Origin of the sequence: Flavobacterium defluvii (assembly GCF_900129555.1) — a bacterium.
In the GTDB taxonomy this organism is placed as follows: Bacteria; Bacteroidota; Bacteroidia; order Flavobacteriales; family Flavobacteriaceae; genus Flavobacterium; species Flavobacterium defluvii.
On record NZ_FQWC01000001.1, the window covers coordinates 807,400 to 865,070 of the forward strand.

Annotated in this window: 44 protein-coding genes, 2 tRNA genes and 1 pseudogene (1 of these 47 running past the window's edge); 26 read left to right on the forward strand and 21 right to left on the reverse strand. The window is 34.3% G+C overall.

From position 1 onward, the window contains the following. Window positions 1-49: 49 nt before the first annotated feature. The 6 genes from BUC29_RS03535 (at window position 50) to BUC29_RS03560 (ending at window position 13,219) form a co-directional block, all read left to right on the forward strand. A complete protein-coding gene (locus tag BUC29_RS03535) occupies window positions 50-3,253 on the forward strand; it encodes a TonB-dependent receptor (RefSeq protein ID WP_244160756.1) in 3,204 nt (1,067 codons plus the stop codon). An 8-nt stretch (window positions 3,254-3,261) separates the two neighbouring features. Further along, a complete protein-coding gene (locus BUC29_RS03540) occupies window positions 3,262-4,770 on the forward strand; it encodes a RagB/SusD family nutrient uptake outer membrane protein (RefSeq protein ID WP_073413384.1) in 1,509 nt (502 codons plus the stop codon). Window positions 4,771-4,783: 13 nt separating this feature from the next. Beyond that, window positions 4,784-5,893 carry a SusE domain-containing protein gene (locus BUC29_RS03545; RefSeq protein WP_073413386.1) on the forward strand — a complete coding sequence of 370 codons (1,110 nt, stop codon included), beginning with the start codon at window positions 4,784-4,786 and terminating at the stop codon, window positions 5,891-5,893. Window positions 5,894-5,998: 105 nt separating this feature from the next. Further along, window positions 5,999-7,381 carry an alpha-amylase family glycosyl hydrolase gene (locus BUC29_RS03550; RefSeq protein WP_073413388.1) on the forward strand — a complete coding sequence of 461 codons (1,383 nt, stop codon included), beginning with the start codon at window positions 5,999-6,001 and terminating at the stop codon, window positions 7,379-7,381. A gap of 49 nt (window positions 7,382-7,430) precedes the next feature. Further along, window positions 7,431-9,611 carry a glycoside hydrolase family 97 protein gene (locus BUC29_RS03555; protein WP_073413390.1) on the forward strand — a complete coding sequence of 727 codons (2,181 nt, stop codon included), beginning with the start codon at window positions 7,431-7,433 and terminating at the stop codon, window positions 9,609-9,611. Window positions 9,612-9,853: 242 nt separating this feature from the next. Beyond that, window positions 9,854-13,219 carry an Ig-like domain-containing protein gene (locus BUC29_RS03560; RefSeq protein WP_073413392.1) on the forward strand — a complete coding sequence of 1,122 codons (3,366 nt, stop codon included), beginning with the start codon at window positions 9,854-9,856 and terminating at the stop codon, window positions 13,217-13,219. A 120-nt stretch (window positions 13,220-13,339) separates the two neighbouring features. Here BUC29_RS03560 and mfd read toward each other — a convergent pair whose 3' ends face one another. Together mfd and BUC29_RS03570 are read right to left on the reverse strand one after the other, a co-directional pair. Next, window positions 13,340-16,705 carry a transcription-repair coupling factor gene (gene mfd, locus BUC29_RS03565; RefSeq protein ID WP_073413394.1) on the reverse strand — a complete coding sequence of 1,122 codons (3,366 nt, stop codon included), beginning with the start codon at window positions 16,703-16,705 and terminating at the stop codon, window positions 13,340-13,342. Beyond that, window positions 16,698-17,306: a hypothetical protein gene (locus tag BUC29_RS03570; RefSeq protein ID WP_073413396.1), complete on the reverse strand. Its 609-nt coding sequence runs from the start codon at window positions 17,304-17,306 to the stop codon at window positions 16,698-16,700. The genes mfd and BUC29_RS03570 overlap by 8 nt, the downstream gene beginning before the upstream one ends. Before the next feature lie 305 nt (window positions 17,307-17,611). On the opposite strand from BUC29_RS03570, the gene BUC29_RS03575 reads away from it, so the two are divergent. Together BUC29_RS03575 and BUC29_RS03580 are read left to right on the forward strand one after the other, a co-directional pair. Next, on the forward strand, window positions 17,612-18,550 hold the full coding sequence (locus tag BUC29_RS03575; RefSeq protein ID WP_073413398.1) for an L-threonine 3-dehydrogenase: 939 nt from the start codon (window positions 17,612-17,614) through the stop codon (window positions 18,548-18,550). 175 nt (window positions 18,551-18,725) lie between these two features. Next, complete coding sequence (locus BUC29_RS03580) at window positions 18,726-19,922, forward strand: DUF418 domain-containing protein (protein ID WP_073413608.1); 1,197 nt, start codon at window positions 18,726-18,728, stop codon at window positions 19,920-19,922. Window positions 19,923-20,008: 86 nt separating this feature from the next. Here BUC29_RS03580 and BUC29_RS03585 read toward each other — a convergent pair whose 3' ends face one another. The 4 genes from BUC29_RS03585 to BUC29_RS03600 form a co-directional block, all read right to left on the reverse strand. Continuing rightward, window positions 20,009-21,889 (reverse strand): M1 family metallopeptidase, encoded by a 1,881-nt coding sequence (locus BUC29_RS03585; RefSeq protein ID WP_073413400.1) that lies wholly within the window; start codon window positions 21,887-21,889, stop codon window positions 20,009-20,011. Window positions 21,890-21,955: 66 nt separating this feature from the next. Next, the gene (locus tag BUC29_RS03590; protein WP_073413402.1) at window positions 21,956-23,593 is read right to left on the reverse strand and encodes a S8 family peptidase; all 1,638 of its coding nucleotides are present in this window, start codon (window positions 23,591-23,593) and stop codon (window positions 21,956-21,958) included. Between the two features lie 139 nt (window positions 23,594-23,732). After that, entirely contained in the window at window positions 23,733-24,590 is an 858-nt protein-coding gene (locus tag BUC29_RS03595) for an MBL fold metallo-hydrolase (protein WP_073413403.1), read from the reverse strand. A gap of 81 nt (window positions 24,591-24,671) precedes the next feature. Continuing rightward, window positions 24,672-25,601: a hypothetical protein gene (locus BUC29_RS03600; RefSeq protein ID WP_244160757.1), complete on the reverse strand. Its 930-nt coding sequence runs from the start codon at window positions 25,599-25,601 to the stop codon at window positions 24,672-24,674. A gap of 372 nt (window positions 25,602-25,973) precedes the next feature. On the opposite strand from BUC29_RS03600, the gene BUC29_RS03605 reads away from it, so the two are divergent. The 6 genes from BUC29_RS03605 to sufD all read left to right on the forward strand — a co-directional run bounded on the left by BUC29_RS03605 (window position 25,974) and on the right by sufD (window position 30,937). After that, window positions 25,974-26,303 (forward strand): HesB/IscA family protein, encoded by a 330-nt coding sequence (locus BUC29_RS03605; protein ID WP_073413404.1) that lies wholly within the window; start codon window positions 25,974-25,976, stop codon window positions 26,301-26,303. A gap of 89 nt (window positions 26,304-26,392) precedes the next feature. Beyond that, on the forward strand, window positions 26,393-27,841 hold the full coding sequence (gene sufB, locus BUC29_RS03610; RefSeq protein ID WP_073413405.1) for a Fe-S cluster assembly protein SufB: 1,449 nt from the start codon (window positions 26,393-26,395) through the stop codon (window positions 27,839-27,841). A 7-nt stretch (window positions 27,842-27,848) separates the two neighbouring features. Continuing rightward, the gene (locus BUC29_RS03615; protein ID WP_073413406.1) at window positions 27,849-28,337 is read left to right on the forward strand and encodes a flavodoxin family protein; all 489 of its coding nucleotides are present in this window, start codon (window positions 27,849-27,851) and stop codon (window positions 28,335-28,337) included. Between the two features lie 11 nt (window positions 28,338-28,348). After that, entirely contained in the window at window positions 28,349-29,095 is a 747-nt protein-coding gene (gene sufC, locus BUC29_RS03620) for a Fe-S cluster assembly ATPase SufC (RefSeq protein ID WP_008466070.1), read from the forward strand. Between the two features lie 39 nt (window positions 29,096-29,134). Then, window positions 29,135-29,503: a four helix bundle protein gene (locus BUC29_RS03625; protein ID WP_073413407.1), complete on the forward strand. Its 369-nt coding sequence runs from the start codon at window positions 29,135-29,137 to the stop codon at window positions 29,501-29,503. 117 nt (window positions 29,504-29,620) lie between these two features. Then, window positions 29,621-30,937 (forward strand): Fe-S cluster assembly protein SufD, encoded by a 1,317-nt coding sequence (gene sufD, locus BUC29_RS03630; protein ID WP_073413408.1) that lies wholly within the window; start codon window positions 29,621-29,623, stop codon window positions 30,935-30,937. Between the two features lie 79 nt (window positions 30,938-31,016). Here sufD and BUC29_RS03635 read toward each other — a convergent pair whose 3' ends face one another. Both BUC29_RS03635 and BUC29_RS03640 read right to left on the reverse strand, forming a co-directional pair. Further along, entirely contained in the window at window positions 31,017-32,144 is a 1,128-nt protein-coding gene (locus BUC29_RS03635) for a Fic family protein (RefSeq protein WP_073413409.1), read from the reverse strand. Window positions 32,145-32,262: 118 nt separating this feature from the next. Beyond that, on the reverse strand, window positions 32,263-33,618 hold the full coding sequence (locus BUC29_RS03640; protein WP_073413410.1) for a serine hydrolase domain-containing protein: 1,356 nt from the start codon (window positions 33,616-33,618) through the stop codon (window positions 32,263-32,265). A 221-nt stretch (window positions 33,619-33,839) separates the two neighbouring features. On the opposite strand from BUC29_RS03640, the gene BUC29_RS03645 reads away from it, so the two are divergent. The 6 genes from BUC29_RS03645 to BUC29_RS03670 all read left to right on the forward strand — a co-directional run bounded on the left by BUC29_RS03645 (window position 33,840) and on the right by BUC29_RS03670 (window position 37,980). Then, entirely contained in the window at window positions 33,840-35,054 is a 1,215-nt protein-coding gene (locus tag BUC29_RS03645) for an aminotransferase class V-fold PLP-dependent enzyme (protein ID WP_073413411.1), read from the forward strand. Between the two features lie 11 nt (window positions 35,055-35,065). After that, window positions 35,066-35,491: a hypothetical protein gene (locus tag BUC29_RS03650; protein WP_073413412.1), complete on the forward strand. Its 426-nt coding sequence runs from the start codon at window positions 35,066-35,068 to the stop codon at window positions 35,489-35,491. A 2-nt stretch (window positions 35,492-35,493) separates the two neighbouring features. Then, window positions 35,494-35,919, forward strand: a complete 426-nt coding sequence (locus tag BUC29_RS03655; RefSeq protein ID WP_073413413.1) for a SufE family protein — start codon at window positions 35,494-35,496, stop codon at window positions 35,917-35,919. Between the two features lie 118 nt (window positions 35,920-36,037). Next, window positions 36,038-36,361 carry a DUF59 domain-containing protein gene (locus tag BUC29_RS03660; RefSeq protein WP_073413612.1) on the forward strand — a complete coding sequence of 108 codons (324 nt, stop codon included), beginning with the start codon at window positions 36,038-36,040 and terminating at the stop codon, window positions 36,359-36,361. Between the two features lie 80 nt (window positions 36,362-36,441). Then, window positions 36,442-36,951 carry a DUF2480 family protein gene (locus BUC29_RS03665; protein WP_073413414.1) on the forward strand — a complete coding sequence of 170 codons (510 nt, stop codon included), beginning with the start codon at window positions 36,442-36,444 and terminating at the stop codon, window positions 36,949-36,951. Between the two features lie 78 nt (window positions 36,952-37,029). Then, window positions 37,030-37,980, forward strand: coding sequence for a DUF3078 domain-containing protein (locus BUC29_RS03670; RefSeq protein WP_073413415.1), 951 nt, complete (start codon window positions 37,030-37,032; stop codon window positions 37,978-37,980). Between the two features lie 49 nt (window positions 37,981-38,029). Here BUC29_RS03670 and BUC29_RS21450 read toward each other — a convergent pair whose 3' ends face one another. The 9 genes and pseudogenes from BUC29_RS21450 to BUC29_RS03710 all read right to left on the reverse strand — a co-directional run bounded on the left by BUC29_RS21450 (window position 38,030) and on the right by BUC29_RS03710 (window position 49,422). Then, a complete protein-coding gene (locus BUC29_RS21450) occupies window positions 38,030-38,191 on the reverse strand; it encodes a hypothetical protein (protein WP_167369516.1) in 162 nt (53 codons plus the stop codon). After that, window positions 38,178-38,762: an ATPase gene (locus BUC29_RS03675; protein WP_073413417.1), complete on the reverse strand. Its 585-nt coding sequence runs from the start codon at window positions 38,760-38,762 to the stop codon at window positions 38,178-38,180. Before BUC29_RS03675 ends, BUC29_RS21450 begins: the two co-directional genes overlap by 14 nt. Window positions 38,763-38,885: 123 nt before the next feature. Next, window positions 38,886-40,115, reverse strand: a complete 1,230-nt coding sequence (gene hflX / locus BUC29_RS03680; RefSeq protein WP_073413419.1) for a GTPase HflX — start codon at window positions 40,113-40,115, stop codon at window positions 38,886-38,888. Between the two features lie 148 nt (window positions 40,116-40,263). Continuing rightward, on the reverse strand, window positions 40,264-41,121 hold the full coding sequence (locus tag BUC29_RS03685) for a hypothetical protein (RefSeq protein ID WP_073413421.1): 858 nt from the start codon (window positions 41,119-41,121) through the stop codon (window positions 40,264-40,266). Window positions 41,122-41,261: 140 nt separating this feature from the next. After that, window positions 41,262-42,608 carry a DUF5689 domain-containing protein gene (locus BUC29_RS03690; protein WP_073413423.1) on the reverse strand — a complete coding sequence of 449 codons (1,347 nt, stop codon included), beginning with the start codon at window positions 42,606-42,608 and terminating at the stop codon, window positions 41,262-41,264. Window positions 42,609-42,627: 19 nt separating this feature from the next. Beyond that, window positions 42,628-45,444 (reverse strand): carboxypeptidase-like regulatory domain-containing protein, encoded by a 2,817-nt coding sequence (locus BUC29_RS03695; RefSeq protein WP_073413425.1) that lies wholly within the window; start codon window positions 45,442-45,444, stop codon window positions 42,628-42,630. 235 nt (window positions 45,445-45,679) lie between these two features. After that, window positions 45,680-46,895: pseudogene (locus BUC29_RS03700) on the reverse strand (MFS transporter). Between the two features lie 308 nt (window positions 46,896-47,203). After that, window positions 47,204-48,244: a Gfo/Idh/MocA family oxidoreductase gene (locus BUC29_RS03705; RefSeq protein ID WP_073413427.1), complete on the reverse strand. Its 1,041-nt coding sequence runs from the start codon at window positions 48,242-48,244 to the stop codon at window positions 47,204-47,206. A 110-nt stretch (window positions 48,245-48,354) separates the two neighbouring features. Then, complete coding sequence (locus BUC29_RS03710; RefSeq protein ID WP_073413429.1) at window positions 48,355-49,422, reverse strand: NADH:flavin oxidoreductase/NADH oxidase; 1,068 nt, start codon at window positions 49,420-49,422, stop codon at window positions 48,355-48,357. A 197-nt stretch (window positions 49,423-49,619) separates the two neighbouring features. On the opposite strand from BUC29_RS03710, the gene rseP reads away from it, so the two are divergent. The 4 genes from rseP to BUC29_RS03735 all read left to right on the forward strand — a co-directional run bounded on the left by rseP (window position 49,620) and on the right by BUC29_RS03735 (window position 51,793). Then, the gene (rseP, locus tag BUC29_RS03715; RefSeq protein WP_073413431.1) at window positions 49,620-50,960 is read left to right on the forward strand and encodes an RIP metalloprotease RseP; all 1,341 of its coding nucleotides are present in this window, start codon (window positions 49,620-49,622) and stop codon (window positions 50,958-50,960) included. Window positions 50,961-51,046: 86 nt separating this feature from the next. Then, window positions 51,047-51,120: transfer RNA gene (locus BUC29_RS03720), tRNA-Asn, on the forward strand. Window positions 51,121-51,158: 38 nt separating this feature from the next. Continuing rightward, window positions 51,159-51,232 (forward strand) — tRNA-Asn (locus BUC29_RS03725). Window positions 51,233-51,511: 279 nt separating this feature from the next. Beyond that, the gene (locus BUC29_RS03735) at window positions 51,512-51,793 is read left to right on the forward strand and encodes a GIY-YIG nuclease family protein (protein ID WP_073413433.1); all 282 of its coding nucleotides are present in this window, start codon (window positions 51,512-51,514) and stop codon (window positions 51,791-51,793) included. A gap of 165 nt (window positions 51,794-51,958) precedes the next feature. Here the strand turns inward: BUC29_RS03735 and BUC29_RS03740 are convergent, their stop codons facing one another. Both BUC29_RS03740 and BUC29_RS03745 read right to left on the reverse strand, forming a co-directional pair. Further along, window positions 51,959-52,627: a hypothetical protein gene (locus BUC29_RS03740; protein WP_073413435.1), complete on the reverse strand. Its 669-nt coding sequence runs from the start codon at window positions 52,625-52,627 to the stop codon at window positions 51,959-51,961. A 206-nt stretch (window positions 52,628-52,833) separates the two neighbouring features. Next, window positions 52,834-54,030 (reverse strand): C1 family peptidase, encoded by a 1,197-nt coding sequence (locus BUC29_RS03745; RefSeq protein WP_073413437.1) that lies wholly within the window; start codon window positions 54,028-54,030, stop codon window positions 52,834-52,836. A gap of 241 nt (window positions 54,031-54,271) precedes the next feature. Between BUC29_RS03745 and BUC29_RS03750 the strand changes: the two genes are divergently transcribed. Then, complete coding sequence (locus BUC29_RS03750; RefSeq protein WP_073413439.1) at window positions 54,272-55,069, forward strand: AraC family transcriptional regulator; 798 nt, start codon at window positions 54,272-54,274, stop codon at window positions 55,067-55,069. Between the two features lie 76 nt (window positions 55,070-55,145). Next, window positions 55,146-56,009 (forward strand): CPBP family intramembrane glutamic endopeptidase, encoded by an 864-nt coding sequence (locus BUC29_RS03755; RefSeq protein ID WP_084538576.1) that lies wholly within the window; start codon window positions 55,146-55,148, stop codon window positions 56,007-56,009. 60 nt (window positions 56,010-56,069) lie between these two features. On the opposite strand, the gene BUC29_RS03760 is transcribed toward BUC29_RS03755, so the two are convergent. Both BUC29_RS03760 and BUC29_RS03765 read right to left on the reverse strand, forming a co-directional pair. Continuing rightward, window positions 56,070-57,257 (reverse strand): BamA/TamA family outer membrane protein, encoded by a 1,188-nt coding sequence (locus BUC29_RS03760; RefSeq protein ID WP_073413441.1) that lies wholly within the window; start codon window positions 57,255-57,257, stop codon window positions 56,070-56,072. 55 nt (window positions 57,258-57,312) lie between these two features. Further along, on the reverse strand, window positions 57,313-57,671 hold the 3' end of the coding sequence (locus BUC29_RS03765; protein WP_073413443.1) for a SphA family protein. The gene runs 616 nt beyond the window's last position; the window shows 359 of its 975 coding nt (coding positions 617-975); its start codon lies off the right edge, out of view — the gene reads right to left on this strand; the stop codon is at window positions 57,313-57,315.

Below are 57,671 nucleotides of genomic sequence, written 5' to 3' on the forward strand. Positions count from 1 at the left end.
ATCAAAGAATACTGGGTTTTTATACCGAGTGTTCCAAAATGACCTAAAATTGAAACTAACAACTCTACTTCTTTTGGTCGCCATGTTTAATATTAGAGGGAATACTTATGCCCAAAAGACAAAAGTTACCCTTGAATTAAACAATTCAACAATCGAAAAGGTTATTGAGACCATTGAGCAAAAAACAGATTTCAGATTTATTTATAAACTGAACGATATCGACTTAGATCGCACAGTTTCTATTTCTGTAAAAGATCAATCGATATATGTGGTTCTGGATAAAATTTTTAAAGGAACTCCAACTGAATTTAAAATCAGAGATACGCAGATTATCCTTAAGAAACCAGAGCTAAGAACGCAGGTAATTGAATTTCAAAAACAAACCGTTTCGGGTGTAATTACCGATGAAAACGGAATGCCTTTGCCTGGAGCTTCAGTTATTGAAGAAGGAACAAAAAACGGAATGGTAACGGATTTTGACGGAAAATATAAAATTACTGTTGAAAGCAGCCAGTCTGTAATTATTGTTTCTTTTGTGGGCTATAAAGAGAAAAAAGTTACAGCAAATCAGAATGTAATTAACATTCAGCTTTTTCCAGATGCTACTGACTTGCAGGAAATTGTAGTGGTTGGTTACGGTACAACAATCAAAAAAGATGTAACGGGAGCAGTATCTTCTATTAATGCAAAAGACATGAACCAGGGAGCAATTGTAAATCCTTTACAATTGATTTCTGGTAAAGCAGCCGGTGTAAATATCAACCAAATTGGCAGTGAGCCGGGTTCTGGACCAAGTGTTCGTATTCGTGGAATTTCTTCTTTAATTGGAGGAAGCGATCCACTAGTTGTTGTAGATGGAATTCAGGGAAATATGGATTTATTGAATCAGGTTCCGCCAAGCGAAATTGAAAGTATCGATATTTTAAAAGATGCTTCTGCAACTGCAATTTACGGTTCTCGTGGTGCGCCTGGGGTAATCATTGTTTCGACAAAGAAGAATAAAGCCGGAAAAACTACGATGGATTATACGGGTTCAACCTCTTTAGATTTTATTCCGAAGAAATTAAACATGTTAAGTGCTGACGAATGGTGGACAGCGGCTCAGAGTGTGGGTGTTCCGGCATCGGCAAACCATGGATCTAATACAGATTGGTATGGTCTTATGACTCAAACCGGAATTACGCAGACACATACTTTATCTTTTGGAGGAGGAACTGATAAATTCAATTACAGAGCTTCTTTGACAGCTATTTTGCAGGACGGAGTTGTAATTAATTCAAGCAACCAAAAATATATTGGTCGTATTCAGGCTACACAAATGGCATTTGATGATAAATTAAAATTGACTTTTAATTTAAATACGGGCGTTAATAATACAACAAGCAGTATTCAAAGTATTGGAACAGCAGCTTATACATCAAATTTAATTACAAATGCGTATTTGCTTCGACCAACAGATCCGGTTTATAATACGGACGGAACTTATTTTACAGATCCGAATGTATTTCAATACTTAAATCCTTATGCAGCTGCACAAACAACCACAAATGAATCTCAAAATGATAATTTATTCGGAAGTTTAAAAGCTGATTTGGATTTAGCAAAAGGTTTAAGTGCAAGCTGGTTCGGGAGCTGGAGAAAAACAAATGTGACGTATGGCTATTTTCAACCGATAGAATCTACAGTTGCTTTTGCTATTGATCAAAAAGGTTTTGCTAATATCAATAACCAAAGACAAAATGAAAAGTTAACCAACTTTAGTCTTAATTACAAAAGAACATTCGGTATACACAACATCAATGTATTAGGTTTATACGAATGGCAAAACCAAACGTATCAGGGAAATTATGCACAGGCAAGAGGTTTTATGAATGATAAAACAACTTACAATGCACTTCAGTTAGGAGATATGTCAAATGTTAGACCGGGCGATATTACTTCATACAAAAACGACAGAAGTTTAGTTTCATTTTTAGCAAGAGCAAACTACTCTTTATTAGATCGTTATTTGCTTACTGCAAGTATTCGTCGTGATGGTTCTACGGTTTTTGGTGCTAATAATAAATGGGGAAATTTCCCTTCAGCATCAGTTGCGTGGCAGATTAACAAAGAACCTTTTATGCAAAACCAAACTTTGTTTGATGAATTAAAAATCCGTGCAGGATATGGAGTTACCGGAAATCAGCAGGGACTTAATCCACAGCAGTCAATCGCTTTGGTTGGAAGTTCAGGAACCACTTATTTTGGAGGTCAGCAGATTCCAAATTACAGTGTTAGCCAAAATGCCAATGCCGATTTGAAATGGGAAACTAAAAAACAAACCAACTTAGGTCTTGATTTTGCCCTTTTAGATAATAGATTAAGAGGAACTGTAGATGTTTATACTTCTAAAACAGAAAATCTTTTATTTAATTATGTAGTACCTCAGCCGCCATTTCCACACGATCGTATTATGGCAAACGTGGGAAGTATTTCAAACAAAGGTCTTGAGATTGCTTTGGCTTATGACGTAATTAAAACACAAAACAGCACGCTTACTTTGGCAGCAAACGCTTCTTTCATGAAAAACGAAGTGCTTAATTTAAGCGGAAGCATAAACGGAGTTCCTTTAAATACAGATTATGTAGGCTGGGGAGCTGAAAACTCTTATTTAGTGAAAGGAAAACCAATTGGAGCTTTTTACATACTAGAGCATACAGGAAAAAATCAAAACAATGTTGAAACGGTTTTAGATCGTGACGGAAACGGAATAATTGATCAGGGAACAAGAAGTCCGGATCGTTATTACGCAGGCTCAGCTTTACCAACTTATACTTTCGCATTTAACCCATCTTACAGATACAAAAACTTCGATGCATCGATGTTAATAAGAGGTTCTGGCGGAAATAAAGTTTACAATAGTTTACGTTCTAATTTAAGCAGAATGGAAAACATTGGTAAATCGAATATTTTGGCAAGCGCAGTAGATCAGGGAATTTATACTTCTCCTTACGGTTCTGATTTATGGTTAGAAGATGGCTCATTCATTCGTTTAGAAAATCTTACTGCCGGATACAGTTTCCGTTTTACAGATAAATATATTGATACAATCAGACTTTCACTTACAGGAAACAACTTATTCCTGATTACAGATTATACAGGAATTGATCCTGAATTAAATGTAAGCGGAAGTGGAGACAGTTTTGGAGGCGATAAAGGAATTTATCCTCGTACCAGAAGTGTGGCGTTTGGTTTGACTGTAAAATTTAAATAGTAAAAAAGATGAAAATTAAAAATATAGTAATAGCAGGAAGCGTTTGTTTTCTTGCACTTTTCAGCTGTACGGATGTAAGCGAAAATGTATACGATAAATATCCTGCAGATGAATTTTACGGAACTCCTGAAGGTGCTGATATTGCTCTTGCAAACGTATATGCACAAATTCCGGGTGAATTCGTAAGAGAAAATGCATCAGGTGTTGGTTACGCCGGAGCAGATAACGGGTGGTACGACATGAACTGTATGTCATCAGACGAGCAGGTAATTCCGCATAGAAATACAGGCGACTGGCAGCAGGATTTTGCACGTTTACACAAACACGAATGGCTGCCTACAGATTTCATTATCAACAATACATGGAACTGGTTATACAAAGCCGTTTTCAATGCTAATTTAGCTGTTAGTTTATTAGAAAAATCAAATGCCGAAGCTTCAAAAATTGCCGAAGCAAAAGTATTAAGAGCTTTCTTTTATTATTTATTGATTGATGATTATGGAGACGTTCCATTTTTTACAGACAATAATATTACAGTTGATAAAATTCCACAGTCAAGCCGTAAAGAAGTTTTTGATTTTATTGTAAAAGAATTAACTGAAAATGTAGATCAGCTTTCTGGAACAAGAGGCGGAAATTACTACGGAAGATTCAATAAATGGGCTGGTTATACATTGCTTGCAAAAGTATATTTAAACGCAGGAGTTTACACAGGAACTCCAAAATGGACAGAAGCTTTAGCTGCTTGTAACAAAGTTGCCGAGGGCGGATTTACATTGCACTCTGGAGCAGCCGATGCGGCAAATCCTCTTGGAAGTAAATATTATGAATTATTTGGAGATGTACTTCCGGAAGATGAAACAATCCTGTCAATTTATGTAACCTTAGATGTTGTTTCTCGTAACGTGTACGCCGTTCGTAGCTTATACGGGCCGCACGCACAAGCTTTATTTGGTTACAGCGGATGGAACGGTACAATTGTTCCGAAAGAATTTTTCTTAAAATATGATGCGAATGATATTCGTAGAAAACAGTTTTTATTTGGAGAACAGCCAGGCGGATTCAATTATACGCTTGACGTAGCTTCTCTTGATAATCCGGGTGCCGATCCACAGGCAGGAGTTCGTAACGTGAAATTTTATCCTGCAGTGCCAAGAACAGGGGGTGGAGCTTCTAACGATTTTCCAATTTTCAGATATGCTGATGTAATTTTAATGATGGCAGAATGCAATGCACGTTTAGGAAATCCGGGCGCTGCAAAACCTTTTATTGATCAAATCAGACAACGTGCAGGATTAGAGGCATTAGACCACAATCCTACTCTTGATGATATTTACAATGAAAGAGGATTCGAATTAAACTGGGAAGGTCACAGAAGACAAGATATGATTCGTTTTGATAAATTTTTATTAGCAAACGAATTCAGACCTGCGTCGCCTGCTTACAGAAAATTGTTCCCAATTCCAACTTCAGCATTAAATGCTAATCTAGGATTAAAACAAAACCCGGGTTACTAAAAACAAAACTATCATGAAAAAATATATCAATAAATTAATCTTATTAGGCAGCGTGCTTTTTCTGGGTTCTTCCTGCGACAGCAATGCCGAATTAACGACATTAAAATCGGTTAGTTTTCCTTCTGAAATTTCAGTTTCATCAAGCACTTTAGTTCTGACAGAAGATACTGCAGACGATCAGGTTTTACTGGTTTCATGGCCTTCTGTTTCTTTTCCTATTGAAGCTCCGGTAACGTATGCTATTCAGTTTGATTTAGTTGGAGATACTGGCGGAAGCAATGCATGGCAAAAAGCAAAACGAATTGAAGTAGGTTCAGATGTTTTAAGCAAAACTTTAATTGGCAGAGATTTAAATAAAATTGCTGTCGATTTAGGGCTTGAGCCAAATGTAGCTGGGAAATTAGTAGTTCGTGTAGAAGCTGCAATGGATCGTAAAATCTATTCAAACCCTATTACTTTAACTATTACACCATACGAAAAAAGTGTTGTTTTTGGCGAAATTTATATGCCGGGAAGTTATCAGGGATGGGCTATTGAAACCGCTGCTCCTTTAACAGCAATTCAAAAAGGTGTTTACCAAGGATACATGACTGTTCCTGTTGGAGCAGGTCCTGGATTTAAATTAAATACAGCCAGAAACTGGGCACAATTCTACGGTGCAGGAGCTACAAATAATGATTTACAAAACATGAGCGATACAGATTTTGTACTTCCGGGTGCAGGTTCATATCAAATAAAAGTAAATCTAAATACTCTAAAATGGAGCCAGACGCCGTATGCCTGGGGAATTGTCGGACCAGCATCTGCAACAGCAGATCAAACAGCCGGAGATCCTAATTATGGATGGAATCATTCTGTTCCAATGTCATACGATCATGTTTCTCAAACATGGAAAATAACAGCTAATTTATTGCCTGGTGCTTTAAAATTCAGATTGAATGATGCATGGACAATCAATTACGGCCCGGCAGATCCTTCAACAAATATTGTAAACCTTGATAATGGAGGAGCTTACACTATTGGCGAAGCGGGAACTTATGAAGTAACTTTTAAAATTATCGAAACAGATCCGGCAACAACAGGTTATCCTGCAACCGCTGTTACATCGATCGTTAAAAAATAATCTAACATTGTAATAAGCTAGATTAGTTTGAGTGATACCTGCCTTTTTTGAGCGAAAGGCGGGCTATCTTAAACTCTGGATTATTACAAACAAATTCAAAGAAATATGAAATTTAATATAAAAATCGTTTATATATTCCTGCTGGCTGTAGCTTTTATTTCCTGCAGTTCTTCTGATGACGATGCAAAAAATCCAGACTCTCCGTATACACAATATGGAGCTCCTTTTGAAAAAATGCCGAAGAAGCAAGATGCCATAATTTATCAGGTAAATATTCGTGCTTTTAGTCAGGCCGGAACTTTAAAAGGAGTTCAGGACAGATTAACACAAATTCAGGAACTTGGGGCAAATGTGGTGTATTTAATGCCGGTTTATCCTGTTGGAAAAGTAAAAGCTTCGGGAGAACTAGGGTCGCCTTACGCTGTAAAAGATTATAAAGCTGTAAATCCTGATTTCGGAACTTTACAAGATCTTCAGACTTTGGTTGAAGAAGCGCACAAAAAAAACATGGCCGTTGTTTTAGACTGGGTTGCCAATCATACGGCTTGGGATAATAACTGGATTACAGAACATCCAAATTGGTATCAAAAAGATGCAAATGGAAATATCATTATTCCACCGGGGACAAATTACAATGACGTAGCACAATTAAATTTTGATAATGCTGAAATGAAAGCCGCTATGATCGACGCCATGTCGTATTGGGTTTACAACGCCAATATCGACGGTTTCAGATGTGATTATGCTGATTTTGTACCGCAGACTTTTTGGACTGAAGCCATTACTAAATTGAGAAAAATCAAGAAAAATCAAAACATATTGATGCTTGCTGAAGGTTCTAAAGTAAATCATTTTGCTGCTGGTTTTGATTATACTTTCGGATTTAATTTCTTCAGTACTTTAGAACAGCTTTTTAAAGACAACAAACCTGCAACAACAATTCAGGATTCGAATACAACAGAATATGCAAACAATTACAATCCTGAAAACAGAGTGGTAAGATACACAAACAATCACGACGTAAACCTTTCTGAAGGAACTCCGTTAGAATTATTTGGAGGTAAAAAAGGATCAATCGCGACTTTTGTTGTAGCTGCTTATTTAAAATCTGTTCCAATGATTTATAATGGACAGGAAATTGGATACGCTCAAAGATTAAATTATTTCTCAAGAACGCCAATCGACTGGACTACTGCAGATAATGATATGCTGGCAGAATACAAAAAAATCATTGCTTTTAGAAACACAAGCAATGCTATTAAAACAGGAACTTTTACAGGTTACAGCAGCGATGCCGTTAGCGCATTTACTATGATAAAAGATTCTGAAAAAGTTTTTGTGCTTTCAAACTTAACAGGTTCAACAGTTAAACAACTTGTACCTTCAACATTAAAAGGAAACTGGAAAGATGCTTTTACCGGAGCAGCCGTAACTCTTGGTACAGACATAACATTACAGCCTTTTCAATATGTAGTATTGAAAAATTAATTCTAAATGCATCTTTAAATACAATTAGATTTGCAAAAAACTAAATAACATGAATTTTCAATCCCAAAAATCATTGCTTCAAATACGTTTGAGCAAAAAAACTGCGCTTTTATTTTTTGTCTTCGTAAGCACGATTTGGCTTCAGGCACAAGAAATAACTTCGCCGGACAAAAATCTCTCTTTAAAATTTGAATTAAAAGAAGGCGGAATTCCGTCTTACCAATTATCATATAAACAAAAAGCAGTTATAAAACCAAGTTCTTTGGGTTTAGAACTAAAAAATATGCCTTCGTTTTTGGATGGTTTTACCATTACAAACACAGCACAATCTTCTGTTGATGAAAATTGGAATCCTATTTTAGGAGAAGAAAAAACAATTCGCAATCATTACAACGAATTGGTTGTCACTTTAGCTCAGGCAAAAAACAACAATAGATTTATTCGTATTCGTTTCCGTTTATTCAACGACGGATTGGGATTTAGATATGAATTTCCAAAACAAAATGATTTAAATTATTTCGTAATAAAAGAAGAACGTTCGCAGTTTAATTTGGCTGGAAATCATAAAATTTTCTGGATTCCGGGAGATTATGATACCAATGAATATGCGTATACAACATCAAAAATTTCAGAGATTCCTTCGTTGATGAAAAAAGCTACGATTGAAATCAATGCACAGTGTCCAATAAAAGAATTATCAGTACAAACGCCGTCAATGATGAAATCTGATGATGGTTTATACATCAACATTCACGAAGCAGGATTAATCAATTATCCGGCCATGTATCTTGAAGTTGATGCTGTAAACAACAAAATGATGAGTCATTTGGCTCCAGATGCAGTTGGTGCAAAAGGTTATATGCAGACCGATGCACAATCGCCTTGGAGAACCATTATCGTAAGCGATAAAGCTACCGATATTTTAGCTTCAAAACTAATTTTAAATCTTAATGAACCAACAAGTTATAAAGATGTGTCGTGGATTAAACCTGTAAAATACATCGGAATTTGGTGGGAATATTTTGTTGCTGGAAGAAGTACATGGGCTTTTGGAAAAGAAAACAATGTAAAATTAACAGATGATTTTACAAAACTTACGCCAAACGGAAAACACGGAGCCACAACAGAACGTGCCAAAGAATATATTGATTTTGCTGCTAAAAACGGTTTCGATGCCATCCTTATCGAAGGCTGGAATATTGGCTGGGAAGACTGGATTGGCAACTGGAAAGAAGAAGTTTTTGATTACGTAACTGCGTATCCGGATTTTGATGTAAAAGCAGTTCATGAATATGCGGCTTCAAAAGGCGTGAAAATTATTATGCATCACGAAACTTCAGGATCTGCAACCAATTACGAACGTCGTTTAGATCGTGCTTTTCAATTTATGAACGACAATGGTTATGACGCTGTAAAAACAGGTTATGTAGGACAGATTATTCCACGTGGCGAACACCACGACGGACAATGGATGGTGAATCATTACATTAACGTAGCCAAACGTGCTGCCGATTATAAAATTATGATTGACAGTCACGAAGCAGTTCGTCCAACGGGATTAAACCGAACTTTTCCAAACTGGATTGCTCAGGAATCAGCGCGCGGTACTGAGTTCGAATCTATGGGAGGATTAGCTCCGGATCACACTACAATTTTACCATTTACCCGTTTAATGGGAGGCCCAATGGATTATACTCCGGGAATTTTCCAAACTGATCTTTCGTATTACGGAACAGGAAGTTCACAACGAGTAAATACGACTTTGGTAAAACAATTGGCTTATTATGTTACCATGTACAGTCCGCTTCAAATGGCTGCTGATATTCCGGGGAATTATGAGCGTTTTCCAGATGCATTTCAGTTCATTAAAGATGTGGCTGTAGACTGGGACAACAGTTATGTTCTGGAAGCTGAACCTGGAGATTATATTACAATTGCCCGTAAAGCAAAAGGCAAAAACGAATGGTTTATTGGCGGAATTACAGATGAAAATGCCAGAACAGCAAACATTTCATTTGATTATTTACCTGCAGGAAAAAATTTCATCGCGACTATTTATGCTGATGCAAAAGAAGCAAATTGGAATCAAAATCCACAAAAGTATACTGTTACCAAAGTTATTGTAAACTCAAAAAGCAAATTAAAGCAGTATTTAGCTTCCGGCGGAGGTACTGCAATCAGCATCAAAGAAGCAAATGCTGAAGAATTAAAGGGATTGAAAAAGTTATAGATTACTAGTTTTGTTGCCGCGAATTCACGAATTATTTACAATTTTTAGATTAAGAAACAGAATTCTAATTCTAAAAATTCGTGAATTCGTGGCGGAAAACTATGCTCATTCCTGAGCGAAAAATTAAAATTTTACCACTTGAAAACTATTAACCACAAAATGTTTGTCAAATTTAAAAACAATGCGAGTGAGAATGAATTTTAGTTAAGAATGCTGACAAGCATGCAAAAAAATTTACTACTATGAAAATCAAAATTACCACTAGATTATTTCATATTACGAAAACACTAGTCTGTTTTCTATTATTATTTGCAAGTTCAGTTTATGCGCAAGATCCGGCACAGTACGGAACGCCATTTGCAGGCGTACCAGATACACGAGATATAAACATGTATCAGGTTCATATACGTCCGTTTAGTGCCAACGGAAATCTAGCCGGAGTAACCGCCCGATTAGATAATATAAAAGCACTCGGTACCAATGTAATTTATTTAATGCCAATTTTCCCACACGGAACTGATTCCCGAAGTTCGGCTTCGCCTTATTGTATTAAAGATTTTAAAGCTGTAGGATCAGAATATGGTTCACTGGCTGATTTAAGAACTTTAGTCGATGGCGCTCACAGCCGCGGAATGGCCGTTATTTTGGATATTGCCATCAACGGAACTTCATGGGATCATGGATGGACAGTTTCGCATCCGGAATATTATAAACGAACCGGAACAACAATTCAACAATTAGGAAATTTTGGTGATATTGCAGCACTTGATCTTAATAATTCGGCAACACGAGCAGCTATTAAAGATGCTATGCGCTACTGGATTTTCGCAGCCAATATTGATGGTTACCGCTGCGATTATGCCAACAATCCACCTTTAGATTTTTGGTCTGAAGTAAATTCAAACCTTCGAGGAATAACTTCTCATAATTTATTAATGTTGGCCGAAGGTGACAGACAAGAAAACTTTCAGGTTGGTTTCGACATGAATTATGGCGACAGATGGTTTCATAGCGGTTTGTATGATATTGCAAATGGAGGACCTGTTTCTCAGAGACTTCAGGATCAGTCAACGTATGAATATGCTAAAGCAACCGGAAATCAGCAAATTGTTAGATATACTGGAAATCATGATACTTATACAAATGACGATGGCGTAAGAAGACCATTTGTTGCATTCAAAAATCATAACGGAATCGTTGCTAACTTCTTAGTTTCTGCTTACATGAAGGGTGTTCCTTTTTTAATGAGCGGGCAGGAAATAGATTACGAACCAAAAACAGACTGGCCTTGGACTGGCTTTAAATTCAACTGGTCACAAAATCCAACTGCAGCTGCTGATTTTGCTAAGATTCTTAATTTTAGAACACAAAGCGCAGCTATACGTCGCGGTGATTTGACTACATATGCAAACGATGACATTAGTATTTTCACTAAAACATTAGGTTCAGAAAAAGTAATTGTAATGTCGAATTTGAGAAATGCATCAAAATCGTATGTTATTCCGGCAGCATTGGCGGGAACTTATGTAAATCCGTATAACAATAATGCTTCAGTAACTTTAACAGCGGGTTCTACGCGCAATTTTGCTGCGTTCGAATATTTGGTTTTAACCAATACAAATGCGCCTGTTGTAGCCGTTACAGGTGTTTCGGTTAGTCCTACAACAGCAACTGTTGGTTTAGGAACTACGCAGCAATTAAATGCAGCTATTGCTCCTGCAAATGCAACAAACCAAAATGTAAGCTGGTCTTCAAGCAATACTGCAGTCGCAACTGTAAATGCTTCTGGATTGGTTACGGCAGTTTCTACGGGAACAGCCACTATAACTGTTACTACTGCTGACGGAAACAAAACCGCCACTTCTGCCATAACAGTTTCTACAATTCCTGTTTCTTCTGTAGCCGTTTCACCAACTTCTTCAAGTTTATATGCTGGAAATACACAACAGCTTACAGCGACAGTTTCGCCAACAAATGCAACAAACAAAAATGTAACCTGGTCTTCAAGCAATACATCAGTTGCAACGGTAAATTCAAGCGGACTTGTAACTGCAGTTTCGGCAGGAACAGCAACTATTACAGCAACTACTCAGGACGGAAATAAAACGGCTTCGGCAACAATTACAGTAAATCCGAATACTAATTTTACAGTATATTTCTATAAACCATCAAATTGGGGAACTGGAATTAAAATCTATTATTGGAATACTCTTCCAACTGGAGTTTTGGCAACTGTAAATTGGCCGGGCGTAAACATGACAGATGCCGGAAATGGTTGGTACAGTTACACATTTACAAATGTAACTTCAACGAATTTAATTTTCAATGATGGAACTAACCAAACTGCAGATTTAAGCAGAGATAAAAATGGATGGTATATGAACAGTACTTGGTACGACTCAAATCCGGGAACGGGTGTTGCGGTTACAAGTGTAACTTTATCTCCAACAACTTCGACATTGTTAGTTGGTGCAACACAGCAATTAACACCAACTGTTAATCCTTCAACAGCAACAAATAAAACGGTAACTTATAGTTCAAGTAATTCAGCCGTAGCAACTGTAAATAGTTCAGGATTAATAACTGCTGTCGCTGCAGGTTCTGCAACAATTACCGTTACAACTCAGGATGGAGCAAAAACTGCGACTTGTGCAGTAACTGTAAACACAGCAAATGTTGCCGTTACGAGTGTGAGTTTGAGTCCAACTTCGGCTTCATTAAATGTTGGCGGAACGCAGCAACTAACACCAACTGTTAATCCAGCAAATGCAACGAACAAATCGGTAAACTATAGTTCAAGCAATACTGCGGTTGCAACTGTAAATAGTTCAGGTTTAATTACTGCTGTTGCAAATGGAACGGCAACAATTACGGTTACAACTGTTGACGGAAGCAAAACTGCAACTTGTGCAGTAACCGTTTCAACTTCAACTGGAGGAACTTATTATACTATCAAAAACAGATGGACTGGCGCTTATTTATCTGATGCCGGAGCAAATGTTGGTTACGGAACAACCGTTTCTGGAAACAGCTACAAGTGGCAAAAAATTGCTATCGATGCAACTTATTTTGTACTTAAAAATGTAGCAACAGGCGAATTAATGAATATCGAAAGTCAAACTGGAAATGTTCAATCTAATATAACTGATACTACTTTCTGGAGTGCACAATGGTCTAGCGATTATATTGACGGAACGTGGGTTCGTTTAAGAAACAGATGGCAGACTGGAAATATTATTCACATTGAAAATCAGACAGGTTCTGCGCAATACGGAAATTCTCAAGATGGCTGGTACAGTGCACAATGGCAATTGGAACCAACAACTGTTGGAACAGGAAAATCTGCTTTAACAATTAATGAAAGTTCAGAAAAAGTAATTGGAATTTATCCAAATCCGGCAACGAACAATGAATTTCATATTTTATTGCCAGAATTAGAAAACGGAGATTCTGCTGCAATTTCAGTTTCAGATATGAACGGAAGAACGGTTTTGACTGAAAGACTTTCTACATCAGGAAAAATTAATCACAATTTAGCTTCAGGAATTTATATTGTAAATATTATTTCTAAAGATTTTAAAGCGACTAAAAAACTGATTGTTAAATAATTCTATTTTTGATTAAATTAAATGGCGTATGAGATTTTCATACGCCATTTTTATTTGCCACGAATTCACGAATTATTCTAAAGATTTATAAAAATTAATTCGTGAATTCGTGGCTATCTTTTACTCCTCAAACAACTCCATCAACTCCAAAGCACGTTTAATAGACTTCACATTCTCAAAAGTCAATAACAAACGTAACCCATTCACAGTTTGTTTTTCTTTCATTTTACAGAGAGAACTTTGTTTTTGAACAAAATTTAAGACGTTTCTAAACTTCACCGATTGATAATAATCTGACTGCTGATCGGATACGAAATAACCAATCATTTTACCTTGTTTCAACACTAATTTCTCAATTCCGACTTTTGTAGCAATCCATTTTATTCTAATGCTGTTTAGCAATGCAGTCGCTTGTTTTGGCAACGGTCCGAAACGGTCAATCAGTTTTCTTTCGAATTCCTGCAAACCGGCTTCATCTTTTATTGCGCCTAATTCATTATATAAAACCAAACGTTCTGAAACGTTATTGATATATTCATCTGGAAATAAAAGCTCAAAATCGGCATCGATTTGAATGTCTTTTACATAGTCTTTCGTATCAATATCATTTTCCTCAGGATATAAATCTTTGAATTCATTTTCCTTTAATTCTTCGATCGCTTCGTTCATGATTTTTTGGTACGTATCAAAACCAATTTCATTAATGAAACCACTTTGTTCACCGCCTAATAAATCTCCTGCGCCACGAATTTCTAAATCTTTCATCGCAATGTTGAAACCACTTCCCAATTCGCTGAATTGTTCCAGCGCCTGAATACGTTTTCTCGCATCTTCGGTCATTGAGGAATACGGCGGACAGATGAAATAACAAAATGCTTTTTTATTGCTTCGCCCTACTCGCCCACGCATTTGATGCAAATCTGATAATCCGAAATTATTGGCATTGTTGATGAAAATCGTGTTCGCATTTGGCACATCCAATCCACTTTCGATAATCGTTGTGGCTACCAAAACATCAAAATCTCCGTTCATGAAACCTAACATCAATTCTTCGAGTTTAGCACCGTCCATTTGTCCGTGGCCAATTCCGACTCTTGCATTTGGAACCAAACGCTGAATCATTCCTGCGACTTCTTTTATATTTTCAATTCTATTATTGATGAAGAAAACTTGTCCGTTTCGCTGAATTTCATACGAAATCGCATCACGGATAATTTCTTCATTAAAACCAACAACATTAGTTTCAATCGGATAACGATTTGGTGGAGGCGTAGTAATTACCGATAAATCTCGTGCCGCCATCAATGAAAACTGTAAAGTTCTCGGAATCGGAGTTGCAGTTAATGTAAGCGTATCAACATTTGCAGCAATCGTTTTTAATTTATCTTTTACGTTTACCCCAAACTTTTGTTCCTCATCGACAATCAATAAACCTAAGTCTTTAAAAACTACATTTTTGTTTACTAATTGATGTGTTCCAATTACGATATCCAATTTCCCTTCTGCTAAATCTTTTAGGGTTTGCGTTTTTTGTTTTGCAGTTCTAAATCGGTTTAAATATCCAATTGTAACCGGCATATCTTTCAAACGTTCAGAGAAAGTTCTATAATGCTGATAAGCCAAAATCGTAGTTGGCACTAAAACTGCAACTTGTTTACTATTATCAACGGCTTTAAAAGCTGCACGAATGGCAACTTCTGTTTTTCCGAAACCAACATCGCCACAAACCAAACGATCCATCGGGCGATCGCTCTCCATATCGGCTTTTACTTCTGCCGTTGATTTCATTTGGTCCGGAGTATCTTCGTAAATAAATGAACTTTCCAATTCGTTTTGAAGATAACTATCAGGCGCAAACTGAAAACCTTTTTCTAATCTTCGTTTTGCATATAATTGGATCAAATTGAATGCAATATGTTTGACACGCGCTTTGGTTTTTTGCTTTAAAACTTTCCAGGCGTTCGATCCTAATTTATAGATTTTCGGAGGCGTTCCATCTTTTCCGTTGTATTTGGAAATTTTATGAAGCGAGTGAATGCTCACATACACAATATCATTATCCGCATAAACCAGTTTTATGGCTTCTTGCGTTTTGCCTTCAACCTGAATTTTCTGCAATCCGCCAAACTTACCAATTCCGTGATCGATATGCGTTACATAATCGCCTACAGAAAGTGCTGTTAATTCTTTTAAAGTGATATTCTGTTTTTTAGAATATCCATTTTTAATATTGAATTTATGATAACGCTCAAAAATCTGATGGTCTGTATAGGCTGTTATTTGATTCTCTTCATCAATAAAACCTTGGTACAAAGGCAATACAATCGTATTATACTGTTTTCTAATATTCTCAGAATTGGCTTCATCTAAAGATTCAAAAATATCGTGAAAACGTTTCGCCTGTGTTTCATTCGAACAGAACAAATAATTCTTGTATCCGTTAAAATGATTATCGCTCAAATTATTCAACAATAAATCAAATTGTTTGTTGAATGATGGCTGAGGCTGAATATGAAATTCGAATTTCTTGGTTGTTTTAAAAATTGGTTTTGAAGCCAATTCTACAATCGAAAAATCTAAAGCTCTTTTTATAAATGAACTCTGATTTAAAAATAATTGCTCTGGTTCGGCGTGTTTTATTTCTTTCGAAAGTTTTTCAAAAGCTTCTTCTGCCCTTGCAAATTGTTTGTCCAGCTGACTGAAAAGGCCATCAGTATTTTGAATAAAAAGAACTGTTTTTTCAGCAATATAATCTAAGAAACTTTCGCGGTTTTCCTGAAATATCTTGTTTTCAACATTTGGGATAATCGTGATTTTTTTGTGTGTTTCGACAGATAATTGGGTTTCAACATCAAAACTTCTGATGCTGTCCACTTCGTTTCCGAAGAATTCAATTCTGTACGGATGATCGTTTGAAAAAGAAAAGACATCGACAATTCCTCCACGAACCGAAAATTCTCCGGGTTCTGTAATAAAATCGACTCTTTTAAATTCGTATTCAAACAAAACTTCGTTGATAAAATCGATCGAAATTTTATCGTTTAAAGAGACTTTTAAAGTGTTTTTATCTAATTGCTGACGCGTTACTACTTTCTCAAAAAGCGCTTCAGGATATGTAACAATTATAGCTGGTTTTTTTCGGGAATTTATTCTATTTAAAACCTCAGCGCGAAGCAAAACATTGGCATTATCGGTTTCATCAACTTGGTATGGACGACGAAATGATGCCGGATAAAACAAAACGTCCTGTTCGCCAATCATCTGCTCCAAATCGTTTAGGTAATACGCCGCTTCTTCTTTATTGTCTAAAACAATCAGAAACGGTAATTCTGTTTTCTTAAAAACAGAACGTATTACAAAGGAAACTGCAGATCCAAGCAATCCACTAAGGTGCATTTTTATCTGATTTCCTTCTAGTAAATTTGTCGCAATCTGCAGTGCTTTTGGCAAATTGTCGTATATCGTATATAGTGCGTTTTTACTCAACTCTTGGTAAATTTTGATCTAGTGGCGGCGCAGAATTCGGAATTGCGCGTGTTGTGTCTAACATTCTAAGAAAATCAGCTTCTCCTTCCTCTTTCGGGATTTTGGCTTTCTCGACAATTTTATCCATTTGTCTTTCTAACGAAACTAACTCCTTGTTTATTTCACCAATTAAAAAAGCGACTTTATCATCCGGAATTTGATTAAGATGAATAAATAAATCCATCATTTTGACTTTGGTAATCAAAATGGCAATTCTCGCTTTTATTTGCGGCTGATTAAACTGCGAGGGAATATTGTTGTTTAAAGCTAATGCCTTTTTTGAAATCGCTGTTGATTTTTTCTGAAAAGCACCAATTGTTTTTCGTGGTTTATCTCCTAATTCTTTTAAAAAATCGCGCCATTCATTCCAGTTTCTAACGTTTTGTTCAGAAACTTCGTTGATTGGTTCGTCTATAAAAATCCAGGCTTTATTGATGTTATTAAAAATCTTTTCGTTTTTCTTAGCCTCTTTTTCATTTTCGGCAAGACGCTTATCATTCTCATTTTGACAAGATTGCAGTGCAAAAATCAAAAGTAAAAACAGCGCTATTTTATATTTCATTTGATAAAATGTTAGGGTGCAAAGTTACAAAGTAAATTTACAATTACGAATTCTGATTTCTATTGCTCAAACTGATATTTAACAGATAATTTTTATAGCCACGAATTCACAAATTTTTAATTTATCTACATCTAATTTTAAAAAATAATTCGTGAATTCGTGGCTATTAATAATTGCAGACGCAAAATTTGTCTTAGAGAATAATCTAAAAAACGATCTTTATTATTGTTAATTTTATAATTTAATGTTTGAAAAAACGTTGATATTTACGAAAACGTTATATTTGCAACACTAAATCTAAACAAATGAACCCAAAAATATTAATCATAGGCGCCTGCGGTCAGATTGGAACTGAACTGACTCAAAAACTGCGTAAATTATACGGAACCGAAAATGTGATCGCTTCTGATATTCGAAAATTAAATACTGATGTTGTTAATTCAGGCCCTTTTGAAGTGGTAAATGCTTTAGATTTTAATCAAATCGAACATTTGGTAGAAGTTCATAAAATTACTGATGTTTATCTGATGGCGGCACTTTTGTCTGCAACAGCAGAAAAAAATCCGGCTTTTGCTTGGGATTTGAATATGAATTCTCTTTTTCATGTTTTGAATTTAGCGAAAGCTAAAAAGATTCAAAAGATTTTCTGGCCTTCGAGTATTGCCGTTTTCGGACCAACAACTCCAAAAGAAAACACACCACAATATACTATTATGGAACCTTCTACTGTTTACGGAATCAGCAAACAAGCGGGTGAAAGATGGTGCGAATATTATCATAATATTTATGGTGTTGACGTTCGCAGTATTCGCTATCCGGGCTTAATAAGCTGGTCTACACCTCCGGGCGGCGGAACTACAGATTATGCTGTTGATATTTTTTATAAGGCTATTGCCGATAAAAAATACGAATGCTTCCTTTCATCTGAAACTAAAATGCCGATGATGTACATGGATGATGCGATCGATGCGACAATTAATATTATGAAAGCTCCGACAGAACAAATTAAAATACATTCTTCATATAATTTAGCTGCGATGAGTTTTACTCCAACAGAAATTGCTGCTGAAATCAAAAAACATATCCCGGAATTTGAAATTACTTATAATCCTGATTTCCGTCAGAAAATTGCAGACAGCTGGCCGGCAAGTATCGACGATGCTGAAGCAAGAGAAGACTGGGGATGGAATCATAAATTTGATCTTGAATCTATGACAAAGGATATGCTGGAACATTTACGATAATCCGGAAAAAGTAAAAATTATAAAAGCGTGTTATTCTAAAATAACACGCTTTTTTTATAAATTATCATTGTAAGAAAAACTTTGGTTGTATAATTTATTATTTTTGGTTGCGTTAAATATATTTCATATTTATTTCAAAATCATCAATCAAAATCACAACAAAAACATCAATCAAATGACAAATTCTTATTATCCTGTCGAACAAAGCAAAAGAACTGCAATTGTCGACATACTTCGGGGCTGGGCAATATTGGGCGTAGCCATTGGCAACTATGTGGATTTTTTATACATCGGTATAGAAAAAGAAATTAAGCATGATACCTTTTCTCAAGTGCTTCAATTTGTAAACCGGTATTTTTTTGCAGCAAAATCCTGGACATTATTAACTCTTTTATTTGGCTACGGATTTGCCGTTTTAATTAATAATGTAGCTTCTAAAGGGAAAAATCCTGTCGCTTTTTTTGCGTGGCGAATGGTATTACTATTTATTTTAGCTTTTATTAATTCGGCTTTTTGGCTGGGTGACATTTTAAAAGATTATGCCTTTTTAGGACTGGTTTTATTACTTTTTTACAGATGTTCTGCCAAAACTTTAGCCATTATTTCTGCCGTGATTATACTCACAATTCCATTTGTCATGGCGTATGTAAATGGTCTAAAAATCGAACACCCAGCTATTGCAACAAATCCCGAATACTTAAAACTCTATCATTCCGGGAACTGGATTGATTTTTTCAGGTTTCATCTCCTTGCTTCATTTTATGAACAAATCATTATTCCGGGTTATGCTATTACGGCTCATTATGTAATGCTGGGCTGTATGCTTTTTGGATTTTTGCTTCAAAAAATAAATTTTTTCAACCGCTTGACAGAATTAAAGAAACTCCTGAAATACGTTTGCATAAGCAGCTTTATTTGCGCGGTTATTATCGGTATTGTATTTAATATTGCTATAATTTATAAAGCAGGATTTCTAAAAGTTTTCCATCCGCTTTACTGGCTGGTTTTAAGCACAATGATTTTTATATCAACATCAATCTGCCTTTTATACAATAATGGAAAGCTAAAAACTGTTTTCGGCTATTTTAGTGCCGGCGGAAAAATGACGTTAACCAATTACATGAGCCAAAATATACTGGCCGCTTTTATTTTCTCAGGAATTGGTTTAGGAATTGCAGATTCAATGCCGTATTGGTTTTACTTTTTACTGGCTGTTTTTATATTTATTATTCAATTGTTTATAAGCAAATGGTGGCTTTCAAAATACAATTACGGTCCAATTGAATGGTTATGGAGATCTGCAAGTTACAGAGAATGGTTTCCTTTAAAAAAAACACAGCAGGAAATTACTGCCGATATAAAAACGATATAATTCTTAACGATTTTTGAAATAAATTTGAAATAAAAAGCCCTTAAAAACTAAATTTAAGGGCTTTTACTTTTTAAGTTTATTTTGAATTATTTCACTTCAAAAACATTGTTAGCAGGTTTTACATCAGCCATTAATCCGCTAGGATCAATTGTGATTTTTTTGATTGCTGTTTTGTTTTTATCAATCGTAAAACTATAGTTTGACATTGCCCAAGCCCAGTCATCAACAACTGTTCTTTTCTCGTTTGGATTTGGATTTGGTTTAATGAAATTCATCATTCTTAACGGAATGTAGAATGTTTCAGAAGTTCCGTCAGTATAATCTACTTTTAGATCGATAGGCATTGGCATTCTTCCAATTCTTTCTAAAGTAATGGTTGTTTTTCCTGCATTATCAGCAACATCTTTGATTCCGTAATCGATCGTGTTAGTAGTTTGCGCCCAATCTACTAAATACCAGTCGAGCTCTGCTCCCGAAACTCTTTCTGCTGTTCTTTTAATATCGTTTGGAGTTGGATGTTTGAATTTAAAATCGCTGTAATATCTTTTTAAAGTAGCATCCAGATTTTCTTTTCCTATTACATATTCTAATTGTGCCAAGAAGATGCATCCTTTTACATAAGATGAAATACTATACGGACGGTTTTCATCATAACGATCTCCGTGTGTTGTCTGTGGTTGTTCTTTTCCAGAATTAACTAAACTGTAATATGCAGCATAAGTTCCTTTAAACGGATTTGTTTCTTTTTTATCTCCTTTTAATTCATTCAAGGCACTGTCTTCGATATACGTTGTAAAGCCTTCATCCATCCAAGGGTGTTTTGATTCGTTTGAAGCTAAAATATGCTGGAACCAAGAGTGTCCTAATTCGTGCGTTGCTGTTCCCAGAATTCCTTCAAGAGTTCCGTTTCCTAACATTAAAGTACACATTGCATACTCCATTCCGCCGTCACCTCCCTGAATAAATGAATATTGTTTGTATGGATATGCTCCTACTCTGTGGTTGTAATAATCCATCACTTTTACCATTAAAGGTTCTAACTGTTTCCAGTTTGCGGTCGTTTTTTCGTTGTTTTTGTAGAAGAAATGCAAATCGACATCATTTGGTCCTTTTACAATATCATGTGTATATTCTTTGTCTGCAGCCCATGTAAAATCGTGAACATTTGGCGCAATAAAATGCCATGTAAGTGTTTTTGTTTTTTTAGGATAAACAACTGTTACACCAGCGTCTTCGTAACCATGCCCAATTGAGTTTTTGTCTTGCAAATATCCAGAACCACCAATTGTGTACTCTTTGTCAATGGTAATTTTTACATCAAAATTTCCCCAAACACCGTGAAATTCTCTTGCAATATAAGGATCTGCATGCCAGCCTTCAAAATCAAATTCGGCTAATTTTGGATACCATTGCGACATAGAAAGTTCGACTCCTTCAGAATTATTTCTTCCAGAACGACGAATCTGAACCGGAACCTGACCATCAAAATCTAATGTAAAAGTAGTTTTAGAATTTGGTAAAATTGGTTTAGGTAAAGTTACTTCTAAAACTGTATTTGAAACTCTTGTCTGAGCAGAAACACCGTCTTGTTTGAAGTTAGCAATTTTTAAGTACCCAATTTCATTTGGTTTTAAAGTTTCAATTCGGCTTTGTTTTACTTCTTTTCCGTCAGCAGTTTTTACTTTGTTTACCATTCTTCCGTCAGGATCTTTGATAAAATGAAGACGAGCATCCATTTCACTTCCCGGCTGAAAAGCATTTGGATATAAATGATAAAACACTTTTCTTAAAGTATCAGGAGAATTATTGGTATAAACCAATTCTTGCTTCCCTTTGTACTGATAGTTTTTTACATCCATTGAAACCTCCATTTTATAATCGGCGTGCTGCTGCCAATATGGGGCACTTTGGGCAAAAGCAGAGTTTAAACCTAAGCTCAAAAAAGAAAGTAAAATAATTTTTCGCATGTTAATTTTAATAATGAAAATGGAAGAGCTGCGGCTCTTCCATTGGATTAGTATTCTATGTGTTTTTTATTTTTTTGACATTTTTTCAGCCATTAATAAAGCATTGTAAGCGTTTACCATTTTTGCTGTTTTTGATGATTCTGCAGAAGAAACTGGTGCAGGCTTTTGGCCTGTATCTGGATTTTCTTCTCCCAAAACAACTTTTGCAGGAAGCGCAACTCCCGAATCCATTAAAATTTTCTTAACCTGAGAAGCTTTTAATTTTGGATAATAAGAACGAATCAAAGCGGCAACACCAGCTGCATTTGGAGACGCCATTGAAGTTCCCTGCAAATATTTGTATTTATTGTTTGGAACTGTTGCATAAATTTCTTCACCTGGGGCAAAAACGTCTACATTTATTTTTCCGAAGTTCGAAAATGATGCTACAACATTTTCTCCATATTGTTTGTTAATCGCACCAATTGTGATAACATTATCTGCAAATTCTTTTACGTTATCTTTAGAATCATTTGGGTAATTGATGTTTTTTGTTTCATCAATATTGTAACCATCGTTACCAGCAGCATGAACAATTAAAACATCTTTTTTAGCTGCATATTTAATAGCATCATAAACCCAGTCTTTGTGAGGAGAAAAACTTTTTCCGAAACTTCCGTTGATTACTTTTGCTCCATTATCAACTGCATAACGAATTGCTAAAGCGATATCTTTATCATATTCATCTCCGTCCGGAACGGCTCTTACTGTTAGAATTTCAACATTATTTGTAATTCCGTCTCCACCTAAATTATTGCCTCGAACTTGTGCAATAATTCCGGCAACGTGAGTTCCGTGAAGCGCTTTTTCTTTGTCCGGACCAAAAACAATATTATTCCCATAATGATTGTCTTTGATATCTTCCGGGTTATCACCTACCACTTTTCTTCCGTCAAATTCTTTGTTTAAATTGTAGTTTAACTCATCATAAACATGTTCTCTGTAATCTTCAAGCTCAGCCTCAGGATCAAAAGTCGGGCCTGCATTTGTGAAGATCTGTGTCATAATCATTTTACTTCTCGCTACTTTTGGATCTGTAGAAGTAATGGTTGCTAAATCTTCGACTTTATATGTTGTTTTATTTAATTCTTTTTTGATTGTAGAATGCACATCAAGTAAAAAATCAACTTGTTCTTTATCTTTTAAAGCTTTTTCGTATTTCTCAGTATATTGCGCTAAAGCTTGTTTATATTCTGCCGAACCATCATCTTTCTTTTTGATGATACGGGTCATTTCAAGATTTTCGGCAACAGCATTTCCAAGGAAATTCCATCCGTGAACATCATCAATAAAACCGTTTTTATCATCATCGATTCCGTTTCCTGGAATTTCTTTTGGATTTGTCCAAATCATTCCTTTTAGATCTTCGTGTTCGATATCAACACCAGAATCTACAATTCCTACTATAACTTTTTTACCTGTTTTTCCCTGAAGCAATTCGGCATAAGCCTTATCAACACTCATTCCCGGAATTGAATCTTTTATTAAGTCAAGATGACTCCATCTTTTTAATTCATTTTCGCTAACCGGCGCTTTTTTTACAACAGTTAATGGTGCTGTAATAAACTCTTTAGGAGCTGAAACTTGCGCTTGCATAGTAGCGCTGCAGCCTGCTAAAACAAGTAATGCAAAAGCAGACAATTTAAGAGGTTTTATATGACTCATGTATCTATAAATATAATTGTAAAGTTAAAAGATGGGTCTAAATTATGCTTTTTTGTTACAAAAAGCTAACTGTTAACACTGTGTTATGAAATTATAGCGAATTTTATGAGTACTAATACATATTATTCGTACAGAGAAATTAAAAAATATCTTTACAAGTAAAAACCTCTTTCAATCTCACACCTTTTTCAGTATGTTCAACCGTTATCATCTGATTGTGAGCATCATGCTCTAAAAACAAATAATAATTATTATCAGCCGCAGCATTCAAAAATTTAGCTTTTTCGTCAAGAGTTAAAAGCGGTCTTGTATCGTAACCCATTACATACGGAAGCGGAATATGTCCGACTGTTGCCAATAAATCGGCACAAAAAACGATGGTTTTATCCTGATATTGAATATGTGGAATCATCTGTTTTTCGGTATGACCGTCTGCATAGAAAATTCCGAAACCTAATTCATTTGAGAAACCAAAATCACTTTCAGGTCTTTCAATAAAATTCAATTGTCCGCTTTCCTGCATCGGGATAATATTTTCTGTTAGGAAAGATGCTTTTTCTCTTGCATTTGGTTTTGTTGCCCAATTCCAGTGATTTTCATTTGTCCAGAATTTTGCGTTTTTAAAAGCCGGTTCGTAAAAAGTCTTATCAGAATTCCACTGAACACTTCCTCCACAATGATCAAAATGCAAATGCGTCATAAAAATATCGGTAATATCATCTCGGTGAAAACCATATTTAGCCAGCGATTTATCAATTGAATGTGATCCCCATAACGAATAATAACCAAAGAACTTCTCCGATTGTTTATTTCCCATTCCGGTATCAATTAAAATCAAACGGTTTCCATCTTCAATAAGCAAACAGCGCGCTGCGATATCAATTAGATTATTTTCATCGGCCGGATTGGTTTTATTCCAAATCGTTTTAGGAACAACGCCAAACATTGCGCCGCCGTCTAACTTAAAATTTCCGGATTCTATTGGGTATAGTTTCATGAGTTTAAATTTCTAATAAGAAACAAAGCTAGGAAATCCTGTTTCCTTTTGCTAAAATTTCTCTTTAAAACTCAAATGCGATTATTCTAAAGTAATAGAAGCGCTCCCCATTATTTCTTGTTTGTCGAAGAAGTTGACAAAATAAGTTCCTTTTTTAAATTGATTTCCATCAGAATTTAAAACTCCATAAACGTTTAGAGGTTTTCCCTGAAAGTCTGCAGCAACTATAAAACTGTAAACCAAAGCTTTGTCATTGCCAAATTCGATTAATTTATTTTCTCCCAAAACAGTATTTTTCTGATCTAAAACCTGAATATAAAATACTCTTTTTCCTGTTTTGGCAATTGCATTTCCATTTACCGAAAAACTGATTTTAAGTTTATCTGCACTTTTTGCTTTATCTGTTTCCTGTTCTTTTCCTGACTTTTTCTCCTTCATAGCTACTACTTTAAAATTATTGAGAAACAGTTTGGAAGCATCTTTTATCGTCGATTCTAATTTTTTTTGATTTGAAATCAAAGTATCATTTGCAGCTTTTTGCTTGTACATTACAACATTTTGAGTTTCAATTTCTGTAAGCAGGTTTTTATTTTGGGATTTTAAAGTTTTAATTTCTGTCACTTTAGAGGCTAATGCAGTCTGTAAATCTGAAAGCTGTTTCCGGTAAATTTTGATTTGAATTGTAGAAGGATTATTTGAAGCTTTTATAATTTCCATCAAATTTTCGACGTTCTTTTTTTCGAATGCTAACTGTTCTGAAAGTGCTGTTTTTTCAAGAATTGCAACTTCGTATTCTAATTTTAAAATATTTAAAGAATCGAGTATACTTTTTTGCGCATTAGATCCTTTGGCAGGATTAACAAGCTTAATTGCATTATTACTTGCTTTCACCTTATCCGCTTCGTCCTTTAACTCTTTGCTAAATATGTAAAATGTAGCACCAATTCCAAAAATAAAAAATATTGCAAAAAGTACCCTAATCCATTCACTTGTGTAATTTTTCTTTATCATTCTTCACAATTTATTACAAAAATACCAATATTTTATTCGATAGAACAAGTAGAAATACGGTTTTTTTAGCATTTTACAATAACTTAATGATCACAAAATCAATATTTTACAGAATCATCTGACTTTTCTTTCAAAAATAAAATATATTGTAAATAAAGGTCTCTTAGGAATGTATTTTGGGGTAAAAATAACTTCTATCTATTTTAACATTTGTTATAATAATGTGAACCGTTATGGAAAAAGGTTTTTAAGTCGTATCTTTGCAGACAATTTCATTTGAACCCTGAAATTGGCATTTAAATTTACTGTAATAATTTGATTACTATTTAAATGCAGATTAAATGAAGTTTTAAAAACAAATACCATAAAACAATGATAAAGGTTTCTGATACTGCCAAAAAGAAAATCATCGATTTGATGACTGATGATGGTTTTGATGCTGCCAGCGACTACGTAAGAGTAGGTGTAAAAAGCGGCGGATGCTCTGGTTTGTCTTATGACTTAAAATTTGACAAAACCAAAAATGAAGATGACAAAATATTCGTAGACAACGATATACAAATAGCTGTTGAAAAAAAATCATTTCTGTACCTAGCCGGAACAATTTTAGAATTCTCTGGCGGATTAAACGGAAAAGGATTTGTTTTCAATAATCCGAACGCCAGCAGAACTTGCGGATGCGGAGAATCATTTTCGCTTTAGTCAAAAGCCGAAAGTCATAAAGTCTAAAAGACTGCCTGGTGACTTTACAACTTTGGACTTTACAACTTTAAGACAACATTAAAAATATAATGAGCAAATACACCGAAGACGATTTAAAAATCGAACTGGAAACTAAAGAATATGAGTACGGATTTTATACAAATATAGAATCTGAGACTTTCCCTATTGGCTTAAACGAGGAGATTGTAAGAGCTATTTCTCTTAAAAAAGAAGAGCCTGAATGGATGACCGAATGGCGCATCGAGGCTTTCCGTGCATGGAAAGAAATGATCGAGCCTGAATGGGCAAACGTAAGTTACGAAAAACCAGATTTTCAGGCAATTTCATACTATTCAGCTCCAAAACAAGTAGATCCTAATAAAACTTTGGACGATGTAGATCCAGAACTTTTAGAGATGTACAAAAAACTTGGAATTTCTCTTGACGAACAGAAAAAAATGAACAATATCGCAATGGATATTGTTGTCGATTCTGTTTCTGTTGCTACAACTTTCAAGAAAACTTTGGCAGAAAAAGGAATTATTTTTTGTCCGATTTCTGAAGCAATCAAAGAACATCCTGAATTAGTAAAAAAATATTTAGGAACTGTTGTACCTCAAAAAGACAACTTCTACGCAGCGTTAAACTCAGCAGTTTTCTCTGATGGAAGTTTCTGTTATATTCCAAAAGGCGTTAAATGCCCAATGGAACTTTCAACTTATTTTAGAATCAATCAAGCTGGAACTGGACAATTCGAAAGAACTCTGGTTATTGCTGATGAAGGAAGCTACGTTTCTTATTTAGAAGGATGTACTGCACCAAGTCGTGACGAAAATCAATTGCACGCTGCTGTAGTTGAATTAATCGCTTTGGATGATGCTGAAATTAAATATTCTACCGTTCAAAACTGGTTCCCAGGAAACAAAGAAGGAAAAGGTGGAGTTTACAACTTTGTAACTAAAAGAGGTTTATGCGAAACAAACGCTAAAATTTCATGGACGCAAGTTGAAACAGGTTCTGCTGTGACTTGGAAATATCCTTCTTGTGTACTTAAAGGAGATAATTCAGTAGGAGAATTTTATTCAATCGCTGTTACCAATAATTTCCAACAAGCAGATACTGGAACAAAAATGATCCATTTAGGAAAAAATACTAAATCGACTATTATTTCTAAAGGTATTTCGGCTGGAAAATCACAAAATAGCTACCGTGGTTTAGTGCAAATCTCTCCAAGAGCTGAGAATGCAAGAAACTTTTCTCAATGTGACTCATTATTAATGGGGAACAATTGTGGAGCACATACTTTCCCTTATATCGAAAGTAAAAATCCAACAGCAAAAATTGAGCACGAAGCAACTACAAGTAAAATCGGAGAAGATCAGGTTTTCTACTGCAACCAAAGAGGTATTCCAACTGAAAAAGCGATTGCCTTAATTGTAAACGGTTTCAGTAAAGATGTATTGAACAAATTGCCAATGGAATTTGCTGTTGAAGCTCAAAAATTATTAGAAATTTCTTTAGAAGGTTCTGTTGGATAATTTGAAGATGGAAAGTAAAAAAGTAATCATTTTAGGTTCATCACGAAAAAACGGAAACACAACAAAAATTGTGGACGAAATTTCGAAAGAACACGGAATAGAAGTAATAAATCTAAGTGATTTTAATATTTCTTATTACGATTACGAAAGCAAAAACAGAGAAGATGATTTTTTCCCTTTAATAAAAGGAATAATCGAAAATTACGATACTTTAATTTTTGCAACGCCTGTATATTGGTATAATATGAGCGGAATTTTGAAGGTTTTCTTTGATCGTTTTTCAGATTTAATCCGAATTGAGAAAGAAACCGGAAGAAAACTTAGAGGAAAGAAAATCGGCGTGATATCAAATTCACACGATAATGAAATCGAAGACAGTTTTTACATTCCGTTTAAAAAAACAGCCGATTATTTAGGCATGGAATATTTAGGGCACGCGCATTTTAATGCCAATATCCTAAACCAACAAACAAAAATAGAATTGACATTTATATAAAATAAAAAACAATGTTATCAATAAAAAACCTTCACGCCGCGATTGGTGATAAAGAAATCCTAAAAGGAATTAATATAGAAGTTAAAGCTGGCGAAGTACACGCTATCATGGGACCAAACGGTTCTGGAAAAAGTACACTTTCTGCTGTTATTGCAGGAAACGAAAACTATGAAGTTACAGACGGAGAAGTTATCCTTGACGGAGAAGATCTTGCTGATTTAGCTCCTGAAGAAAGAGCACACAAAGGTGTTTTTCTTTCGTTTCAATATCCGGTAGAAATTCCTGGAGTTAGTGTAACTAACTTTATGAAAACTGCTATCAACGAAACTCGTAAAGCAAACGGACAAGAAGAAATGCCTGCAAACGAAATGCTGAAAGTAATTCGTGAGAAATCTGAATTATTAGAAATCGACCGTAAATTTTTATCTCGTTCTTTAAATGAAGGTTTTTCCGGAGGAGAGAAAAAAAGAAACGAGATTTTCCAAATGGCAATGTTAGAGCCAAAATTAGCTATCCTTGACGAAACCGATTCTGGTCTTGATATCGATGCTTTAAGAATTGTCGCTAACGGAGTAAACAAATTAAAAAGCGACAAAAACGCGATTATTGTAATCACGCACTACCAACGTTTGTTAGATTATATCGTTCCTGATTTCGTTCACGTTTTGTACAACGGAAGAATCGTAAAATCTGGCGGAAAAGAATTGGCTTACGAGTTGGAAGAAAAAGGATACGACTGGATTAAGGCAGAGAATTAGTCAGTCTGAAAGTCAAAAGTCATAAAGTTGAAATAAAGCATGAGTAAATTTAAATCTTTTGAGGAAATAAATTCTTGGCAAAAATCTCGAATCTTCAACAAGAAAATATATTTGATTACTGAAAATTCTAATTTCAAAAAAGACTTTGATTTTGTTAGACAAATAAGACGCGCATCACTTTCTATATCATCAAATATAGCAGAAGGTTTTGAGAGAAATACAGATAAAGAGTTTGTTTACTTTTTATATGTCGCCAAAGCTTCAGCAGGAGAAGTAAGATCTCAATTATATTTAGCTTTTGATTTAGAATATATTATAAAAGAAGAATTTGAAATGCTTTTAGAATCGGTAACAGAAATATCGAAATTATTAAGTGGTTTCATTAAATATTTGAGTCAAAAGTCATAAAGTCAAAAGTTGTAAAGTCTTTTCAGACTCAACTTAATTTATGATTTTTTCACAAAAATAGTCGACAATCCAAAGTCTTTCGACTTTCGACATTCGACTTTAAGACTAAAAAGAACAATGGATTTAAAAGAAAAATTAGTATCGTCTTTTATGGCTTTTGAAGAGCGTGTCGATGTACATTCAGATTTACATGACATACGCACAAATGCTTTAAAAAACTTCGAAAATAAAGGTTTCCCAACCAAAAAAGAAGAAGCTTGGAAATATACATCGCTAAATGCCATCTTAAAAAATGACTTTACGGTTTTTCCAAAGCAGGAAAATGCAATCGAATTTAATCAGGTAAAAAAATACTTTTTACACGAAATCGATACTTACAAATTAGTATTTATTGATGGTGTTTTCAGTTCGCATTTGTCTTCTACAACACACGATGGAATTGACGTTTGTTTGATGTCTTCAGCATTGACCAAACCAAAATATAAAATGGTTATTGATACCTACTTTAATCAAATTGCAAGTAAAGATGACAGTTTGACTTCATTGAATACTGCTTTTGCAATTGAAGGTGCTTTTATCAATATTCCGAAGAAAAAAGTGGCTGACAAACCAATTGAGATTATGTATTTCTCAACTGGAAACGAGTCTGCCTTAATGGTTCAGCCAAGAAACTTGGTTATTGTGGGTGAAAATTCACACGTTCAAATCATCGAGCGTCACCAAAGTTTAAACGAAAATCCAGTTTTAACAAACTCTGTTACTGAGATTTTTGCTCAAAAACGTGCGATTGTTGATTATTACAAAATTCAAAACGATAATAGCGAAGCCAATTTAATTGACAACACTTATGTTTCTCAACAACAAGAAAGTCATGCTTACGTTCATACTTTCTCCTTTGGTGGAAATTTAACTCGTAACAACTTGAATTTTTATCACTTTGGTGAAAGATTAACAAGTACGTTAAACGGAATTTCGATCTTAAATGACAAACAACACGTTGACCATTATACTTTGGTAAACCACGCGCAGCCAAACTGTGAAAGTTTTCAGGATTATAAAGGAATTTTCTCTGATCGTTCGACAGGCGTTTTCAACGGAAAAGTTTTGGTAGAAAAAGAAGCTCAAAAAACAAACGCTTTCCAAAAAAGCAACAACATTTTATTGAGCGACAAAGCGACTATCAACGCAAAACCTCAATTGGAAATTTTTGCTGATGATGTAAAATGTTCTCACGGATGTACAGTTGGACAACTTGATGAAACAGCAATGTTCTACATGCAGTCACGCGGAATTCCAAAAAAAGAAGCTAAAGCTTTATTGATGTACGCATTCTCAAATGCCGTTATCGAAAGCATCAAAATACCGGAATTAAAACAAAGAATTACTAAAATCATTGCCATGAAATTAGGCGTAAATTTAGGATTTGATTTGTAGTCGGGTTTTACCGCAAAGACACAAAGGTTACGCAAAGTTCGCAAAGATTTTATTTAAACTTTGCGAACTTTACTTTTTATTATTCGCGATTAAACAAGTCAATATAATCTTTAAAAACAAAAAGTTTATTTCTTTGAGCTCCGGAAATCTCTTTAATAATATTTAATCTCTCTAAATCAGCTAATAATTTATATCCAGTTACGGAAGACTTTTCTATTAATTCTTCCACTTTTGATATTTCTATAATAGGCTGAGTATAAAGATAATCAACTACCTTCCGTGCATCTGAACTTCTATTGCCTAGCGTCTTTAACTTTTCTTCAAGAGTTTTTTGTAATTGTAAAATTCCATCAAAAGTAGTAACTCCTTTTTGAGCGGTCTCGATAACTCCCGTCAGGAAAAATTTCAACCATTGATTAATATCATTATGAGTCCTTGTTCGCATCAAATTATCATAATATAAAACTCGATTTTTTTCAAAAAAATCAGATAAATAAAGAATCGGTTGTTTCAAAATTCCTTTGCTAACTAAATAAATTGTAATTAACAAACGCCCAACCCTTCCATTTCCATCTAAAAAGGGGTGAATCGTTTCAAATTGATAATGAATAATTGCAATTTTTATTAAATCAGGCAAAGGGTTAATTTCATCATTTGCAAAAAATTCCAAATCGGAAATTAATTCATTGATACTCCCGTGAAATGGAGGAATAAAAACAGCATCACTTATGCTTGCTCCTCCAATCCAATTTTGACTAGATCTATATTCTCCGGGCAATTTATGTTCTCCTCTTACACCTTGTAATAAAATATTATGAGTTTGCTTTATCAATCTTGATGAAAATGGCAACCTGTGTAATAACTTTACCGCTTCATTCATTGCACTTATATAATTCTGAACTTCTTCCCAGTCATCTCTTTTTTCATATGCAATCTCTTCTTTTTTCAAAAAAGCTTCTTCCATATTGGTTTGAGTTCCCTCAATTTTAGACGATTGAGTTGCTTCTTTTGCAATATGCATCCTAATGAATAAATCAATATTTACATATTCAGAATACATATCTAATCGACCCAAATGTCTATCTGCTTTACTTAAAAGTTGAATAACTTCCATGTTATTCAAGATCCAATTTCTATTTATAAAATTAGGCTGAAAACTTTTATAATATCCTTGATTAATATATTGGCCTGATTTAAATGCATCCATTTCAAAAACAATTTAAAAAACTTAAACAAAGATAATCTTATTTAAGGAAAACCATAAAAAACTTAAATAGTGTTTTTGTTAATTAACAAATAACCGAAAAAACTTAAATTACTAAGGTTTACTTTAAGTTATTTACACTATCGATTATCCCCTTCAAAAACCCATTAAAATCAAATCCCGGTTCTTCTTCTCTCACTCCCATTCTCACAATTACCATATCCAAAGACGGAATAATTGCTACCATTTGACCTTGATAACCACTACAATAAAACATATCATGAGGAACATCTGGAAATTTTCCTCCTGCGTTTAGCCAAAATTGCGCTCCATATTTTCCTTCAGAAGTATTTGTTGGAGTTGTAGTATATTTTACCCAGCTTTCATCAAGGATTTGCTCTCCGTTCCAGTTTCCTTTATGAAGATATAATAATCCAAATTTTGACCAGTCGCGTGGTGTTGCCCATCCGTAAGAAGAACCCACAAACGTTCCCGACATGTCTTGTTCAACAATCATCGAGTTCATTCCGATTTTGTCGATTACGGCGCTGTACCAAAAATCAAGGTACTCCTGCTGTGTTTTAAATTGTCTTCTTAAAATTAAAGACAACAAGTTTGTTGTTCCAGAAGAATAATTCCAATGTGTGTTTGGTTTAAATTGAGCAGGTTTTTCCAATTGTACTTTTCCCATATCTTCCGCCTGAAAAAGCATTTTTGTAGCATCACAAATTGTACTGTAATTTTCTTCCCATTCTAAACCAGAATTCATGTGAAGCAAATCATTAAGCGTAATATTTTTGCGTTCATCATTTTTCCATTCTTCAACTGGAGCAGGTTTATAAATATCGATTTTTCCTTGTTTAGCCAAAACTCCAAAGGCAGAACTTGTAATACTTTTTGTCATCGACCAACCCAGAATTTTACTGTCTTTATTGAAACCTGTATCGTATTTTTCGGCAATCAAATGATCTTTATATAAAACAACAACAGCACGCGTTCTTTTAATTCTTCCGCCTGTTTTATCAAAAGCATTTTCAACTGCTTTTTTCAATTTTGAATAATCAACATTTGCAAACGAAGTATCTTTTGGCTCATTATTTCCGTATGGAAAAGAAAGATTGTTTTCTAATTTTGTTCTTTTTGGAAGTAAATAAGGTTTTGTAACATCAAAATCATCATTAATCAAAACTGCCCCTAAACCTTCGCGATAAATTGCTTTTCTTTCTTTAAGTCCGTAAACAGATGAAAGAGCAAATTTTCCAGAATCATCGATTGAATTTTTGGCCAAATCAACCAAATTGATATCATTATCCGTTTTCTGAATTAAATCCAAAGAACGATTATCAATAAAATGTCCTGATGCAACACTTTTGGCCGAGAAACCAGATATTAAATCAAGCTTCGGATAAGTCGTAAACCCGAAATAAAGAAAAGCAAGAACTACTACAAGCAAAAGTACTTTGAGAAATTTTTTCATGATGATTTAAGTTATTTTTATTGCAATATAAATAATTTATGTTCACGATTTTAGAACACAAATCACAAATCTGATTCAGATAATTCATAAAACAGAATCAATTTTTAGGGAATCAATATTTACGCCTTATAGCAATGGCATCATAAAAGGAAATTATAGAATTACTGTATAAACAAATTTAGTTTTAGTACTTTTGTAAATAGATTTTTTCTAAATAAGACATGCTAGATATTCAAAAAATAAGAGCTGATTTCCCGATACTTTCACAAACTGTAAACGGAAAGCCATTAGTATATTTCGACAACGGAGCTACTTCGCAAAAACCACAAGTTGTAATTGATGCTGAAGTAAAATATTATCAGGAAATTAATGCCAACATTCATCGTGGTGTTCACACTTTAAGCCAGTTAGCTACTGATGCTTATGAAATTTCACGCGGAAAAGTAAAAGATCATATCAATGCAAAACATGCTCATGAGGTTCTTTTTACTTCTGGAACTACACACGGAATCAACTTAGTTACAAATGGTTTTGCTTCTATCTTAAAACCGGGCGACGAAGTTGTTGTTTCTTCATTAGAACATCATAGTAATATTGTGCCGTGGCAGATGTTATGCGAAAAAACAGGTGCTGTTTTGAAAGTAATTCCGATTGACCAAAACGGAGAATTAATCATTGAAGAATTTGATAAATTGCTTTCTGAGAAAACAAAAGTTGTTACGGTTAATCATATTTCAAACGCACTCGGAATCATTAATCCGATAAAATATATTATTGATAAAGCACACGCTGTTGGTGCTGCAGTTTTAATTGACGGCGCGCAGGCAGTTCCGCATTTAAAACCAGATGTTCAGGAATTAGATTGTGATTTTTATGCTTTTTCAGGTCATAAAATGTGCGGCCCAACCGGAACTGGAATTCTTTTTGGAAAAGAAGAATGGCTAAATAAACTTCCTCCTTATCAAGGCGGCGGCGAAATGATTAAAGAGGTTACTTTCGAAAAAACTACTTACGCAGATCTTCCTCATAAATTTGAAGCCGGAACTCCAAATATTGCCGGTGGAATTGTTTTAGGAACTGCAATTGATTATTTAAACAGTGTTGGTTTCGAAAATATTCAGAAATATGAACACGAACTTTTAGAGTACGCTACAAAACGCTTATCTGAAATTGAAGGTTTAAGAATCTACGGAACAGGAAAAAATAAAGCTTCTGTAATTTCGTTTAATATTGATGGAATTCATCCGTATGATGTTGGTTCTATTATAGATAAATTAGGAATTGCCGTTAGAACTGGTCACCATTGTGCTCAGCCAATTATGAATTTCTTCTGTATTCCGGGAACTATTCGTGCTTCATTTTCATTTTATAACACAAAAGAGGAGATCGACCAAATGGTTGATGCCGTTAAGAAAGCTCAAACAATGCTAAGCTAAAAAAACTATTTATGAGAATATTATCTTTATTGCTTTTAACCCTTTTTATTGCGACTGGATGCTGCAGTCAGAAAAAAACAAACATGGCCGAAACTCAAATTGAATATTCTGCAATGTCAAGAGGATATTTTAAAAAGATTGTCCTTCAAAATCAAACTGCTTTTGTTACAAACGGAAGAGATCAGCAGCCTATTGAAACTAAAATTGATGATGCTAAATGGAATAAAATTACGGCTGAATTTTCAAAAGTAAATTTAGATAAACTTTCAACATTAAAAGCACCAACAGACAAACGTACTTATGATGGTGCTGCAATAGGAAATTTAAAAATAACTAAAGATGGAAAAACGTATGAAACCCCTGGTTTCGATAATGGTTTTCCTCCAAAAGAAATCGAAAAACTAGTTAATTTACTGGTTGATTTTGCTAAAGAATAATTATGACTATAAAGGAAATACAAAACGAAATAATAGACGAATTTTCGATGTTCGACGACTGGATGCAGCGTTATGAATACATTATCGAACTAGGAAAAAGTCTTCCGTTAATCAAAGAAGAGTACAAAGTAGATGAAAATTTAATCAAAGGATGCCAGTCTAAAGTTTGGCTTCAGGGCGAAGAACAAGGTGATAAAATCGTTTTTACCGCAGACAGCGATGCTATTTTGACAAAAGGAATAATTGCGATTTTAATTCGCGCTTTCTCCAACCAAAAAGCATCCGATATTATAAATGCAGATACTGAATTTATAGATGAAATCGGTTTAAAAGAACATTTATCTGCGACGCGTGCCAACGGTTTGATTTCGATGATAAAAAACATCAAAATGTACGCTTTGGCTTTTGATGCAAAAAACAAAAACTAAAAAATTTTAAACCATTGAGGTATTAAGTTTCATAAAGTACTAAGCTTTATTTTAGAGAATTAAGCACACTACAAAACTTAATTCTCTTAATAGCTTAATGGTAAAAACAAAAATAAAAATGGAACAAGAAATTGACACAAACGAATTAGGAGAATCAATCGTAAGAGTTTTAAAAGGCATTTACGACCCTGAGATTCCTGTTGATATTTATGAATTAGGATTAATTTACGACGTAATGGTAAATACAGATTACGAAGTAAAAATTCTTATGACACTTACTTCACCAAACTGCCCTGTTGCAGAAAGTTTACCTAGAGAAGTAGAAGAAAAAGTAAAAGGAATCGAAAACATTAAAGATGTTGACGTTGAAATTACTTTCGATCCGCCTTGGAGCAAAGATTTAATGAGCGAAGAAGCTAAATTAGAATTAGGAATGCTTTAAATAGTCATAAAGTCCAAAGTCATAAAGTCCAAAGATTAGAGACTTTATGACTTTCGACCTTCGACTTTCAGACTAAAAAAATGGAAGAAATCATCAATAAAGTTGCCAATAGTGCTTTAGAAGTTTTTGATCTTGAGGATTATTATCCAAAAGGAATGCGTGTGCAGATTGACATTTCGCAATGGCTTTTGGAAGGATTTTTATTGAAAGAAAAAGACTTTCGAGAGCATCTTAAAAATCACGACTGGTCACAATACCAAGATCAATATGTGGCTGTACACTGCAGTACAGATGCCATAATTCCCGCTTGGGCATTAATTTTAGTAAGCGTTCATCTTGCACCTTTTGCTAAAAAAGTAGTCAATGGAACTATCGAAGATCTTGACGCAAGCTTATACGAAGAAATTTTAAGTAAAATTGATTACTCTGCTTATCAAGGAAAACCTGTAATCGTAAAAGGTTGTTCTAGGAAACCTGTACCAATGCGTGCTTATATTTTGGCTACAAACTATTTACAGCCTTTCGCAAGAAGTATTATGTATGGCGAGGCATGTTCTGCTGTGCCATTGTACAAAGAATCTAAGAAATAACCTTCATTTTCGGGCAATTTACGCCAAACCTTAATTTAGTTTTTTGTATATTTGAGAATACACTAAAACTAAACAACCATGAGAAAGCTGGCGTTTTTACTATGTATCGTTGCGAACTTTACTTTTGTTCAGGCACAAAATTCAGAAAAAGAACTAGTTCAAAACACGGAAAAAGCTGTAAAAAAAATCAATGATACAATTGAAGAAGAAGGCTGGAAAGCAAAAGGAACTGTATCGCTTTTATTAAACCAATCCAGTTTCAATAACTGGGTTGCTGGTGGTGAAGACAGTTTTTCCGGGACTTTAGGAATAAACTACGACTTCAATTACAAAAAAGACGATTTAACCTGGGACAATAAAATTCTTGCTTCTTACGGGCTTTTACAAACTAAAAATTCTGATTTTGGCAAGAAAACAGATGACCGTTTAGAATTTAATTCCATTCTTGGTAAAAAAGCTTTTGGCGAATGGTATTATTCTTATTTTTTAAATTTTAGAACTCAGTTTACAACGGGTTATATTTATAGTCAGGATGCCAACGGCAAAGAAATTAGAACTGAGCAAACTAAATTTATGTCGCCTGGATATCTCACTACCGGGCCCGGTATTTACTGGTCTAAAAATGAAAACCTGAAAATAAATTTTGCACCACTGACTTCAAAATTCACTTTTGTAGACAATGCTTACACGAGTGGAATTGACAGATTTACTGGCCTGCCTTATGTAGATGGTGATTATTTTGGCGTTGACGAAGGTAAAACTATGCGTTATGAACTCGGTTTTTATGCTTCTGTTTATTATAAATTGGCTATTATGACCAATGTAACTGCAGAAAACACATTGAATTTATATTCTAATTATCTTGAAGATCCGCAAAATGTAGATATCAATTATTCGCTGAATATTATAATGAAGGTAAATAAATTTCTTTCGGCAAATTTAGCCTTTCAGGCGATTTATGATGATAATGCTTTTAGAGGCCTTCAAACTAGAGAAGTATTTGGTTTAGGAATTAATTTTGGTTTTTAATTAAAATACAGCATATAAAAAAATAACCCTCAAATTTGAGGGTTATTTTTTATTTATTAAGTGATTTAGGTTTTATTCGAACAATTTTATCATCTTTCATAACAACTAATTCGCTATTTGATTTCTTTTTGAATTCAATTAATTTATCATATACTAAATCCATAGCACTTAAAATTTTATCTTGAGTTAAAGATCTTTTATATGTTTTCATTATAGATACTTTTTAGTTTATTGTACTTAATTTCATTGATTATATCAATTTCACTTTCAAGCATTTTTTCCGCTAACAATTCAGGTTTCCCAAATGAATTATCAAAAATCATAACTTCATCAGCTATTGGCAAATATATATTAAATAAGTTTAATATACCATTAATGTATCTTCGCTTAATAACAGCTGTTTCTATATTATGTCCACCCTCGAAAACTCTCGTTTTTACTCTTTCTATTGCAAGTTCAACATCTTGCAACCAAAAAAACAAAAGAATTACTTTATAACCTTTTTCTTGAGCTAAGTTAATTTTAGATTTATAACTTTTAGTAGCAAGTGTAGTTTCAAAAGCAAACACTTTATTACTCTCTAACAGCTCATTGACTCTGTGAAGCATTATTCTCCCAGCCTCAAAAGCTACTTTTTCAGGTTGAAATGGAGAAAGCCCTTTTGCAATTTCATCTGCATTTACAAATTCTTTACAATCCAAAATTTCAGGTAATATTGTAAAAGAAGCGGTAGTTTTACCAGCTCCATTACACCCTGAAATTATATATAAATTCTTACTCATTTTAACAAAGATATGAAATATCAACCTTCATTAAATAGTATTTGAGATATATTTAATAAAGTTTAAATTCTTTGTGTAGGAATAAAAAACGGCTTTTGAAATAAATCAAAAGCCGTTTCTATTTTATTCTTCTTCCTTTTCAATAGCATCCTTGTAATCAGGATATAAAAAGTTATTATATGGAAATCTGGTAATGTGAATCTGACGAACCGCCTCGTAAACCATTTCTCTAAATTCTTCGAAATTTTCTTTTCTTGTTGCCGAAATAAACAATGCCTTATCATGACCTACATTACTCATCCAAGTTTGTTTCCATTCGTCAAGAGTCCAGTGTTTTCTGGTTCTTTCGGTAATCAAATCATCTTCGTCAATTGTCAGGTGTTTGTAAGCATCGATTTTATTGAAAACCATAATTGTTGGTTTGTCATTACTTTTGATTTCCTGCAAAATCTGATTTACTGATTCTATATGATCTTCAAAATCCGGATGTGAAATATCTACAACATGCAAAAGCAAATCAGCTTCGCGAACCTCATCAAGTGTACTTTTGAAAGAATCAACTAATTGGGTTGGCAGTTTTCGAATAAATCCAACCGTATCCGAAAGCAAGAAAGGCAAATTTTTAATAACCACTTTTCGAACGGTTGTATCTAAAGTTGCAAACAATTTATTTTCAACAAAAACTTCACTCTTTCCAATTGCATTCATCAAAGTCGATTTTCCAACGTTTGTATATCCAACCAATGCCACACGAACCATTGCTCCGCGGTTGCTTCGCTGAATACTCATTTGTTTATCGATCGTTTTGATTTTTTCTTTCAACAACGAAATTCGGTCACGCACAATACGTCTGTCTGTTTCAATCTCCGTTTCCCCCGGACCACGCATACCAATTCCTCCTTTTTGACGTTCAAGGTGCGTCCATAAACCCGAAAGTCTTGGTAATAAATATTGACATTGTGCCAGTTCTACCTGCGTTCTGGCATACGATGTTTCTGCTCTTTGCGCAAAAATGTCCAGAATTAAATTGGTTCTGTCAAGAATTTTGCAATCAATAATTCTTGATATATTTTTTTGCTGCGAAGGTGTTAATTCATCATCAAAAATAACAGTCGATATTGCGTTTTCTTTTACAAAAAGATTGATTTCATCTATTTTACCCGTCCCCACAAAAGTCTTCGGATTCGGGCATTCCATTTTTTGCGAAAAGCGTTTTATAACCTGACCGCCAGCGGTAAAAGTTAAAAACTCTAATTCGTCTAAATATTCATTAAGTTTTTCCTCACTTTGATTTTGAGTTACAATACCTACTATGGCCGTTTTCTCAAAATTTATAACTTCTTTCTCTAGCATATCTTAAAATAAGGCTACAAATTTAATCATTTGTAAACTACTACAATTATAGAATTTCAATTTTAAATCCTATTTAAAAAATAAACCATTTATAAATCAGGTATTAACCTTACTTATAAATGGTTTAAAGGATTATTTAAAAACTTATTTATTCGTAAATAAACGTTTTTTCTGTTTTTACAATTCCGTTTTCTTCAATTTGTGAACAAGAAATAGGAAAGTTTAATTTGTTGTATTTATATTTTCGGCTTACCGCAACTAAAGCTGTAGACGACGGACTAAAATTCATTTCGTTGTTATAAGAAATAGCTTCAAAACTAAATTCATCTTCATGATATGAAATCATTGGTACAATTATCTTATAATTTTGACCAAAAAGATTTTGAACAATTAATTGGTCTACAGATTTCTTGTCATCAAAAGTATATGTTTTTGAGATTTTATCACCTACTAAACCTTTGTGTTTAACTACATTATCATTAACATAAACATATTCAAGTTTACCAATAATTGCCTTGTTTCTGTCTCGTGAAGTACGTCTGACAATAGTTCCGTTTTCGATGATATATTCAATATCTTCAACTAAGTTCTGGTGATTTGTACTTTTTTTAGTCGTTACTTTTACACGTGCACCTTCATAAACAAACGATACCACTTTTGTAATATAATCTGGTCCTTCCTGATATTTTTTTACAAACTTTGTAATGTTACCGTCAGCATCATAAGTATAATTGATAACTTCTTTCCAGTCGCTTCCTACTTTATCTTTAACGGTCATATCCAATAGTCCGTTTTTGTTGTAAAAGAAATGCTGCACAACATCTGAAGTTGTTATTGTCTGCAGTTTACCATCTTTAAAAACCATTGTTTTATTAACAATTTCACCGTCTTTAGAGTTTTGGTAATTCGTTTTTACAATGTTGATTTGCTTTAATTTAACATTGTCCTGACTGTGCATCAAGAATGGAAACACCATCATTAGGATGGCAATAAAGTAGGTTTTCATTTTGTTCTTGTATTGATTTGGGATGACCAAAATACAAAATTCTGTCAAAATTTAATAGTTTAAAATCTCAAAAATAATACTCCATTAAATTATTAGCCAAAAAACCAGTCACTTAACTGAATTTTTCAAAGTAAAAATTCCTACTTTTCGCCAAATATCTTAATATCATCAACCATAAAAGCCCCATTTAAAGTTTTATCTTTTCCTGATCCGATGTATTTAAATGCAATATTTATATTTCCGGAATAAGCCGAAAGATCAATTCCGCCAGAACTTATAAATTCACGCGCAGGAGTTGAAAGATTAGGAACTTTTGCATCCAGCTTTGTCCATTTTGCTTTGCTGATATTGGCTCCGTCAAAGTTTGTTGAAATATAAACTTCTAGTGTATTTAAAGGAGAATTTACTTTTAAATCATGCTGCGCACTTCTAAAAGACAACACTGCATTTTTATAATCCGTCAGATCAATTTTAGGAGAAACGAGCCATGCAATATTTTCGGCTGCGGTTGTGCTTGTAGTATTAAATTCGGCATAACCATTTCCGGCATAAACCATACTTTTCCATAGTTTAGTGGCTTTCTCTACAATATTGCTCCATCCTGGAAGTGCAAAATTGACATTGTTTTTAACCGACTGAAAATCTTCTGCAAAAAATGGAGTACTTCTTTTTCCATTCATTACAATATCATTTTCAGATCTTACCATTAGTTGGTAATCTGTACCAAACTTTGTCAAAATTCCTCTTACTTTTCCACTTCCTTCCGGTACAGAATGATCTGCAAATTTTGCATAACTACTTGTTCTTAAAATAATTTGATTCCCCGTTTTATCTCGCAGATTCCAGTTTGTCGATCCTCCTATATTGTTTGATTCTTCAAAATAATGACGCCCTAATGCTGCTTCAGTAAACTCAACATCATTGAGTTCAATCAATGTATTTAGTTTAGTATCGTCAAGTGCTTTTTCTATAGAAAGCGATTCAAGTAACTGGTTTTCATCTATAAGTTCACATGATGCGCTTAAAACATTCTTGTATTCATTTTGAGAGATTCTGCCTATTGTTGGGTCTCCGGCATTGCTAACATATAAACTGCCAATTCTCAAACCTCCATAATACAAATCTGTAAATTGATTTTTAAGTTTTACATAAACCTTATTACCAATTCTGTAGTCAATATAAGTATTTGACGCATCTATGGGTACGCTAAAACCTATTGCAGGAATTCTTTCGGAGGCTTTTGTCTGCAGTGAAATCGTTTTGAAAAAATTTCCTCCTTCATCACTTGAAACCACATACGCTTCTATAATATCATCGTACAAATATTGTTTTGCTGTACTGCCCGAAAGCTCATAAACTTTTTCTACCGTTTTGTTTACTTTATAATCGGGCTGTGTACATTCTAATTTTGGATTTTCTACGTCTTTACTACAGCTGCAGATTAATAACGATGAAAGTAAAAGTGATTTTAAAATTATATTTTTCATGAGAAATAAATTTTTCGAGTTATAAACCGATTGTTAGATTTAAAAAATAAGTTCTTCCGTAACCATAATAATATTTGGGTCCAAATGATGGTGTTCCGCTTGAAGCATCTTGATTTAAAGCTCTGAAATTTGCGTTTCGAGCCTGTTCAAATCCGCCTGTTTTGTATACTAAATTCAGCACATTATTAACGCTGGCAAAAAGTCCGATATACTTTTTCTGAACTCGCCAGGATTTTCCTCCGTTAATATTCAGCAGCGTAACAGACTTAAATTTTTCTTGTTTTAATAATTCATTTCCTCTTTCGGAAGTGGCTTCGGGAAAAGGAAATCCGTTTGCTGAATTAATATAGAATTGTGAAGTTCTTGATATTGGCGAAACATCAATATAATTATCACTCAAATAATTGATATTTGTTCCAATCCACCAAAATTTAGGATCGCGATATTCTAAACCAATTGAAATTGCATTTTGCGGCATTCCCGCTTGTTTGTAGTTTTTAAGATAGGCCTGACCAAAATCAAAAGTTGTCTGCGCACCATCTTTTGCAGCGTTTGCAGCGTTTGTAATGGATACATTTGGATTACTGTTGTAAACATAGTTTCCGTAAGCAGCAGATAAAGTAGTTTTTAGAGTAGACGAAATTTGATATTCAAAACTCAATTCTGCACCAGTATTTTTCTTATCTAACTGAGTCAGAGTCTGACTGACAAAAGCATCTGTTGCATCGTAACCTGCTCCATTGTCGAAAATTCCTTCTGCATAAAAAAAGGAAGTTTTAGAACTGTTTTTTATTAATGCATAATAAGCTGTTAAACGTAATTTGAGTTTTGGCGAACGGTAAACATAATTGGCTTCTGCGCTAGTAATATTTTCACTTTCAATTCCATCAACTATCTTATTGTTTAATCTCGAATTTGAAAATGTATTTCGTAATGAGGGCGCTCTTGTTAAATGTGCACCATTTATGAAAAACCATTCTTTACCCGAAATTTTATACGTGAATCCGCCTTTAAAACCAAAGTTTTCAAAATTTATTTTTTCACTTTTTCCTAAAGAAGTTGTGGGATAAATTCCATTTTGATATAAGCCTTCTCTTTGATAATCTGAAACTGAATAGGACTGTGCCAAATAAAATTCAGTTTTATTATATGCAAATTTAAACTGCGCAAAAGCATCAATTGTATTAGCAGTTAGATTATAATTATAGCCATAAATATCTCCTTGTTTAACCTGTCTGTTCGGGTTTTGCAAATCAGACTGCGAAAGATCGCCTTTATAAAACGGATCAATATCTTCAAAAAATGCTCCGCCAAGAAGATCTAATAAGTACTGAAAGTTATGCGATTTTAAATTCTTAAAAGTTATTCCTGCATCAAAAGAAATATTAGAATTAATCTGTGCATTTAGATTTGAATTTACTGCGAAGGTTTTATCATCTGTTCTGTCTTCATATAAAACATAATGACTCTGCGCCGGCTCATAACCATTTTGACCTGGTTTTTGATTTGTTAAATACATTCTGTTCCAGTCAATTTGGGAATTTGCCAAAAATGTGATTCTGCTTTTCTCAGCATTTTCATAATCAGGCGTAAATTCTCCAGAGAATTCGCCTTTGTCTTTTGCATAAAGCGAACTAAAGTAACTCGGCATTTTTTTATAATAAACAGGATCTGGACTATCAGCATTTTGGTAATCGATATTACTGTTTCCTACTTTTCCAAATTGATACATTACGCTCGAATTGAGATTGGTTTTATCATCAATTTTAAAATAATGATTAAGCATCAATAATGGTTCTTTGACATTTTTTACTCTTGCATTTCGTTTTTTTCCATTTTGAAATCCCCAGTACGAATTGTATTTTTCACTCATTAAATTGGTGACTTCGTTTGTATTTGGAGAATTTTTGCCACGAGAATTTGGTGTGTAAAATCCTGTAAAATTGACTGAATTTCTGTTGTTTAATTTCTTTTCAACACTAATAAAAAAGGAATCTGCGTTGAAATTTGTCCCTTCAAAATAAGCTTCATCTGCCCATCTTTTTCCTGCAGAAACGGCATAAGCCCATCCGGAAGCATTCATTCCTGATGCATAAGTACTTATAGCGCGCCAAGTATATGTTGTATTACTTCCGGAAAATGTAAGCTGTGTTCCTTTTCTATATAAAGAAGCTCTGGTAGAAATTTGCTGTGTTCCCAGAACACCACCAAAAGTATAATTTGAAGCTGCAGTTCCAACTGAAAATTCCTGATTTCGGAGTACATTATTTAATCCGCTCCAATTGTTCCATTGCGGTCTGCCGTCGTAGATTTTGTTCATCGTCATTCCGTTGAGCATCATCGTTCCGTTTTCGCTGTCTAAACCACGAAATCTAAATCGGGCCTGACCCCAATTAAAAGCCGAAGCCTGCATAAAAGCATCACGCGAAGATTGTAAAAGTCCCGAAGTCATTTCTGATGAACTATTATCATCAGATAAATCGCTGTCTAATAAAGTTATTAATGCGGCAGGAGCTTCATCGGAAAAAGTATCTTCTAATTGTAGTATTCCGAGATTTATCTTTTGTCCAAAATCGGATTGGATTTTTAAAAGAAGATCTTTATACCCCTGACTGTGAACCCATAACAACTGCTCACCTTTTACAGGCGAATACAACTCAAATCTTCCGTTTTTTGAAGTAAGTCCGGTGATAGAAGTATTTTGAATATTGACTACAACACTCTCAATTGGTTTTTCTGTTTTGGCATCAATTACAAATCCAAAGAAGATCGTTTCCTGAGCAAAAGCAAAACTAAAAGACAATAAAACAAGAAAGACTGCGTATTTTTTTACCATTAAAATTCCAATTCATTTTGAAAATTGTTTTTAGGAAATTAATCCTCAATTCAAAAGATAAATTGGTTTTTGGAAAAAGAGTCTTACTTATAATACAAGCGGCTCGATTTTCAAATATAGGAAAAAACAATAATTAAAAGAAAATAAATTCTTACAAAATTAATACTGTATTATATTTTTGAATAAAAAAAAGTATCGCTAATGTATTTAATCTACTCAGGATGAGACTTATAATTTAATCAGTTGTTCTAATTTTAGAAACCATAAAAGCAATTAAAACACCAAATATTCCGATAAAAGCAAAAGAAAATTTAAGTCCGAAGTTTTGTGCTATGTCCAATGACAGGGGGTCCCATTAAAAAACCTAAGAAACTTACACTAGAAACAATGGTTAACGCTTCTCCTGCCGGAACAGTTGGATTTTTTCCCGCAAGACTATAAACTGTTGGAACTATAGTAGCAACTCCTAAACCAACTGCCATAAAAGCAATCGTACAAGGAACAATATAAGGAAGAAAAACTGCGGTAAAAAGTCCTGCCGAAATCATAATGCCGCTAATCTGCATTACACGCTCACGACCAAATTTATTGATTAATCCGTCGCCTAAAAATCTTCCGCCGGCCATCATAATCATAAATGACGTGTAGCCTAAAACAACTAAAGGGCCGGGAGCCTGTACAATATCTTTAAAATAAACACCGCTCCAGTCAAACATTACGCCTTCGCTTGCCATACTGCAAAAACCAATTACCCCAAGCCAGATTAAACCACTGTCTGGTTTTACAAATATTCTTCTCTTTTCTGTATTGTGTTTGATTTTTTCCTTGGCTCTGATTAAAAATTTAAAATTGAAAGCGATCATTAATAAAACTACTACGCCAACAATTAAAAAGTGATGTAATGGTTTTAATTTTAAAGCCAGCATTCCCAATCCGACCAAAGCACCTGTAAATCCGGCAAAACTCCACATTCCGTGAAAAGAAGACATGATTGTTTTTTTGAAAAGAACTTCAGTATAAACACCTTGCGTATTTACTGCAATATTGGCTAAGTTTCCAAATAAGCCAAATAAAAACAGACCTATTGATAATTGTGATCCGGTTGTTGCCAAACCTAAATTGGCCAGACTCAAAACATACATTATTAAGGAAAAAATCAAAACGCGGTGACTTCCAAATTTAGTTACCATTTTTCCTGAAAACGGCATTACGATTAATTGCCCCATTGGCAGTGCAAAAAGTATAGAACCCAAATCACCTTCGGTTAGATGCAAAGCGGTTTTAATATCCGGAATTCTGCTTGCCCAGGTTGCAAAACTTAATCCCATTCCGAAATAAAACATTCCAACGGCAAAACGAATTCTGTTTAAATAGGAAGCCTTTGCTTCTCTAAAAACTTTCTTGATTTTTCCTTTAGTCTGAAAAAGTTGTAATGGATTAAAATTTATCAAAATTAATGCGTTTTGGGATTATATTATAAAAATACAAAAATCCTTCGTATTTACTTAAAGGTACAAATTGTTAGATTATTTACAACGTTATTGTTTATAAATCGGTCGGTTTTGCCCGCAGATTTTACGGATTAAACGGGTTTTGCACAGCTGTTATTTTATTGTCACGCATAAAAAAAGACGCACTGCTGTGCGTCTCTACGATATATATTGTATGCATTTTGCTTACAGATTATAAAAAAATTAAATCAGCGTAAACCCATTTAATCTGTAATTCCTATAGCCATCGGGAGTGAGCAATCAATCTTTTATAAATCAATTACAGTTCGCTGCGCATTACTTGCAATCGCTGCTTCTATAATCTGCATTACTTTTACGCCATCTTGTGCCGTAACAGGTTCTTTAGTATGATTTGTAATAGAGTTGAAAACACCGTCAAAAAACGCGAAATAATTTCCTTTGAGAGTTGGCACTTTTTCACGCATTACTTTTCCGTCAATTTCTGTATGCAGAATTCCTTCCAAATTTTCCGGTTCTGTTCCCCAGGATTCCAGATTTGGTTTTTTACCAATTTTCAATTCGTCTTCCTGAACGTCTCCACGTGGTTTTAAAAAAGAACCTTTTTTACCGTGAATGGTATACGCCGGATTTGCTTCTCTTACAAAAAATCCAGCTTTTAGACGTACTCTCAAATCGTCGTAAATAAGTAATAAATCAAACCAATCATCAACTAAAGAATTTTCTCTTGTGATCCTTATATCTCCGAAAACCGATTTTGGAGAACCAAATAAACAAATAGCCTGATCGATAATATGCGGACCTAAATCTTTTAAAACTCCCGCTCCATCATTGGCGGTTTCTTTATGTGCTTTAGGACTCAATAATGGATTGTATCTGTCAAAATGGAATTCGGCTTCTACTAAATCTCCTAAAACGCCTTCGTTAATTATTTTTTGAATGGTTTTAAAATCACTGTCCCATCTTCTGTTTTGAAAAACAGCCAGTTTCAATCCTTTTTCTTCTGCAATTTTGGCCAGTTCTTCTGCTTCGGCAACAGTTGTTGTAAAAGCTTTTTCGACAACGGCATGTTTTCCTGCCAAAAGCACTTTTTTTGCATATTCGTAATGCGTTCCAACTGGCGTGTTTACGATTACCAAATCGACATCATCGGCTAATAAATCATCGATTGAAGGATAGCTTTTTACGTATGGATAATCTTCCTGAATGAGTTTTTTGCTTCGTTCCCAAGATCCTAATAATTCAAAACCCGGATGAATATCTAAAAATGGCGCGTGAAAAACTTTTCCCGACATTCCGTATGATAATAGTGCTGTTTTTATTTTTTGCATGTTGTATGTTTTTTTGCCACGAATTCACAAGTTATAAAGTTATGTTTTAAAATTAATTCGTGAATTGCTTCGCCTGTTCGCTATCGCTCGGGTTGTGGCTAATAAATTTATTATTTTGCTCGTTCGTATTGTTTTGGCCATTGAATATCGCTGTCTAATTCTTTAGCGAAATCTAAAGGCAAATTAGGATTTCTTAATGATTCTCTGGCAAACAAAATTAAATCGGCCTGACCTTTTTCTAAAATTTCTTCGGCTTGTTTGGCTTCTGTAATTAAACCAACTGCGCCAGTTAAAATGTTTGATTCTTTTTTTACCTTTTCTGCAAAAGGAACCTGATAACCCGGACCAATTTCAATTTTTTGATGTGAAACTAATCCGCCAGAAGAAACGTCAATTAAATCAATTCCTTTTTCTTTTAGAATTTTAGAAAGCTGAACTGATTCTTCGGGATTCCATCCTCCTTCTGCCCAATCTGTTGCTGAAATTCTCACGAACAAAGGTAAATCTGAAGGCCATTCTGTCTGGACAGCGTCTACAATTTCGAGAGTAAAACGGATTCTATTTTCGAAACTTCCTCCGTATTCGTCTGTTCTTACGTTTGTTAAAGGTGATAAAAACTGATGCAATAAATAACCGTGTGCGGCGTGAATTTCCAAAACTTTATATCCCGCTTCAACAACTCTTTTTGTTGCATTTTTAAAATCTGAAATTACTTTTTTGATTCCGTTTTGGTCTAAAGCTTCCGGAAGAAATGGTTCACCATCGTGATACGGAATCGCACTTGCCGAAACCGTCTGCCATCCGCCGTGAGCGAAATCTAATTTTTTATTTCCTTCCCACGGAGAAGAAACACTTGCTTTTCTTCCGGCATGTGCCAATTGGATTCCCGGAACTGAATTTTGAGAAACTATAAATTCATTAATTTGTTTTAACTTTTCGATATGTTCGTCTTTCCAGATCCCGAGATCAGCAGGAGAAATTCTCGCTTCTGGAGAAACGGCTGTGGCTTCCTGAATAATTAATCCGGCGCCGCCGCTTGCACGACTTCCTAAATGAACGAGATGCCAGTCGTTTGCAAATCCGTCAATTGCTGAATACTGGCACATTGGCGAAATAACGATTCTATTTTTTAAACTGGTGTTTTTTAATGTTATGGGAGAAAATAATTGTGAAGCCATAATTGTAACTTTTAATGATTATGGGCTACCAATAAATTGACAGCCGTTTAAAAAGTAAAGTTACAGTATCTTGTTAAAACGAGAAATTGAAATGTTTATTAATTAACAAACATTTAAAATCTTAAGTATTATCTTGCGGCTTTAATTAAATAAGAAAACGCTACTTTTGTGCGTTAAATACGAACTAAAAATTTACAATGGATATAGTTATCAAACTCTCTCAATTTCTATTGAGTTTATCTTTACTTATTATTCTTCACGAATTAGGACACTTTATTCCTGCAAAATTATTTAAAACAAGAGTCGAAAAATTTTATTTGTTTTTTGATGTTAAATATTCTCTGTTAAAAAAGAAAATTGGCGAAACAGAATACGGAATCGGATGGTTACCACTTGGAGGTTATGTGAAAATCTCTGGAATGATCGACGAAAGTATGGACAAAGAGCAAATGGCTCTTCCACCGCAGCCATGGGAATTTCGTTCTAAACCAGCCTGGCAGCGTTTAATTATTATGCTTGGCGGTGTTACTGTAAACTTTATTTTGGCGTTTATTATATATATAGGAATGGCTTTTGCTTACGGCGATACGTATGTGGCAAATGCTGATTTGAAAGATGGTGTTTTTATTGAAAATCCTGCAATGCTTAAAGCTGGTTTTAGAACCGGAGATAAAATCATTTCTATTGACGGTAAAAAAGTAGAAAATTTTGACAGCGACATGAACATGAATGTGATTATGTCGAAACATGTTTTGATAGAAAGAGACGGAAAACAACAAACAATCAACATTCCGAATGATTTTGTTGACCAATTGTCTAAATATGAGAAAGGTTTATTAATTGGTATAAGAATGCCGTTTGTTGTGGGTAAAATTGCTGACGATTCTGAAAATACTTCTTTAAAGCCAAAAGATATTATTGTAAGCCTGAATGGACAGAAAATAAAATATTTTGATGAAGCTAAAACCATTTTAGAAGCTAACAAAGGAAAAACAATTCCTGCTGTTGTTTTACGCGATTTAAAAGAAACTCCTGTTACAGTTAAGGTTTCTAAACTAGGAAAATTAGGTGTTGGTGTAGGCGGTTTAGCTATCGAATCTTTAGAGAAATTAGGTTATTATAAAGTAAGCACTAAAGAATATAGTTTCTTTGAATCGATTCCGGTTGGAATTCAAAAAGGAAAAGATCAATTGGTAGGTTACGGAAAACAATTGAAAATGATTTTTAACCCTGAAACAAAAGCGTATAAACAAGTGGGAGGTTTTGCAGCGATTTACAACATTTTTCCAAGTTTTTGGAGCTGGGAAACTTTCTGGTCAATCACAGCTTTGTTATCAATTATGCTTGGCGTTATGAATTTATTGCCAATTCCGGCACTTGACGGCGGACATGTGATGTTTTTATTATATGAAATTATTAGTGGCAAAAAACCAAGTGACAAATTCCTTGAAAACGCCCAAATGGTTGGCTTCGTATTACTTATAGCGCTGCTTTTGTTTGCAAATGGAAACGACATTTATAAGGCAATTGTTAAGTAAAAAAATATTTTTAGAAAAAGAGTTAAAATATTTTTGAGAAACTAAAAATTCAATTATATTTGCACTCGCTAAAAAGAGCAACACTTTCCTCCTTAGCTCAGTTGGTTAGAGCATCTGACTGTTAATCAGAGGGTCCTTGGTTCGAGCCCAAGAGGGGGAGCAACTTTTTTTAGCAAACATATTTACCTTTAAGGTGATTCCTCCTTAGCTCAGTTGGTTAGAGCATCTGACTGTTAATCAGAGGGTCCTTGGTTCGAGCCCAAGAGGGGGAGCTTATTAAATACCACTTACAAATCGTAAGTGGTTTTTTTTGCTATTAATCAGAATCCCGATAGCTATCGGGATTGGTTCGAGCCCAAGAGGGGGAGCAACTTTTTTTAGCAAACATGTTTACCTTTAAGGTGATTCCTCCTTAGCTCAGTTGGTTAGAGCATCTGACTGTTAATCAGAGCCCCGAAAGCTTTCGGGGTTGGTTCGAGGCAAAAGAGAGCATCTTAAATACCACTTAAAATAATTCATAACATTTCCCATCCTTTAATTATTCTATCATTATGCATCTTGTTTACATTCTCCATTCTTTCAAATTGAATCGATTTTATATTGGATTTACATCTGATTTTGACACTAGAATGGAATTTCATAAAAATGCAGAATCACATAAGTTTACAGCAAATGCGGAAGATTGGGTGTTATTTCTCAAAATAGAATGCGAAAGTAAATCACAAGGTTTGGATATTGAAAAACATATTAAAAAAATGAAAAGCAAAACTTATGTTGAAAATCTAATTAAGTATCCCAACATCATTTTGAAACTTAAAGAAAAATATAAATAAACTTTAATCGGAGCCCCGAAAGCTATCAAGACAAGAGGGGGAGCTTAAAAAAAGACGATCAAATGATCGTCTTTTTTTGTTTATTTAAGTTTGTCATTTCGAATGAAAGGAGAAATCGCACAAGAAACTACACATTGTGTTTTTTATCTTTTTGTGTCATCATTTTTATTCATTCAAATTTTTACTCTCAAACAATTTCATCATTTCTTCTGCTTTTTCGGTTTCGTTGATTGCTTTTAGAGATTGGGCATATCTAAAATAATAAATGGTTTCTAATTTTTCATCAAGCGTAAATAACTCCGAATAGTATTTAACGGCATCTTCAAAATTATTTTCAAAATAATACTTGTCAGCAACTTTTTTGAGCATGTCTGCAGATTTGTATCCTTTGTCTAAAACATTGGCGTAAGTGTCAAGAATATTTACTTTTACGTATTTCTCTGTATAGGCCGGAGCGGTAACCTCAACTTCAATTGGTTTTACAGTCTCTGTTTTTGCATCTGCGACTTTTGAAGGCAGGATTGTATTTGCTGTTCTTATCTTTTGTTTTTTATAAATTGGAGTTACTGTTCTGGTATTATTAGGACCTAAATCGTTTGTATACACCATATCGAGTTTTGAAACTTCGTATTTTGTGGTTCTTTTTCCGAAAGGCATATTGATAACCTCAACAACCAAATACGATTCTATAACACGATCGTCGTCTGGTTTGTTGTCAAATTTAAAGGGCGCTCTGCGAGTGTCTGCATTAGCAACCAAATAATTAGGCTGCTGAGCAAAACTATTTATAGAAAACAAAGCCGCAAGAGCAAAATGTCGTAAATATGTTTTCATAAGTAATGTAATTAAAGTTAATACTCCATAAAACACTATATAAAGCTACTGATTTTGTTTTAGTTAGCTTTTATTTTAACTACTAAGTACTTATAAAAACGATTAAATACAGTTTTTCAACTTTATGAATAAATAAAACCAATAAAAAAAGCGCCGTAATCCAAAGATCACAGCGCTTTTCTATTTTTATAAAAACTCTAAAATTCTTAAACCCCTAATTTCTTAGCAATTTCAGCAGGAATTCCGCCTTTGTTTACCATTAAGGCAGTTGTTTTATATTTTACGAAATTTTTGGTAACGAACAAGAAACCTTTGTAGTCGTTTGTTTCTCCCCAAGAATTTTTTACGATATAATATTCTTTTCCGGTTTGATCTTTTGCAAGACCAATAATGTGCATTCCGTGGTCGTCAGTAGTAGCGTAATTATCAAACGCAGCCTGACGCATTTCTGGAGTAATTTCCGGTTCGGCTTTTGGTCCGTTAAACATATCAGCTTTTTCTTCGGCAGTCATGTCGTCAAATTTCTTTGTTGGTACATACGCAACACCGTTTTTCCAGCTAAAGCTTTTCTCGCTTACGTCTGTCGCCCAAGCCACTGTATATCCTTTTTTCAATGCATTGTCGATAATATCAGTCATGTCGTTTACTTTTACGTTGTAAACCTGATCTAATGACCAGTTGTCCGGCACGGCCAAAACTGTTTTTTGGTAATATGGGGCCGTTGTAAACGAAGACATTTCTACATATTCGTCTGGATTAATTCCTACCACTTCTTTAGCAAAAGACTGCGGCGTATAGTTTTTTCCTTTGTAATTAAAGTTTTCCGGCACTTTTCCTAAATAAGAATCGATAACAGCAGCGTATGCTTTTTGCCAGTTTGGTGTTAATTCTCCGTTTGGATTTTTAACCACCGCAGCCAAAACGCCTTCGATAAGTGCAGACATTTCGGCAAATTTATTTTTATCCGTTCCGTAGTTCAAACCTGTGTAAACTTCTCTTGGTACGGTTCCGTATTTTTTGTACATATTAATTACGTCGTGCAGCGAACCTCCGTCACCCAAAGTGATCGCGCCGTGCATACGAACATAATTTACACCTTTGTCAACATACACATTTCTTGCAGAAAATACCTGAGAAAGCTCAACAGGCTGTTTTCCTAAACGAATCATTTCTGACTCTAAAAATGAGTTTGATGCATAACTCCAGCAAGTTCCGGATGAACCCTGGTTTTTTATTGATGTTGTTCCTAAGTTAACTACTTCGGTGAATTTAAAAGCTTCTTTACTTTTATCACTCGCATTTAACTTTAAAGAATTAACCAAAATGTCCTGCGCAAAACAGCCGCTTATACCCACTAAAAATGCAGATGCTGCGAAAACTGATTTCATCGTATTTTTATACATAATCAAAAGATTTAAATAGTTGCCTTATTAGTAGCCCGTATTATATTTTTGTTACAAAACAATTAAATATTCGGTAAAAAAACTATTATTTAACAGTTAATGTTTATACAATGTTTTTATTAAACAATTAAATCTTACAAATTGTATAAAAACATAATTGTTTTAGAATCAAATCTTTTTTGATTTTATATGCAAATAAATAGTATTTTGCTTCCATAAATGCCACACAACAAAACCGAAAATGTACGAACTCGAAAAAGAGCAATATTTAGGTAATACTAAAAACATTTTTACAACTTCAAACGGAATTGCGGTTGTCGAAACCGAATACCAAAATAAGGTTTACGAAGGCTGGCATTCTCACAACAACGCACACATTACGCTTTTCCTAAAAGGCGGAACTACTGAAAAAAGAAAAAATTTCAGCGAAACAGTCGGTCCCGGTTCGTTATTATTTTACCACAGCGATGAATTGCATTTAAATCAAAACACGCTTTTTCCTTCCCGAAATATCAATATCGAAATTGAAGAAAATCTGCTGAAAGAACTTCAAATGTCTGAAGCTGTACTCGAAAAATCGATTCAAAATTCGGCATTTACCAAATTTCTTATTCTGAAGATTTTCAAGGAAACGCTTACTGCCGATGCTTTTTCTGCCGATACGATTACGATGCTTTTTTCGCAAATGGCAAATGCTCAAAATCATTTAGAGCGATTTGAGAAAAGTCCGTTTTGGGTGAAAAGTTTGCAGGAATTACTGAACGATTGTTGGAACGAAAACCCAAATCTGCAGGATTTAGCGACGGTTTTAAACTTAAATCCCATTACGATCTCAAAACATTTTCCGAAGTATTTTGGCTGTACTTTGGGAGAATATATGCGAAGAATTAAAATAAACCGTTCGCTTTCGCTGATACAAACGCACGAAAGTAATTTAACCGAAATTGCCCTGGAATGTGGTTTTGCAGATCAAAGTCATTTCATTAGAACGTTTAAAAACCAAACGGGATTTTTGCCAAAACAATTTCAAAAATTATAAAGAGGCAAATTTCATTCTATTTTTTGTTTTTGATGCGAAATACTTTTGTCTCATCATAAATCATAAAACAAATCAAATGGAAACGCTTACCACAAAACAAAAAATATTCAATTTCCCTATAACCAAAATTATTTTAGGATTAATCGTTTGTCTTTTACTGATTAATGTGGGACAGGCAATTGCCGGAAAAGCATTACTGCAGACTTCTCTCGACAAAGATTATAGAAATCTCATAAAAGGAATTATTGTTTGCGCACTGGCTTTAACGAGCTATATTTTTTTCTTTAAATATTATGAAAAAAGAACCATAACCGAATTTTCATTAAATGGAATTGCCAAAAATTTAATCACTGGAATTTTAATTGGTGCGGTTTTACAATCGCTTACTATTTTGATAATTTACCTTAATGGCGGTTACGAAATTCTTTCTGTAAATCCGTTTTCATTTATCATTATCCCGCTTACAATTGCTTTTACCGCGGCAATTATCGAGGAGATTTTGGTTCGCGGAATTCTTTTTAGAATTATGGAAGAAAAATTAGGAAGTTATTTTGCCTTACTAATTTCGGCGCTTATTTTTGGCGCTCTGCATTTGGCAAACGAACATAGTACTTTACTTTCTGCATTATGTATTGCTATTGAAGCCGGATTATTATTAGGCGCTGCTTTTATTTATACCAGAAATTTATGGTTCCCAATCGCGATTCACTTTGCGTGGAATTTTATGCAGTCGGGAATTTTTGGAGCTATCACATCCGGAAACGCCAAAACCAATAGTTTATTGGTTTCAAAAATTCAGGGTTCAGAATTAATTACCGGAGGAAATTTTGGTCCCGAAGGATCGATTCAGGCCGTTATTTTTTGCTCTGCAGCTTCTATTATATTATTGGCTTTAAGCCGAAAGGAAAATAAAATTATCAAACCATACTGGAAGAAATAAGGATTTTGTTTTACACAAATTACATTTTAATTCCCGGTAGTAATTATCGGGAATTAACAATTATCTAAGCCAATTACTTCCAAAAACAATATAATATGCCCAGTCTTCATTTCCTTTTGCAACGTCAATACCCATTCGGAGTTTAAATTTTCGGGCTAATAAATATCTAAAACCAGTTCCGTAACTGTAAACAACAGGTTTTGCAAAAGCCTGATCCCAGTCGTTAAAAGCGCTTGCAAGACCACCGTAACCCATTAGGCTCCATCGTCGGTACAGATCCCATCGCAGTTCGGCTTCTGTAACAACACTGGCTTTTCCCTGATATCGGGCAGCAGGAATTCCTCTTAAATTAATTCCGGGTCTTAGATAAAAAGGCGGACTCCCAAACGCCTGCTCTCCTTCTACCCTAAGCCCGCCAATTAATTTTTTGGTTAATGGATAATATCCTATTGCCGATAAATTGACACGCCAGGCATCGTAATCGCTTCCTATTGCATCATCTGACCAAAAAAAATCCGACTGAAGCCTGATTCCTTTATCTGGTGTAAATATATTGTCACGTCCGTCAAACTGGATGGCTGCTCCCAACTGACTTACCGTACTTTTTATATCACCGGGCTGAACAAACGGCGGAGGAATATTGATATTTGGCAAATTGATTTTAGAATTTAGAAAAAAGTATTGCGGTCCGGCGCTCCATTTGGCATTTTTAAACTGTTTTAACCATTGTGTATAAAAAATGGTTGATTTAAAGTTGAGTTTAAATTCCTGATCGGGTACGTTTGGCAGATTATTTTCATAGAAAGATAAATTCATATCGCCATAACCGGCCATAACACGATATAATATTTTGGGTTTTACCAGGGTTGCCGAACGAAATGCGCCCACCATCCAGCTTTTGTTTCCGGTATACATTCCGATTCCTCCGGTTATATCCGGATTTATAAAACGTTTTTTACCATTTTCATCAACAACCGGCGCACGTTTTTTTAGAAAAACGGGAACAACTGCGCCTCCAATATTTCCCAGAGCTGGTTCTGTAATAATAGTGGGAACAACAATAAATCCGTGGGCATAAATAATATAATCACTCAAATCGAAAGCTCCGTCGAGAGAATCCTTTGCTGTAATATGCGGTTTTTGTGCGATTGTGTTTTGGCAATAAAAAATGAAAAATGAAAAAATGAAAACTATTTTATAGAAGAGTTTTCTGTTTTTTAATGAAGAATCTGAATTTGTATTTCTCATTTAAATCAATTTTTAAATTTTATTTATCTCTTAAAACACATTTCATTTTCTATTGTTATTCTTTCTTTTCTTTTGCTAAACTAAAAACGTGTGCCAGAGTAAGGAAAAAAGTATTTCCCTGAAAACGATTGTGAGCACCAAATTCTGAAAGCCATCGAAGTCCGGCAGAAGTGGTACAGCCAATATGAAAATAGTTTACCTCAGCACCCAAAGCCCCTATTCTGTCTTTATCCGGTTCGAGTATTATATTGCCGGCAGGAATTTTATCGTTTGAAACTTTATATTGTAAATAATAAATCAGACCGGCGTTCAGAATTCCTTTTGGAGCCGTTTTTTCGGCATTCAGCATGTAAAATGTTTTTCCCAAACCGCCTTCAATACTCAAAATATCTCCGGTTTTTATATCGGTATCTT

Coding starts and splice junctions, on each gene's coding strand:
- BUC29_RS03540 (WP_073413384.1), top strand. CDS start 3,262: ATGAAAATTAAAAATATAGTAATAGCAGGAAGCGTTTGTTTTCTTGCA.
- BUC29_RS03545 (WP_073413386.1), top strand. CDS start 4,784: ATGAAAAAATATATCAATAAATTAATCTTATTAGGCAGCGTGCTTTTT.
- BUC29_RS03550 (WP_073413388.1), top strand. CDS start 5,999: ATGAAATTTAATATAAAAATCGTTTATATATTCCTGCTGGCTGTAGCT.
- BUC29_RS03555 (WP_073413390.1), top strand. CDS start 7,431: ATGAATTTTCAATCCCAAAAATCATTGCTTCAAATACGTTTGAGCAAA.
- BUC29_RS03560 (WP_073413392.1), top strand. CDS start 9,854: ATGAAAATCAAAATTACCACTAGATTATTTCATATTACGAAAACACTA.
- BUC29_RS03570 (WP_073413396.1), bottom strand. CDS start 17,306: ATGAAATATAAAATAGCGCTGTTTTTACTTTTGATTTTTGCACTGCAA.
- BUC29_RS03575 (WP_073413398.1), top strand. CDS start 17,612: ATGAACCCAAAAATATTAATCATAGGCGCCTGCGGTCAGATTGGAACT.
- BUC29_RS03580 (WP_073413608.1), top strand. CDS start 18,726: ATGACAAATTCTTATTATCCTGTCGAACAAAGCAAAAGAACTGCAATT.
- BUC29_RS03585 (WP_073413400.1), bottom strand. CDS start 21,889: ATGCGAAAAATTATTTTACTTTCTTTTTTGAGCTTAGGTTTAAACTCT.
- BUC29_RS03590 (WP_073413402.1), bottom strand. CDS start 23,593: ATGAGTCATATAAAACCTCTTAAATTGTCTGCTTTTGCATTACTTGTT.
- BUC29_RS03595 (WP_073413403.1), bottom strand. CDS start 24,590: ATGAAACTATACCCAATAGAATCCGGAAATTTTAAGTTAGACGGCGGC.
- BUC29_RS03600 (WP_244160757.1), bottom strand. CDS start 25,601: ATGATAAAGAAAAATTACACAAGTGAATGGATTAGGGTACTTTTTGCA.
- BUC29_RS03605 (WP_073413404.1), top strand. CDS start 25,974: ATGATAAAGGTTTCTGATACTGCCAAAAAGAAAATCATCGATTTGATG.
- sufB (WP_073413405.1), top strand. CDS start 26,393: ATGAGCAAATACACCGAAGACGATTTAAAAATCGAACTGGAAACTAAA.
- BUC29_RS03615 (WP_073413406.1), top strand. CDS start 27,849: ATGGAAAGTAAAAAAGTAATCATTTTAGGTTCATCACGAAAAAACGGA.
- sufC (WP_008466070.1), top strand. CDS start 28,349: ATGTTATCAATAAAAAACCTTCACGCCGCGATTGGTGATAAAGAAATC.
- BUC29_RS03625 (WP_073413407.1), top strand. CDS start 29,135: ATGAGTAAATTTAAATCTTTTGAGGAAATAAATTCTTGGCAAAAATCT.
- sufD (WP_073413408.1), top strand. CDS start 29,621: ATGGATTTAAAAGAAAAATTAGTATCGTCTTTTATGGCTTTTGAAGAG.
- BUC29_RS03635 (WP_073413409.1), bottom strand. CDS start 32,144: ATGGATGCATTTAAATCAGGCCAATATATTAATCAAGGATATTATAAA.
- BUC29_RS03640 (WP_073413410.1), bottom strand. CDS start 33,618: ATGAAAAAATTTCTCAAAGTACTTTTGCTTGTAGTAGTTCTTGCTTTT.
- BUC29_RS03645 (WP_073413411.1), top strand. CDS start 33,840: ATGCTAGATATTCAAAAAATAAGAGCTGATTTCCCGATACTTTCACAA.
- BUC29_RS03650 (WP_073413412.1), top strand. CDS start 35,066: ATGAGAATATTATCTTTATTGCTTTTAACCCTTTTTATTGCGACTGGA.
- BUC29_RS03655 (WP_073413413.1), top strand. CDS start 35,494: ATGACTATAAAGGAAATACAAAACGAAATAATAGACGAATTTTCGATG.
- BUC29_RS03660 (WP_073413612.1), top strand. CDS start 36,038: ATGGAACAAGAAATTGACACAAACGAATTAGGAGAATCAATCGTAAGA.
- BUC29_RS03665 (WP_073413414.1), top strand. CDS start 36,442: ATGGAAGAAATCATCAATAAAGTTGCCAATAGTGCTTTAGAAGTTTTT.
- BUC29_RS03670 (WP_073413415.1), top strand. CDS start 37,030: ATGAGAAAGCTGGCGTTTTTACTATGTATCGTTGCGAACTTTACTTTT.
- BUC29_RS21450 (WP_167369516.1), bottom strand. CDS start 38,191: ATGAAAACATATAAAAGATCTTTAACTCAAGATAAAATTTTAAGTGCT.
- BUC29_RS03675 (WP_073413417.1), bottom strand. CDS start 38,762: ATGAGTAAGAATTTATATATAATTTCAGGGTGTAATGGAGCTGGTAAA.
- hflX (WP_073413419.1), bottom strand. CDS start 40,115: ATGCTAGAGAAAGAAGTTATAAATTTTGAGAAAACGGCCATAGTAGGT.
- BUC29_RS03685 (WP_073413421.1), bottom strand. CDS start 41,121: ATGAAAACCTACTTTATTGCCATCCTAATGATGGTGTTTCCATTCTTG.
- BUC29_RS03690 (WP_073413423.1), bottom strand. CDS start 42,608: ATGAAAAATATAATTTTAAAATCACTTTTACTTTCATCGTTATTAATC.
- BUC29_RS03695 (WP_073413425.1), bottom strand. CDS start 45,444: ATGGTAAAAAAATACGCAGTCTTTCTTGTTTTATTGTCTTTTAGTTTT.
- BUC29_RS03705 (WP_073413427.1), bottom strand. CDS start 48,244: ATGCAAAAAATAAAAACAGCACTATTATCATACGGAATGTCGGGAAAA.
- BUC29_RS03710 (WP_073413429.1), bottom strand. CDS start 49,422: ATGGCTTCACAATTATTTTCTCCCATAACATTAAAAAACACCAGTTTA.
- rseP (WP_073413431.1), top strand. CDS start 49,620: ATGGATATAGTTATCAAACTCTCTCAATTTCTATTGAGTTTATCTTTA.
- BUC29_RS03735 (WP_073413433.1), top strand. CDS start 51,512: ATGCATCTTGTTTACATTCTCCATTCTTTCAAATTGAATCGATTTTAT.
- BUC29_RS03740 (WP_073413435.1), bottom strand. CDS start 52,627: ATGAAAACATATTTACGACATTTTGCTCTTGCGGCTTTGTTTTCTATA.
- BUC29_RS03745 (WP_073413437.1), bottom strand. CDS start 54,030: ATGTATAAAAATACGATGAAATCAGTTTTCGCAGCATCTGCATTTTTA.
- BUC29_RS03750 (WP_073413439.1), top strand. CDS start 54,272: ATGTACGAACTCGAAAAAGAGCAATATTTAGGTAATACTAAAAACATT.
- BUC29_RS03755 (WP_084538576.1), top strand. CDS start 55,146: ATGGAAACGCTTACCACAAAACAAAAAATATTCAATTTCCCTATAACC.
- BUC29_RS03760 (WP_073413441.1), bottom strand. CDS start 57,257: ATGAGAAATACAAATTCAGATTCTTCATTAAAAAACAGAAAACTCTTC.